The sequence below is a fragment of the Pseudomonas sp. NFX5 genome, assembly GCF_049132125.1.
In the GTDB taxonomy this organism is placed as follows: domain Bacteria; phylum Pseudomonadota; class Gammaproteobacteria; order Pseudomonadales; family Pseudomonadaceae; genus Aquipseudomonas; species Aquipseudomonas marginalis.
Genome location: NZ_JAFMZG010000023.1, coordinates 113533 through 171203, shown reverse-complemented (window position 1 = coordinate 171203; position 57671 = coordinate 113533). Strand labels below are relative to the sequence as shown.

Below are 57671 nucleotides of genomic sequence, written 5' to 3'. Positions count from 1 at the left end.
GTACAGGTAGATCAAATCGTCATAGCGCTGGCGACCGATCTCGGTCAACGGCTGGCCTTGCACTTCGCGCAGGATCTCGCCCGCCTCGCTGTACTTGTTGGCCTTGAGCAGTACGTTGGCGTACAGCAGTTTCTGGTCGACAGTCGGGTTGGGGTTGTTCTCCACCACCTTCTGCATCATGTCCAGGCCGAACTGCGGGGCGCCCACTTCAACATAAGCAGCAGCCAGCACCGCCACGCGCTCAGGTTTTTGCCGGGTCAGCGACTCGGAACGACCAAGCAGCGCCAGGGCTTCCGGACGCTGGCCACGACGCGCCGTTTCGATGGCGATGTCCGTCTGCTGATGCAGGGCGATATCGATCGCCAGCTCGTTCATGTCCGCCGTGCGCTGGGCGGTTGGGATGCGCCCGAGGGTGGCCTCGGCTTGTTTCCACTCGCTCAGTTCAGCCGACAACAGGGTGCTGGTGTACAGCGCATCCGGTTGGTTGGGCTGGGTCTTGAGCAGGCCGTCGATCAGGGCACGCGCATTGCGGATCTGACCGTCGCGCAGGTACATGCGCGCCAGGGCAAAGCGGGTCCAGGGGTTTTCCGGGTCGGCGTCGAGGGCCTGGCGGTAGGCGGCTTGCGCGGCCTTCAGGTCACCGCGCTGCTCGGCCAGTTTGCCGACCTGGGTAGCGCGCAGTGCGTTGATTTTCACGCTCGGCGCAAACTTGGCGCGCTGGGCCGGCGACACCGAGTCGATCAGCTTCAGGGCTTCATCCGGCTGGCCGGATTGGGACAATACGTTGATCAAACCGCTGAGCGCATCCGGGTCGCCAGGGTGACGGGCCAACACCTTGCGGTAGCCGGCTTCGGCAACGTCGAACTGGTTGTCCTGGGCCTGGAAACCGGCCAAGGCGATTGCCGCACCCGGTTGGCCCGGGTTCAAGCGCTCGGCCTGGGCCACCAGGTCGCGGGCCTGGGCACCGCGGCCGGCGCGCTGGGCGTCACGGCTCTGGCTGATCAGGTTCCAGTAACGCACGTCGTTCAGGGCCGACTGCCACGCGGCGCCACCGGGCAAGCGCGTGGCCTGCACCAGGTAGTTTTCCGCATCGCTGAAACGCTCTTGCTGTTGACGCAACACGCCCATGCCACCAAGGGCATCGACGTCATTGGATTTTTGCGCAAGGCGCGCCGTGAGCAGTGGCTCGGCGGTTTTCAAGTCGCCGTCGTCCAGGGCCTTGAACGCCTTGGTCATCTGCGGATCACGCTGCCAGGCACCGCCGCCCCTGCCTTGGGCGATGCCCTTGTCCATGAGCGCGCGGATCTCGGTGTCATCCGGGTGCACGGTGAGAAATTGCTGGAACAGCGACACCTGGTCCGGCTTCGGTGGGCCGAGCCAGACCAGCGCAAAGCGCCAGGTTTCATCGGCGTTGCCGCCCACATCGTTGTTCGAGGCCAGCTTGGCCAACGCACGGATACCGTCCGGCCGGGTTGCCGGGTTGCGTGCCAGGTGCTTGGCCAGGAACAGCGCAACGATCGGATCGTTGGGCCGCTCACGGGTCAGGCGCTGCAGGCCGGCAATGGCCTCATTGGTGCCCTTGGCGGTAAAGCCCAGGGTGTTGTAGTACTCACGGGCGATCAGGCCCTGGGGCTGGCGGCCCTGGAAAATCTGACGGTACAAGGCCACGGCCTTTTCGCGCTCGTCTTCGGGCTCACCCAATTCACGCGCCTGCTCCAGCAGCTTGGCATTTTCCGGCATGTTGACGGTGATGTCCTGCTCCAGCTGCAACGCCTGGCGCGGCACCGGGCTCAGCGCTTGCAGTCGGGCCAGGTACTTTTGCGCCTCGGCCGGGTGGTTCTGCTGCATCTGGATCAGGCCGATGCCATAAAGCGCGTCCGGCTGCTCGGGGCTCAGGTTAAGCAGTTTCTGCCAGGTCTCCAGGGCCCGCTCGGGGTTTTTCTTCGCCTGCCAGTAGTAGCCCTGCTCGATCAGCAGGGACTGCGGGTCGCTGGTTTCAGCGAAGCTGGCGGTCGAGGCCAGGGCGGCGAGAATCGCAATGGCTAGCGTGTGACGGCGCATGCTGCCTCCCAGGAAAGTTTGACCGTACCGTCTTGTTCAAAACGGTACTTCTGATCGGAAAAGCCTTGGCTGAACAGGCTGAGCATGTAGTCGTAGTAGATCGGCTGCGCGCTGTCCGGCGCCGAGGGCGCCAGGGCTTTGTTAAGCGCGTCGTCGACCTTGGCCTTTTGCAGTTGTGCCAGGGCGGTTTCGCCACGGGCCTGGAAGAAGGCAATGGTCGACGCCGAGAAGCCGATCGGCGAATAGCCGTTGTTCTTCTCGACTTCGCCGGTGGTGACGTGGATTTTCTCCGGCGGGAAGCCGGTGGCCGCCGCAGCCGTCGCCCGGGACATGCCCCCCAGGGACTTGAGCATGCCCGCCGCGAGTGGATCGGCCTTGGCGGTCATGCCGGCCCACATGTAGGTGCGGATCGCGTCGTAGCTGCCCAGGTCATCGGAGAACGGGTCGACCACAAACAGCCCGGTGTTGGCACTGGTCGCGCGATAACCGACCCAGTTGGCCGCCAGGCCATGGGGGTTGCTGGCGGTGTCGGCGAGCATCCGCGCGTTGCTTTCGGCCACTTCGTTCCAGCCGGCATTCGGCCGCTCTTTATGAAAGCGACGTAGCTGCGCCAGCACCTGGTAGCTCGGGTTGAACCGCCACAGACCACCGGCATGGGCGTACCCCACCGGCCCCGGCAACAGCATCTTGCCCAGGCCCGGCACACGCACGATCAGGTTGCGTTCCACATTGGCCAGCACCAATTGCGCATCGGCGCGGTATTGCGGTGCATTCCACACGCGGGCCGCTTCAAGCAGGGCGTAGGCCATCCACAAATCCGCGTCGCTGGCAGAGTTGGGGTCGATCACGCCCCAGGTGTTGTCAGGCTTTTTGCCCCACAACCAACCTGGCAGGTTCTGGCCGATATCGGCCCCCGACATGTTGGCCTTGGTCCAGGTCCACAGCTTGTCGAAGCTGCCACGGTCGTTGCCGACCAGGGCGAAGAACATCGCGTAGGACTGCCCTTCCGAGCTGCTCTCGGTAGGTTTCATGGAGGAGTTGAGCACGCGGCCGTCGTCCTGCACGAAGCGCTTGGCATAGTTCTGCCACAACGGCCAGTCGCAGCTCTGTGCCTGCGCCACACCAGCACACATCAGCGAGCCCAGCGCTATCAGGGCCATGCTACGCAGCGGGCTCATGCCAACCGCCGTTTTGCACGGGCACGCAGCGACAGGTAGATCAGCGACGTGACCACCGCCAGGCTGAGGAAGGTGATCAACAGCATCCACCCCAGGTGCTGGGACAGTTGCCACTGCATGAACTTGAAGTAGTTGAGCTTGCCGACGTAGTACTGCTCGTCCGCCACCAGCGAGCTGATCTGCGTGCCTTGCACCACCGCCAGGCTGCCCTGGATCGAATCTTTGTAGTCGTCGCCGCCGATCAGGGCGGAGGTAGCTTCCAGCAGGCCTTGCGGCTGGTTGCTGGCGATCAGTACCACGCTGCGCCCGGACTTGAGCGGCGATTGGAAACCGGCCAGCCAGGTGCTGCTGCTCAAGCTGTTGAAGGTGATCCCGGTATTGGCCTTGTGGATATTGGCCGCCGGATCGGGGCTGACCCAGCTGCGCACATAACGCGGCAGGTCCGACAACAGGAACTGATGCTGCGCGCCATCGCTGGTCGCCGGCAGGTACTGCTGCCACTGCTTGAGCAGCGGTTGGTTGGCGGCGGTGGCGAGCACCAGCAGGTCCTTGTCGGCGACGCTTTGCACATCTTTGGCCTGTACCACTTTCACCGCAGTCGCCGGGTAACCGGTGGCTTCGCCGAAGCGGCCGAGCACGGTCAGGTAAGCGGTGATTTCATCGGTGCCGAAGTTGTCCGGCATGACCACGGCGGATTCCGACAGGTCGGCCAGGCGCGTGAACGGGAAACCGGAGTCGTTGAACACACCCAGGTTAGGCATGGCGATGTAGTGCTGGTAACCGGTGACATCGAGGGTCGAGTCCGGGTCGACGGAACCGCGCATGTTGTCGACGATAATGTCGCGGCATTCGCCTTCCTTGATGTAGTCGTACATAAAGCGCAGCTGCAGCTTGGACTTGGGCGATGCCGAGCTGATCGGCAACAGGGTCGTCACTTCACGGGGCAGGCTTTCGTCTTTCTTCAACTGGTCGAGCAGGGTTTGACCGCCGCCCAGGTTGGTCACCGACGGCAGCGCCACGGACTTCATGAACTGGTCATTCAGACCGATCAGCAGCGCGGAATTGGTCGACACCTGCTGGGGGGTGTAACGGTATTTGAGGTGCAGCGGCACGCCTTCTTCGCGCCAGTTGAACAGGTCAGGCGGCAGGCGCATGTCGACGCTGATGGCGCCGGGATTGTAGCCCGACACACTGAGTTTCTGCTGCTCGACCAACTCACCGAGGCGCACCGGGCGGTTGCTCGGCAGCCAGTTCGGGGCGTCATAGGGACGGCGCGGCGCGAGGGCTTCGAGCTTGGTGATGACCACGCTGTTGCCGGCCAATACCGGGCTACCCAGCACCACGGCGGTGGCGGCGCGCTTGAGCTCTTGCGCGTCACGGCCGGTGACGATCAGCAGCTTGCCATTGGCGTCGGTGGGGTTGGCGATCAGGGTCAACGTCGGGCCGGTCGGCTTGGCGATGGCGACACCGTGCACATCCATGGCTTCGGCGGTTTGCACCAGCACGATGGCATTGCCCTTGGCCGGCAGCTCGCCGAGGGTGGTCGGGAAGGTCGCGCCACGGTAGCTGGCGAGGCCGCCGATCCAAGACGACAACGCACCGGCCGCTTCCAGGGCGGCACTGTCCGGCGCGGTGGCGAACACGAACGGCAGGCTCACCCGGCGCGCGTCACGCTTATCGAAGAATGGCAGCGGCAGCACGGCCAGGTCGTCCTTGAGGACGATCGGCTCGACCTGCACTTTCAGCTCACTGCTGTTGCTGATCTTGGCCCACAGGCTGCTGTGCAACGGGTCTTCGCAGGACATGGTGTAGTGACCGATGAACTGCAGGCTCAAGCGGTTGAATTCGGTGATCAACTTCGGCGGGATCTGCACCAGTTGTTCCTGCTGAGTACCGGCACCCTCTTTGGGCAACGCCAGGCTGGCGGCTACTTCGCCGTTGACCAGCACGTTGATCTGCGACAGGTCCGCCAGCAACGCCGGCGAGTAGCTGTACTTGAGCAACAGTTGCGCGCCCTTGACCACTTCGTCGGCACGAATGTCGAAGTTGACGCTGTCGGAAGACTCCACCCCTTGCAGGTTCATGGTGTCGCGACGCCCCAATTGCTTGAGGGTCAGGCTGTAGCCGTTGTCGGTGCTTTGCACGGGCACGGTGGTCACCGCTTGCTCGGCAGCTTGCGCCAGGGTGTTGAAACCCATCAGCGAGGCGATCATCAGCGCGAGTGCACGGCGCGGATGAGGGCGAGCGAAAATCTTCGAGGTCATGGCTTGTCCATCAGCGTATCAAGCGGTTTTTTGGGGGTGCGGCTCAAGGCCAGACGCAGTTCGTGTAGGGTGGCGCGGCCGAGGGTGAACAGGCCGCCGATGCCGATGGAACTGACTTCGCGCAGGGCCGCCAGCGGCGTATCCGGTTGGCCGGCGCCCCAGCTCGCGGCCCAGGTGTCGGCGCGGGAGAAGGTCAGGCGTACCAATTCGCTTTGCTGGCGCAGGCTGAGGGGTTCGAACTGGGCGCCGATCTGCGCCCCTTTGCTGAACACCACGCGCGCATCGAACAGGCTGTCCTGGCCGTTGCGCGAAAGCACCAGTTGCACGCGCTCGCCCTGGGTGATCGAGTGACCATCGGTGAGCATCAGGCCGAAGCCGTTCTGCGAGAAATCCTGGGTAGTGCCATCCAGCACACGGCCGTCGGCACAGATAATGCTCACCGGTAGCTTGGCGCTGACGCGCGGCTCTGAACGCACCTGGCGCGCCTCCGAGGCCACGGCTACGGCGGCGCTGGTGATGATCAGGTTGTAGAGGGTCCAGGTCAGGTTGATCGCCACCGTCACGGCCGTGGACGCATCGCCCCATATCAACTGATGGATACCAAAGCCCAGGCCGACCAGGTTCACGGCCAACAGCACCAGGTAAGGGCGCGCCAGCTTCCAGTCGAAGAACTGCTTGTCGATGATGCCGCCCTTGTCGGTGACGTTGAAGCCACCGGCCTTGGGGTTGACCAGCGCCACCAGCACCGGCGGCAGGATGTACCAGGCCAGTACGGTCTCGTACACCTCGTTCCAGAACGAGTGCCGGAAACGGCCCTGGATGCGTGAGTTGGTCAGGCTTGAATGCACCAGGTGCGGCAGTACATACGCGACGATCATCAGCGCCGAGGCATGGAAAATCTCCGCGCCAAAGACCAAATAGGCCAGCGGCGCGGTGAGGAATACCAAGCGCGGCAAACCATAAAAGAAGTGCAACATCGCGTTGGCGTAGCAGATGCGCTGGCCCCACTTGAGGCCCTTGCCCAGCAGCGGGTTGTCGGTGCGGAAGATCTGCGCCATGCCCCGCGCCCAGCGAATCCGCTGGTTGATGTGGCGCGACAGGCTTTCCGTGGCCAGGCCCGCGGCTTGCGGGATCGCCAGGTACGCCGTGTTGTAGCCCAGGCGGTTGAGCTTGAGCGCGGTGTGGGCGTCTTCGGTCACGGTCTCGACGGCCACTCCGCCGATTGCCAGCAGCGGCTCACGGCGAATCACCGCACACGAGCCGCAGAAGAAGGTGGCGTTCCACAGGTCGTTGCCGTCCTGCACCAGGCCGTAGAACAACTCGCCCTCGTTGGGCACGGCGCGGAAGGTGTCGAGGTTCTTTTCGAACGGGTCCGGCGAGAAGAAGAAGTGCGGCGTTTGCAGCATCGCCAGCTTCGGATCCTTGAGGAACCAGCCCAGGCTGACTTGCAGGAAGGAGCGCGTCGGCACGTGGTCGGCGTCGAACAGCGCGATGTATTCGCCGTCGGTGACCTTCAACGCTTCGTTGAGATTGCCGGCCTTGGCGTGGAAGTTGTTGTCGCGACGGATGTAGTTGACCCCGACCTTGCGGCAGAACTCGCGAAAGTCATCACGGCGGCCGTCATCGAGCACGTGCACGCGCAGCTTGTCCTTGGGCCAGTCCATCGCCTGGGCGGCGAAGATGGTCAGCTTTACGATGCTCAACGCTTCGTTATAGGTGGGGATGAACACATCCACCGTCGGCCATTCTTCCGGCTCGGTCTTGAGCCACACCGGAGTGCGACGCAGCGGCCAGGCGGTTTGTACGTAGCCGAAGATCAGCACGATCAGGGCGTAGAACTCGGCGGCGACCAGGCCGTAGCCGAAGAACATGTCGAGCCAGGTTTCAAAGCCCAGGGTGGAGGTGAGTCGCCAGAACATGTAGCGCAGCGAGGCCACCAGCGACAACACCACCAGCGCAAGGATTGCCAGGCGCCCCGGGATCCTGCGCAGCACCAGCACCGCCATGAAGCACACAGCGGCAAACAGGCATTGGCTGTAGAGGTCCAGCGGCGCACTGATAACGCCAAAAAACAGCAGGGCACCGAGCACGCAACTGGCAAATACCAGCACCGTACGTAGCGCCGCAGGCCAGCGATTGAAGCGCGCGATGGCGCCATTCAGGCGCTGTTCAGCGCGCCCTTCGACGAAGGGCGTGGAGGACGTATTGTCGGTCATGGAAGGTCCGAGTCGATGCGTTCGAGCAAGGCGCGGCACAGGGCGTGGACGTCCTGGCAGCCGATACTGTTGACGGTAGGGTCGAGGGGATCACGCCCGTAGGCCTGGGCTTCGCTGAACGCCAGGTCGCGGTGTACCGTGCCCAGCAGGGCACTGCCGAGGCGCGTCTTGAACACCTCGGCCATGTCCAGGCTGAAGCGGTGGGCGGCGTCCAACTGGTTGATCACATAAAAGCGTTGTGGCGGTTTTGCGCGTTGCAGGTATGGCGCCAGCACGCTGTCCATCTGCTCCAGGGTGCTGAACGACGCCACATCCGACTGCACCACCACCAGCACCGCGTCGGCGACCGACATGGCTTGACGGAGGTACACGGTGTTGCCGGCCGGTACGTCGATGATGACCGTGTCCTGGCCGTTCAGCTTAAGGCTGGCCAAACGCTTGCCAAGCCACTCCGGATCCTGGCCCAGCCAGCGATTCAAGCTCTGCTGCTGCTCGTGGTCAGTGCCACCGAACGCCACCAGGCGGCAACCGCCAAAGCCGTGCTCAGGCAGGGCTTCCCAGCTTTCGTTAAGCAAGCTGGTGGCGCCGACGCCGGGGAAGTCGAGGCCCAGGCACAAGTGGTGACGCAGGGCGTTTTGCGGGTCCAGGTCGAGGGCAAGCGCCGGGTGCCCCTGGCGCTGCAAGCCACTGGCAATTGCAGCAGACAAGGTGCTACGGCCGACGCCCCCTTTAACCGAAACCACCACCACCACTTTCGGCGTGGACTGCTCCGAATACACCTCGCCTTGCGTGCCCGGTACCACTTCGGACCGTGGCAGGTGGTCGGCGGCGCCATGGTTCAGCTCTTCGAGCAAACGCAACAACGGGGCCGATGGGGCTTCGTCCAAGAGAGCTGCCACTGCAGGCGGGGGAGCAACAACCTCCGGGCTTTCCAGGACCTCTACTTCGTCCTCGATAAACTCATGGATAAAGTCGATTTCGCGGTAGCCATTCGGGTTGGCACCCAGCTTGTTGAATAGTTTTGAAATGTCATCTGCTCGACTCACTCACTGCCCCTCCCCACCTGGTTTGCGCTTTAAAGGCGATAAAAAGGTCAGCGAAGAGCTGACCTTGTATTTTTATAGTTATGTGTTGGCCGAGGCATTCTGTGATATCACATTGATGGTGTCAGTATTTTGATGCTTTTAGCTCGATCTTATCCGACGAACGGCCTGGCGCCATTTTTATGACTATTTCGCCGAAAAAAATGCATTCCTTGTAAGAACATGAACTTGCACTGATTTATCGTGATTTTTGTTGGCCTGCTGGTCAAAAACGGCACAAATCTGACATACCCACAAACAAATAATCCATTGCCTCAAATCTGTCTCGAAAATTTGCCTACACGATTTTGCGATTAAACCTACTATTCATATCGCGCGACAGAATACGCAAACCGCAGCTGGATTCAAGGCAAAACCCACCCGGCGGTCGCCCGCGACGTCTATGCACAACTAAGCAAAACCCACGCTGCTGGACACTTCCTCGACCCTCAATGAACCCACCCATTGAACCAAGAGGATACCCAGCACGAGCGCAAACGCGTTGACCATCGTCAGCCTGCGGGCATTGGCTCAGGCTTATTGATGAACCCGCCTCTCGGTGAATTCATAATCACCCTGGCAATCACTGGTAGGGGCCGCTGCCACGCTCACGTAATGCACGGTGTCCGGATCCACCAGCTTATAGGCGTACACATCCGGCGAACGCACCCCATCGGTGCGCAACTCGTTCTTACCGTCGGCCGCCGACCACGAACCCTGCTCGGTCTGAATCACCTGCGTCTGCTGCGCATCGCGAAAGAAGGTAATGGTGAAACGGCCATCGGCCTTGAGGTGGTTGGTCCACGACAGGAACTGACAGTTGCCGGTTTCCGAACGCAGGCCTTTCCAGGTACCGACCAGCGCGGGGTCGTTGCCGGGCTTGGTAGTGGAGCACGCGCTGAGAGCGGCGGCGAGGAGGATGAGGCACAGGGAGAGAATCCGTTTCACGTGGGGCTTCCTTAGGCAGGGATGAACTCAAGATCGCACCGGCCAGGCCGCCCGGCGACGAGAGAAGAATCCTACCCGTGCTTGCCGGAAAAAGGGGCGTTCGTGAAAAAAGCTCGGGTTCTGCAAAAATAGTCAGAATTCAGGGGTTTACAGAACGTTGCCAATCGCTATAATCGTCGCCCTAACACGCCGGTATAGCTCAGTTGGTAGAGCAACTGACTTGTAATCAGTAGGTCCCGGGTTCGACTCCTGGTGCCGGCACCATATTAGGCTCCATTGCATTCCACTGAATGCTCTGGAAGCCCCGAAAACCCGCCCTTTGGCGGGTTTTTTCGTTCCAGGACCCTCTGTCGGGATCCAACAAAATCCCCCTTCCCCGAGGGTATGTTAGGGGTACTGCGATTTTCCGGTCAGGAGCGCGTACCCCTATGCCACGTCTAGCGATCCCCCTCAGCGACCTGCAATGCCGCACCGCCAAAACCCGCGAACTCGCCTACAAGCTGTTCGACGGCGGAGGCATGTACCTTTTAGTCAAACCCAATGGCGTGAAGACCTGGCGCTTGAAGTACACCAAGCCTAGCGGAAAGGAAGGTACGCTCATCATCGGCAATTACCCCATCGTTACCCTTTCCGTCGCACGACGTAAGCGAGACGAAGCCAAGGCGTTGCTGCTCGACAACCTCGACCCAATGGAAGAAAAAAAGAAGGCTAAGATCGTAGCCCAGCGGGCGGCACTGCTTTTCGAAACCGTCGCCCTGGAGTGGCACGCCGATATGTCCCGCCGCTGGACCGAAGGCCACGCAAAAACCGTAATGAGCCGACTGCGCACCCACGTCTTCCCGCTCATCGGCCAACGACCCATCGCCGAACTCGATACCCACGACCTGCTAGAAATCACCCAGCGCATCAAGGAACGCGGCACCATGGATGTGGCGTTAAGGGTACAGAACTACTTATCCACCATCATGCGCGGGGCCAAAAGGGCTCGGCAGATCACCATGAATCCTGCGCTGGATCTGGCAGGCTCGATTCACGCGCCGCGCACAGTCCATCGCCCGGCCCTATCCCTCAATCGCCTACCCGAACTGCTACACCGTATCGACAACTACAACGGCCGCGAACTGACACGCCTCGCCGTCCTGTTGACGTTGCATGTATTCGTCCGCTCCAGCGAACTGCGCTTCGCTCGATGGAGTGAGTTCGACCTCCAACGCGCCATGTGGGAAATCCCCGATACGCGCGCACCGATTGAAGGGGTACGCAACTCCACACGCGGGACCAAGATGAACGGCGACATTCAAATGGTCCCGCTGTCGCCGCAGGTCATCGAAATACTGGAGCGCCTTCGCAGCCTCAGTCGTTTTTCAGAGTTGGTGCTACCGGGCGACCACAAGTACTGGAAGCCCATGTCCGAGAACACGGTGAACACCATGCTCCGCAACGTCGGCTATGACACCAGCAAGGACGTGTGCGGCCACGGCTTCAGGACTATGGCCTGTAGCGCCCTACTGGAGTCCGGGTTATGGACCGACGCAGCCATCGAAAGACAAATGAGCCATAAGGAACGCAACCGCGTGCGCGCCGCGTATATCCACAAAGCTGAATTTCTGGAACAGCGCCGGCTGATCATGGCGTGGTGGAGCAACTACATCGATGCCAACCGTAGCGGACATGTAACGCCTCACGAATTCGCTCACCCCGTCGGCGACAACATTACCGCCCTACAAAATAGCCGTGGCGCATCCAAACGTGGGTAAGCCAATGAGATCACCGCAGTCCGCCCTTCCACGCGGGTCCATCCAGACAGGGCTGCAAAGCCGCCCTGTCTGGATGGACCTCACTTAAAAAATCTAAAGCCCATGCAACTGTCTGTGGAAAACCACCGATTTCCACCGGTGGATAATTTCATCCACAGCCGCAGAGTTCCCGAAAATTCGAGCCTTGACCCGAATTATCCACAAGCGTAGAAAAGATCGGGCAAAGCGCTGTCGTTGACAGCAACCCAGGTAGCCAGAACCTTTAAGGCTACGCCACACAGTGGTGGTTCTCCCAAAGTGCGATTAGCGTCCGGCGGCTCGCACGGTCACAGCGATGTGATGGATGCCTACTTTTACCAGTATGCCCACTGCGGCAACTCATCCCCTTTCATAGCTGCCCTGCAGCAACCTATCCGCTTGGCCATTTCTTGCGCCAACCTGCGCCCGTCTCTTTCTTCCGGAAAGAGACGGGCGCTCCTACCGCTGCTGCAGCCCAACTCGTAAAAGGCTTTGCGGCATTCCCCCTCGTGACAATCGGCGTGACAAACACCGAAGTCACCAGCAGCAGCGATGCAGATGATGGTGCCGCAGCCTACGGAATGGACTGCACCTGACTGACAGTCAGGTATGCCCCGGTCATCGCATCCCTGCCTTCACCTGCTTCAGGATCTCGCGGCATTGGCCTCGTCAGCCAATGCAGTCTCCACCCGCCCACCGGAATCGGTGTTCAGGAGGCCAGATCATGAGATGCCCAAGCTCCCGGTCGTAAAGAGCCGTCAGTCCCGCGTTAGTGGACAACCCTCACAGGTCGCAGGGGCCTTGATCCCTGATAACACTCAACATTCTTGGCGGGATGACGTGGGGAAAGTTTTAAAAGTTTTGGCTTCGAGAGGAGTTCGATCATGGCACTGGTGGGCAGGCGAGATGGACGCAATTTTGGCTACGGTCGGCAGTTGAGCTATGCCGGGCCACAGGCATTGAAAGATCTGTTTGGCGGTGGGCATTACGGGACCGTCAAAGCACACAGTGATCGCTGGCAGGCGTTTGTGCGCTGGTGTCGCTCGGAGGATGGGCCGGGGTTTAACTATGCCCGGCAAATTGATCGACAGACCCTGCGTGACTATGCCGAATATCTGCGTCACCACGTTGAACAAGGTGAGCTCGCCATCACCACTGCGCAAAATCGATTATCCAGCGTTAACCGGACTATGGCTGCGCTTCGCGGTGATCAGTATGTGAAAGTGCCGAATCCGAGCAAGGCGCTGGGAATGCGGCGCACCAGTGTTCGCTGCTCGGTGCCGCAAGGCCAAGACCCCGAACACGTGAAGCAGATCGTCGACGCGCTCTGCGAACACCAAATGCTGCGCGCGGCGGCCATCGCTCAGTTAGCGAGAGCCACCGGCATGCGCTTACGCGAGGCCATTTTGGCGGACCTACCGCGTTTAAAACGTGAGGCCGAACACTACTGCAAGATCAACATCCAGAATGGCACCAAAGGTGGCCGCGCAGGTGCGTCGGCACCTCGCTGGATCACGGTGAACGATCACATACGCGGTGCACTGGCATTCGCCCATCATGTCTCGCCCGACGGTAGCCACAACCTGCTTGCACCGAACGAAAGCTACCTCGATTTCCAACGGGGAATCGTCCGTCCTGCACGGGACATCCTCCATCAGTACAGTCTCAAAGGTTTCCACGAGTTGCGCGCGGCCTATGCATGCGAACGCTATGAACAAATCACCCATCATCCCGCACCTATCAACGGTGGCCGTTGCTGCCAGCTCGACAAACACCTTGATAAGGAAGCCCGAGTGAAAATCAGTTATGAGCTGGGACACGGCCGTATCGGCGTGGTGTCGGCTTACATTGGTAGTCGAGCATGAGCAAGCCATTCGACATGGAGCTATTCCTAGTAAGCGTCTTAACCGGGTCGTATTCCACGCGCCAACGCCACATTTGTCAGGCGAAGACAATCCAAACAGCAATCGCTGAGCGTTGGAGTCGAGATAATCCATGGACCTGGAGACGCAAACATATTGCTTGGTTTCTAATAAACAAAAGAAATGGCCGAAGCGAAGCCACTTGGTATTACTACAAGCTTACAATTAAATTAATAATTAAGCGCCTTGGAAAACAAGACGCTTTAAAGCATAACCCATGACAGATCAGGTCACCCAGCAGGCTTGGTTTTTACCTTTTTACCAGATTTATAACTAGCTCCAACATTGCGAAAATCAAACATATTCATTTCAAAAGATGATATTGACACTTGGTGGGAGCCATGAACATGAGTTATAAGCTTGTCATGCCGTTCCTTATATGGCGCTTTAGCAACCGAACCGCCAAATTCTCCTGTATTAACCAATGCAACATGCTGATACATGTGATAATACAAAGCATCCACCATTGAATCAAATGTGGTCACATCTTGATTTAATGCAACGACCAAGTATGCATCTGACTTATCTTTCAAGTCGGCACTAATCTTAATATCCGTAGCGTCATAGCATACTGACCCTGAAAGCGTGAATCCTTTATCCTTCGGAAATGCTGGATGCACCAACTCAATTAGCAATTGATAAGGACGCCAAGGTTTCACCTTACCGACCTCGTCCTTCATCATATTAAACTTACCCTGAAGCCGGCTTATGAACTTCTTACCCGCCGAAAGCTTTTGAGGTATAAGCCATTTCGCTACGTTATTGGGCCCCTCCACACCAGGGAGATTTATAAAAGTTAGACCTGTAAAAATTATTGCCCCAGTCTTATTCGCGAGCTGGTGCAAAATATCAACATCTTGCTCACTAACTGATAACTCCGGCCAAATTATAAGATCTATACTGCTATCCTTGTAGTTTAGGTCATCGATACTACGCTGACTATGAGCCTTGTGTAAAATTAACTCAGCAACAGAAGCTATATGCCTACGATGCCTAGACCTATATTTAGGTGTATCCAACATAAGCCCATGCTCTTGAAAGTCTCCCTTCAACGGCAACAAAGATTGGACCATAACAACTTTTAGCGATTTCTTGTCCTTCTGCCAACCAAAGCTAAGCTTTTCGACATATGCAGGAATACCAGTCATTTTACAGAATAGTTCTTTCTGATATTCCAAGCGTTCAATTGTTAATTTCTGAAGGGCTTTAATATCCCATACTTTTGGCCATTCATAATTTCCCTCATGCAAATTGGTTCCTGGCCATTGCAATAAAGCAAACAGAAGACTGGATACCCAGTTAGACATAGGTGCCGTCTCACCATTCAACGCTTCAGGAGAGTGCATCATGCCTAACTGCCGCTTCATAAAACTCGATCTCAAGCCTATATATCGAGCCTGACTTGAGTCAGCCGGAGTCATTGAAGACCAGTCTACATTGCCCATGAGGCAACTACGCAGAAAGATACCTAACCTATATAGAGGCTTGTGATTATCCTCAATCCATTCCGGCAAAGGAAATATCGGATCCTCATCGAAACCAATCACGATACTGAACCGAACATCCAACGATTGAATCTTACCCCAATTTGAACAAGTTATCTTACAATTACCTAGATCAATATTAGCAGGAAGATCCAACGTATTGTCAGTTAAAGAATTCAAATTGCAATCGAAGTCCCCACCACTCATCAATGCTAGCAACAAAGCAAGAGCGGCATTCTCGTGTGCAAACGGATTATCAGGCCTTTTAACAACCCCAAGAAGGGAAATAGGTCTTCCATTAAAACGGTTAAGGTCGCCCGTGATTGCTAACTGGAATAGGCCCGCTTTTTCCATAACCCCCTTACATTCAGATATCCAACCGCAATCATTATTTTTCGCATAATCAGCTAAAGCAAACAAAAACTCTGGCGACTCTACAGCAATCTTTTTGCAAAAACGGAATACATCTGCTCTATATAGGCCGCCGGCAGGCAGAGGAAACACCTTTACAAAAGATTTTTCTAACAAACAACTGACAGCGCGAACAACCAAGCCCTTGTCGCGTGATAACTGATAGGAGAGAAGTGCATTTGCTATAAAATCAACAGCACTCATTTTTGCTGAGATATTACGATAGCCCTTCATCATTTTTGTAATGATATTAAAGTCATCACTATTCGTATCTTGATCTAAAGGTGAGTCATTCCTAACCAAGCAATAGAACATTGCTTGGTCAAGAAGATTTTTATGCGTAGACGGAGAAGAAATCATCTTAACCGCTAGATTTTGTAGGTGCTCAAAAAAGCCACTTACGTCAGCATGTGCTGGAAATGTCCATTTTTCTTTTGTATGTATTAATGTTGCCGCGTGACGAAAAATCTCTCCCAAGCAATATTGAGCAACCTGTTGCTGTTGGAGTTCGGCCTCACGCTTAGCGACTGACGTTAGCTGGCCCAATACAGGCTTCAGGATTCGTTTATCTGGAAAAAGCTCTAAACCTTTTTTCAACAAAAGAGTTAAAGATGGATCTTTACTCCAGCATGAAATAAATTTTCGAGCCATCCGTTCTTGTAAATAATCCCAGGCTCCTGGTTTAGGGTTACCATTTTCGTCTAGTTCCTGCGAAAAGAAACTTCGCTTTTGCTTCAACAAAGCATGAATCTTATTAGCTGAAAATCGTAGCAGCGTGTCATCACGAACGTCATTACTAGGCGCTTCGATAATTGCCAAAGGGTTGGTGTTATCCTGATCCGTTTCGGATGCTCGTAGACTATCCGCCAGACCAATCAATCCCTCCAGATGACCTAGTTGCTCATCCACTTCCGTGGCAGATAGCGGGCCGCTGACCTTGCTTTGAATATCTTTAAGCTTCGTAGAAATCCCAGCACGCTTATATCTAAATTTTTCTATTTTAGTCTTATCATGATTAAATTTCAGGCCAAGCGCTAAAAGATGACAACCTATCTTTTCATCAATTACAGACCTTATTTCTTCCGAACGAATGCCGTCATCTACTAAAATAATCAGTCTCATATCGTCGACATAGCGACAATAATCCACAAGATGAATGTTTTCCGAAAGATCCTGACCAATTAGAGTCTGAGCAATCTCATCGAACTTCAAAAGATAAATATTGGCTAGAAACCCACCCACAACCAAACCCTGTGGGATTCCACTTGGAATACTTTCTTGATCACTTTTGCATACTGCTTCATAAATAGCTGGACTAGTTGCGTCCCACTTCCAATTAACAAAGCTTGCTAACAACTTCTCAACAATCGGATCCAGGTTGTTATCGCACAAGGCTCTAATGCCAGATGCTAACTTGTTACGATCTATATTATCGTAGAATTTAGCTATATCTAAATGAACCTCGAAGACGTGTTGCCCCTTGAGCTTTTGCTGCAGCGCCTCCGCTCCAAAATACAAAGGCCTAGCAAGAAATTTTTGGTAATCCGAAAAGTACTTGCTGTAACTCGTACTGTTACCCCATGCGAATGTCGCATCAGAGTCCTTAAATTGACAATAGAGGCGATTACCATAATTTACTATTCTTTTCTGATGAACCTCATTTAGATGAGTAGCCGTATTTCCTTGACTAGATTCGACCTTATTGACCAAGCACATCATGAGCGCCATCAATAAGCTTTGATCACGAATAGAAACATGAGCTAAAGGTCTAAGTGGCTTCGGAGTTTTTGCCTCAGGACACCATTTATGAGTAGAAACCTCAGATGCGTCAAAACCCCAACCGACCACATCCATATCTAATATATTTAGATTCTGAGCTTTAACAAAAGTCCAACGTTCGGCTTTAGGTGCAGGCACTAGCCGTAAATCGTCGAAAGAAAAGTCTGGACTCTTTAAGTCAGCGAGCCAATGATCGAGACGTTCATCCAGATCAATTGCCGACCTATCGAGTTCAAAGTTATCAGCATACCAATTCGTCGAGCGGATATACTGATGTGCTTTTTTCCAGGCTTGGGCAAGCACAACTTTATCTGTCAGATACTCGAAGGTAGGCTGCAGCGCACGATATTTATTTGCAAGTAATCCCATTTTTTCATAGCTCAGAAATGTACAATCAATCTAGTTTATTTTATTAGTTGCAGACTAATTGAGATCAGCTACGTAACGCACGCATGCCTACCCCGCACAAAACCAGATCAGTCACTGGCTAAAACACGAAATCTAAATGGCTAAATAATATTTGAGCAATAAAAAACTCTAAAAAATATCCCCTCAGCTAACCGTCTGATGGATAAATTACTAATGGATTAAAATAACGACCTCACACAGGTTGCCTTGCATGTTTAGCAGCAACAAGTTCTTTATACTCTATTACTTCGCGCACAACCGAGTGTATATGGTGATTGGTATCAATAGATATCCAATCTGAAGACGTTCCCGAAAACTCACCTTGGCTGCAACGAAGAATCTCATTGTCTCCCCAACTAAACTTTTCTTTAGCCCAGTGCCCTGATGCAATAACTAACCTTGCAAGCTCCTGATGCTGGGCACCTTTGAGGCCCTCTGTCAAAGGGTAACCTCTAGCGATGAATATCTCCTTATCAATTGTATAACGGATCTTTCCGTTCGCATGCGAAGGCCCACCTGTTTCTTTGGAATTAGGCCCGCGGATGCCATAATCACTGAAACCTAGCGACTCTAATCCAGGTTGCACAATAAGAGATCTCCATGCTGACATCTCTTTCCTAAGAACTAAGCCGGTGCTATTTTTGTCTTTAATCGCGGAAGATATAAAAGCAGGAAGTGAACACCCAGCCACCCTAAAATTATTAAATCCAGCTCTTTTTAACAGGGCTATTGCTTTTTCCGACTTAAATATAATGTCAGGTACAGTGTGCTTTTGAGAAGATACGTCTCCAAAATCGATCATAACTATTACAAGAATCGGATCAAGATCCAAAGTATCAGTTATCTCGCTCAGACGCTCTAATACAAATTCTTCCTCAGAGAGTTCCTCCACCGTATCCGAATCCATAACAAGGCGCAGAACAAAATCACACCCAGAGGCTAGCCGAGCCCCACGAAGCGCATTAACGTAAACAGGATCATCCCATCGAACATAATCAACAACTAGATTAGCTGTGACACGAAATGACTCCAACTGATTCCGTAGAAATGGAATCACATGCTCGCCACCCTCTGTTTGAGCACTGGTAGACCACTTCGGCATATCTAAGAAAATTTCACGAGTCTTCCAAACCGTGGAGATCTCCGCAGCAATACCGCTCAGGTAGGATTCAATTGGAGGAAACAGCTGACCGCTAAGCTTTTCAAGCTTATCGTCGTTAACTGGTGAAATATCGAACCAAGGTATAACTTTCTCCGCTGCGAACTTCTTTAGCTCTGCAAGAGCGGTGAGCTCACCGGGTTTTGCTTTCAAAATTGGGACGTAAACAAGTTTCATAACTCACCATTAGAATGATTAGAAAGTAGTTTTCTAACTTCACCACGCCCCAACAAATCAGAAAACAACTGGTAGTTTTCTTTTTCTCGTTGGATTCTCCCTGCGATGATCGCAGGATGTATTTTTAATTCCCTGGATAACTTATCTATATTTTCTCTGCTGGGGTCCAAATAGGCGCCGGAGCGTTTCCAAGTTACCCTAGGGATACAGGCCTCTCTTGCTATCCGATTTGCTTCCGCCTCTCTTCTGTCTTCTGAAGAAGCATCTAAATCATCCAGGAAAGCCTCTTCATTTCCTATATGCTTCCATATATGCGCAACTTCGTGAAGCAACGTGAACCAGAAGTTGTCTAATCGGTCGTACCTAAGTGTCAAGCCTATCACGGGGGTTCCGTCTACATCCTTCAATGCGGCACCATCTAACATAGTACCCTTCAGATGCGGCTCAATTATCACTGCTATACCATGTTTTTTAAGGAACTCGATAGCAAGGAGAGGTCCATTTTCAAACCAACTTAGCTGGGCCAAATCCTTCAAAAATGAACTCGACAGCTTACTTTGGTCAAATGCACCTAAAAGATGGCTACTCTCTCTAGCGCGCTGAATAACTCTAAGAAGCCACACATACAAAGAATATTTGGTAGTCGGTGAGTATGCATCACCTAATGGCGTACGCCTGAATGCGGCCTCCCCAAACTGCCATCCTATAAGTGACACGAATTCCCGAAGCGTCTCTTCAGTAGTTTTGGAGGCTTTACCTATAGCTTTATCAATCCATCCCCTAGCGACCATTTCTTTTACTGGGAATCGAGACCAGTCAACTTCGTCCGTCGATTTTTTTTCTTCTGTATGGGACAATCCAAGTAAGGTCTCTGCCGAAATCCCCAATCCAACTGAAAGAGCTTTTATCATAGGAACAGTCAGCGGGCGTTTGCGACCCAGAACTTCTGACACCCGGCTCCTAGTACCAAAGTAAGGAATTAGATCCGCTTGTTTTAAATTTCTTTCGTGCATCCTAAACAGAATTGCATCGATTGGGTCAGGGGCATCAATCGGATGTTTTTTATTCTCATAATCCTCAATAAGAAGAATCAGGACCTCAAGGCGATTACTTTCCGAAGAACCAGGTTTAGGCATCATTGACATCAGCCTATCCACCTCACTCAGATAAGCTCGGTGCTGTTCTTCTGTTCTTATGACCTTAGTGTCCATCAATTTCTTCTGCACCTAATAGCGCGGTTATGAGCGCGATTTTTTGAGGAAACACAATTTTCACCTCTAACCAGCACTTTGCTAAATTCACTTCAAAAATAAAAACACCGGTCTTCCGCTCTCTTGCCGAGGGAAATTGATCAAAGAGATCAGCTTCCTGCGTCCACACCGCATGGATAATTTCAGCGACCCATGCGCTGACCCACGTGTCGATTTCTGGTCCGCGCCCTCTCAACCTATCGAGTATGTCCTTACCAACCAGATGCATAGTAATGTTCCCAATTTGGGATCAATATAAATCCCTTCCGAACGCGCGTCAACCGCATAAATTCCCAAAACGGGAACACCATGAGTATCCTCATGGTAGCGTTTTATCATCACCCCCAACAAGCTGCTGAATCTGTGGGGGGATATGGAGGTGGATGGTTAGAGAAAGTCGCAGAGGATTCAGAGCATGGGGGATCAACAGACTCAAAATTTTCACGCCGTCATGTCATTACATACGCTTGGAATCAAACGAAAAAATCTATAAAAGTCTGTGTCGTAGGTGGCTATGGACATCTCCTGGAACGCTATAGAAAACATGAGATTTGGTAGACGCCTTTTAAAGACGAGACGTGGATGACGTACCGGCTTCGACTCCAACAAGATCCATAACTAGCTGATTTATTTATAGTTACTGGTCGGGGTACGCCAAATTTTCCACCGACGTCTAAACCCGCAGGAAACCTGGCCTCGCCAAAAGCTACCGTTCGTCTGGTGCCGCACCATACAAAACAAAGCCCTCACAGAAATGTGAGGGCTTTGTTGTTTCTGGGTTAATACAACCCAGTCGCTCGCCTGTAAATCCTTCCCCAAACCGACAAACCGCTATTGGTGGCCGACTACCAGCCGAAGCATAACGTCCGCATACCATGTACACAGCGCATACAGAACACGTGTGGAACAACGTTAATGGCAGCCTCTCCCGTTCTGTCTTTCCGAGTAAAGCCCGAACTTGTCAGCGAGTTGGATCAACTGGCGCGGGCGACCGACCGAGATCGTCAATACCCCCCAGCAGCGGGCTTTGAGCCGCTACGTGACCGCTGAGTGCTGGCATTTAAAGCCGTGCAGGAAGACATTGCAGATACTGATGCCGGCAACGCCACTGATTGGGAATTGGGGGAGGCAGCCGTCTTCCACATTCTCAACAGCCTGGGAATGCTGGAGCGTTCCCTCATGCAGGGAAAGCGTCTCCAGTACTCGATTGCCGGGAGCTGGTTATCACTGCGTATCCGTATCGAGCAACCTCTAGTTTGCAAGGTGACCGCGAAGCGCACCACAGCACCAAGCCCCGTAACTCGGGGCTTGGTGCTATTTGGCGTTTGAATGAATATCGGCAACTGCAAGAAAACAAACCCGGCCAGGGTAATTCAAAGGCCGTCAGGAATATGGACGGAGAATTCCACCCCATCAAACAGGTGTAAACACTGTACAACCATGCGCCCGATCAATACGATGAGAAGCATTATCATTCACGCAGTGCGAGCCTCACATGCAGGATGCCAGCCCAACATCGTCCGTCGAACAGTTGTACGAGAATCATCACGGCTGGCTGCAGGGCTGGCTGAACCGGCGGTTGGGGCACAGTGCCGACGCCGAGGATCTGGCCCACGACACGTTCATCCGTGTGCTGCGCGCCCCCCAGCAGGTGCGCGAGTTGCGCCAGCCCATGGCGTTTCTCGCGGCGATTGCCAATGGACTGCTGGTCAATCGCTGGCGCCGCCAGGAGATCGAGCGGGCTTATCTTGAAGCGTTGGCTGCTCGGCCCGAAGGGGGGGAATCGTCACCCGAGGACCGGTATCTGGTGATCGAAACCTTGTTACAACTCGACTCGCTGCTGATTGGGCTCTCTGAGCGCATACGGCAGATTTTCTTCATGTCCCAGCTCGACGGCCTGACGTACCCGCAGATCGCTGCGCAGTTGGGTTTGACTGTGGCTCAAGTGCAACGGGCCATGGGTAAGGCATTCAGTGTGTGCTATGCGAGCCGTTTCGAATGAGGGCCGAGATTAATCCGCAGGTGCGCGATATCGCCATTGATTGGCTTGTCAGGACGCAGTCCGGGCTTATGAGTGCGCCTGATCTGGAGGCATTGCGGTGTTGGCGCGAGGCGAGCGATGAGCATGAGCAGGCCTGGCAACGTGTCGCCAGCTTGCCGCTGTTGCAGCAGCCCGGAGCGAATCTCTTGCGCGATGCCACCGCGCGCAGGGCACTGGCGTCGGCTGGGCCGGACATGCAGAAACGTCGGCAGTTACTCAAGCGCCTGTTGGTCCTTGGTGCGGTTGGCACCGTTGCCTGGCAAGGCGCGGGGTCCACGCCAGTGCGCGCCGCGCTGGCGAACCACCGCACAGGAACAGGCGAGCGTCACCAGTGGACCCTGGTTGATGGCAGCTCGCTATGGCTGAACACGGCCAGTGCGGTGAACCTGGATTTTAATGACCAGGTGCGGCGCATCCAGATGATAGAGGGCGAGCTGGCCTTGAATGTGCGAGCAGAATCGCGCCCGCTGCAGTTGATCACGCCGGACGCGATCCTGCAGAGCCGCGATGCGCAGTTGCAGGTGCGCCATGACCGGCAGGGCACGCAGGTCACCGTCGTGGGCGGCCAGGTGCAGGTGCACTCACGCGGCCAGCCAACGTCCTCTTCACTTGAGGCCGGATGGCAGGCACGGGTGGACCGCCTGGGTATCGGCGTACCGAGCCGTCCCGACCTGCTGGTCGCCCAGGCCTGGCTGCGCGGGATTCTGCCGGCGGATCGCCTGCGCCTGGATACCTTGGTGGCGGAGCTCTCGCGTTATCGTCCCGGTGTTTTACGTTGTCATGAGCAAGTCTCAGGGTTACGCCTCACAGGCAGTTTTTCGCTGGATGACACCGACGCAGCCTTGACCCTGGTAGCGCGCACGCTGCCGGTGCGTATCGAGCGCATGACGCGGTATTGGGTCTCGATCGTGCCCGCCTGAAATATTTTTTCCGCTGCACGATAGTTTTTTCGTACTCGCTTGGCCTATAGGGATCACCCACCCGCCAGAGGTGGGTCTTGACCCCTTAGGAGCCCCGTATGACTTCACCTTCCCGCGCCCTGCGTGCCCGTACGCTTGGGCTGTTGTTGCTCAGCGTGCAACCGCTTTGCGGCCTTCCAGTCTTTGCCGCGGGTAGTTCGCAGCATTACAGCATCGACGCTGGCCCCCTGGATTCTGCGCTGTCACGTTTCGGCGCACAGGCAGGGATTACCATGGCGGGCAGCTCAACGCTGACGGCCGGCAAGAAAACCCAGGGGCTGCAAGGCGATTTCAGTACTGAGGCCGGCCTGACGCAGCTCTTGCTCGGCTCGGGGCTGACCTATGAGCGCCAGGACGACGGTAGCCTGCTGCTGGTACCGAGCAACGGCGACGTGTTGGAGTTAGCGCCGACTGCGATCAGTGGCACCGCATACGACACCTCGTTGGGCCGCAACGATGGCCTGGTCGCCAGCCGGACCATGAGTGCCAACAAGACCGATACGTCGATCATGGAAACGCCGCAATCGATCAGCGTGGTCACCCGTAAGCAGATCGATGCCCAGCAGCCACAAAGCATCGGGCAGGTGCTGCGCTACACCGCCGGGGTCAATGGTGAAGCCAACGGTGTCGATACCCGGCGCGACACGATTAGTATTCGTGGCTTTGACGCGACGACTGGCGGTGGTATCTATCGCGATGGCCTGCGCCAGTACAGCTTTGCCAACCAGAGCCGTGCCGTGGGCGAAGTCTATGGACTGGAGCGGGTGGAGGTACTGCGCGGGCCATCGTCGGTGCTCTACGGGCAAAGCTCGCCGGGCGGCATGGTCAACGTGATCAGCAAGCGTCCCACCGATGAGCCGCTGCATGAACTGGTGGCGCAGGCAGGCAGTTTTGATCGCAAGCAATTGGCTGCGGACTTCGGCGGGCCGCTTAGCGAGGACGGCGTCTTGACTTATCGCCTCACCGGGCTGTGGCGAGACAGCGGTACGCAAATCGACTACGCCCGTGATGACCGTCAATTCATCGCCCCGGCAATCAGTTGGCGCCCCTCGGACGACACCTCGCTGACGGTGCTGGCGTCCTTTCAAAAAGACCGCAATGTGCTGGGCTACTACGCGTTGCCGCGGATAGGCACCCTCGACAGCTCGCGTTACGGACGGATCGCTACGGATCGTTTTGTCGGCGACCCTGACTTCGACAAGTACGATGTAGAACAGTGGTCACTGGGGTATCAGTTTGAACATCACCTCAATGATATCTGGACATTCCGCCAGAACGCCCGTTACAGCCGCTCCTATCAGGAACAGCGCACGATTTACCAGTACGGCCTGGATGACGACCAGCGCACCGTGGGCCGCTTCGGTTATCTGGGCCACGAAAAGGTGAAGAATGCGCTGCTCGATAACCACTTCCAGGCCCAGTGGAACGCCGGCCGTTTCGAACATACAACGCTGGTCGGTATCGATTTGCAACACGCCAGTACCAACCAGTTGGGGGGTGGCAACGTGGTTGATCCCCTGGATGTGTATGCGCCGGTCTATCACCAGGATTACAGCGACCTGGACGCTTTTTACGACATCAACCAGCGTCGTCAGCTAGACCAGGCGGGTGTGTATCTCTCGGAACAGCTCAAATTTGACGAGCATTGGGTCTTCAACCTGGGCGGTCGCCAAGACTGGGCACGCTCGAAAACGGTCCATTACGCCACCGATACGGCGGCAGACCTCAAGCAGCGCGATCACGCCTTCACGTGGCGGACCGGTGTGATGTACCTGGCAGACAACGGCCTGGCGCCCTACGCGAGCTATTCGGAGTCGTTTTTCCCTAACATCACGGCGGTGGCGCGTGACGGCAGTGCCTTCGAACCCGAAACCGGTCGCCAGTATGAAGTCGGGATCAAATTCCAACCCAAGGGCAGTGACAGCTACGTGACCGTCTCGCTGTTCGACCTGACGCGGCAAAACGTACTGACTGCCGATCCTGCCAACAATCGTTTCTCGGTGGCGACCGGAGAAATCCAGTCGCGCGGTATCGAACTGGAAAGCAAGGCGCAGGTGTCCGATGCGCTGGAGTTGATGGCCAACTACAGCTATTCACACCTTGAAATTACCCGCAGCAATACGGCCGATGAGAAAGGCAATCAACCTGGCAATACCCCTGAACAACTGGCCTCGCTCTGGTCGCAATACACCATTCAGGGCGGCGCGCTATCGGGCTTGGCGATAGGGGGAGGAGTACGCTATGTCGGCAAGAGCTATATCGACTCGCAAAACAGCGAAGGCATTCCCCACTACACGCTGTTTGACGCCAGCCTGAGCTACGACCTGGGCAAGCTGTCTTCATCCTATGCAGGGGCGAAGCTGGCGCTCAATGCGTCCAACCTGACCGACGAAACCTATGTCTCCCAGTGTGGTTACACCGGCGACAGCTGCAAATACGGGTATCGCCGAAATGTGACCGGATCGGTGAGTTACAACTGGTAAGCACCCCCTTGGCGACCGGATCGGCACGTAGCGCAATTGCCAGACAAAACCGCTTTCGTACTCGATATTTCAACAGCGTCGGCCGATAGAGGGCGTTGACAGCGGACTGCTTTCGACAGCCTGCTGCCACGGCAGCTTTTGGCGGATTCCTGCCTATTCTCTACGGAAGGGATGATCGACAACGTTCGAATTCAGGAGGTTTACCATATATTCATCCTCGATCATCCCCTCCACGCCTCACCTCCCCTCCTGTTGAATCACCTCTTTTCGCGCCAAAGCTCCGGATTTCATCCTTTATGCTAAATTATGTATTGGCAATAATTATGGCGTATCCATAAAAAGGGATAATTGCATGAGCAGCATATTTCAGCGCCCTGAACTGGCTGAATCGATGGCAAACCAGCTTCTCAATCCAGGCGTATTAGATGAAGGTCTACGCTCAGGTCTTTTTCTGTCTGGCCTGCGCCGTACAGGTAAAACGACCTTCCTGCGCAACGACCTTATCCCTGCCCTGGAAGCAGCAGGCGCCCTGGTGATTTACGTCGACCTATGGAGCGATACGCTGGCCAACCCGGCAACGCTCGTGCACAACGCCATCCACAAGACCCTGAAAGAACTGCAAACGCCGGGCTCTTCAATCCTGGAAACGCTCAAGCGAGTCAGCAATGTCGATCTGGGCGCAGCAGGATTCAAGTTCGGTTTCAAACTCGACAGCATCGGCAACGCCGACGGCCCCACATTGGCGCAAGCACTCGCAGAGGTCGTCGACCAAGCGAAGACCGATCTCGTGTTGATCATCGACGAGGTGCAACATGCCATTTCCTCCGACGATGGCAACCAACTGCTCCTGGCCCTCAAGGCTGCTCGTGATGCAATCAACCCGCGCCCGAATACGCCGGGCTACTTCCTCTTTATCGGCACAGGCTCCCACAGAGCCCAGGTAAGCGAGCTGACCGCCAAACGCAACCAAGCGTTTTCCGGCGCGACATCGGCCGCGTATCCACTGCTAAAGGGTGACTACGTTGAATTCCTGCTCAACCGACTGGCAATGACGGTGAAGAAGGAAAAGCTCCCCTCACTTGAAGCCGCTGTCGAAGCCTTCAATACCCTGGGCAATCGACCTGAGGAAATGCTCAAGGCATTGCGTCAGCTACTGCAACAGGGCGGTGATCCTGATCTTTTCCTCCCCGTGATTGCCAGCACCTTACGCTCAGCGGCGGCAAGTATTGAGCTTGAAAAAGTCGAACAGCTGGGCAGCCTGGCTCAGGCGATTTTCAACAAGATCGCGGCTACGGAAGGCGATGCTCGGGGGATTTTCTCTACCGATGCAGCTGCGGAATATTCAAAGACGGTAGGTCGCGAAGTGCGGGTTGAAGAGATTCAACCCGTGGTGATTGCGCTGGTGGCGGAGAACATCATCATGCGGCGAGGGCATGGGATTTATGCGATTACGGATCAGTTTGTTCAGGAGATTTGGTTGGAGGAGCGTGCGTTGATTGAGGGGCGGTAGGGACAAGCAATAAATTTTCCACCTTAGTCACATGCTTGGACTTTGTAGGTCCGCTATTGATGATGTGGTGAAGGTGTTGGAGTCGCCTGGGAATACCGGGCTGTAAGTAGGGCTGTGAAGCGGCCCCAAAACCAGGCGCTTAGTAAAATCTCAGTGCCTTTATTGGGGCTGCTGCGCAGCCCGGCGCGGGGCAAGCCCGCTCACCACAGAGTTGTGTGCCCGCATTTGAGGGTGGTGTAGATACCCAGGGGCGTTTTTTTCGGTATAAACCTGAACATCCCTGCGTCGTGAACGGACTCCCATGAACGCCCTCAAACTGATCTGCCTCCTCATCGTTTTCCCGCTGCTGCTGGCCGCCCTCGGTGGCTGGGAGCGTCAGCGTGCTGACGAAACCACCACGGCGCTGGTCGATTACCACGTCACGGTGACTACCGCTAAACAGCAACTCCAAGCGCTGGCGGCGAAGGAGCCGACGGCGATGGTCGCCCTGGTCGATGAAAAAATCAGCGTGCAAACGGCCCTCTCGCGTCTGGAAAAAATCGAAGCCGAGCTGCCCATTGCCCACCGCGTGAACCGTGCGATGCGGGTCCTGGCGCCGTGGGTGATGGGCTTGGGTCTGTCGGCGGCGTTGATTGGTGCGGCTGCATTGGCGGGTACGTACTGGGCCGGGCGGCGGGCACGGCACTCACGGGAGAGGTTATTGCAGGCGTTCTCCCTGGGCAGCCGCCTGTTGCCCTATGTGCTGGTGGGCCATGTGGTGGCGGTGGCGGCGGCCGTCGCGTTGGCGTTGAGTTTCGAAGGCTTGGGGATGTGGCATATCGGCCGGCTGGGCAGTGGCGAAGTCAAGCTGATGGCGGTGCTGGGGGTGATCGCGGCGTTCTGTGTGTATTCGATCTGGCAGTTGCTCAGACAGCTGCGCCCTATGCTGGGGATGTTCAAGCCCGAGCCGCTGGAGATGTTCGGCCAGGTGGTGACGCCCGTGCAGGCTCCAGGGTTGTGGCGCCATGTGGACGAATTGGCGGAGAGGCTCGGCGCGCTGCCACCGGACCACATCGTGGTGAGCCTGGCCCAGGGCTTTTACGTGACCTCCAGCGCGGCCACTGTGCAACCGGCGAATACTTTGCTGCAGGGGCGCACCTTGCATGTGCCGTTGCTGTATCTGGGCCTGCTGAGCCGTGAAGAAATCAGCGCGGTGATCGGCCATGAGCTGGCGCACTTTGTGGGGAAGGACACGGAATACAGCCTGCGCTTTTTACCGATCTACGATGGGGTCAATCGCAGCCTCGAAGCGCTATTGAACACGATGCTGACCAGCGATTTTATCCAGGGACGGCTGATGCGGCCGTCGTTCATGTTCGGTGTGTTTTTCATGCAGCGCTTTGATGACGCGGTGAACCACTGGAGCCGTGAGCGTGAATTGCTGGCGGACGCTGCCGGCGCGCAGTTGGCGGGCCCTGCGGCGGCGGCTTCGGCGTTGTTGCGGGTGTCGGTGGTGCAGCCGCACGTTGAGGATGCCTTGTTGGCGTTGTGTGAAGCAGGCGCGGCTACCGATCTGCCCGACGCCGTATTCGCGAGCTTGCGTGAGTGTGAATTGCAACCATCAGCCGAAGCCCTGGAGATTCATCAACCCCATCCCACCGACTCCCACCCCTCCAATGGCGAACGCCTGCAGGCGCTGCACGTGCCACTGGACGATACCCTGCGCAGCGCCACCCGCGAGGTGGATAGCGACGTAGCGAATGCACAGATGGATGCCTATTTCAGTGCCCCCCAGGCAGTGCGCGAGCAGCTGTCTCGCGACGTGATGGACGTGGCGGTGTCGGAGAACAGCGCGCACACCCAGCTGCTGGAAACCTTGGCCGCTTCGGCCGAGGGTGAGCGCAGCCTGCATGAAGGCGGCCAGTGGCGCGGGGTGCTGATGGCGGTGTCGGGCCTGCCCTTTGTGCTGGCTGCCCTGTTTATCCTGAGTCGAGTCTGGCTCGCCCCGGAGCGTTTGAAAGGCACGCCGCTGTCGGCAGTCGGCGCGGGCGCGTGCCTGGGCCTTATCGGGCTGGGCCTGCTGTGGCTGGGCATCCGTCGATTCAAGCGCGCGCCGCAGACCGCGTTGCGCCTGACACCGGAGCATTTTGTGTTCAATAACCTGGCGCAACCGCTGCCCATCGAACATATCGAGGAGATCACGTTGCAGTTTGTCCAGGGCATCTGGGTAACCGTTCAACTGACGCCCGAGGCGCCGTTACCGGCAATGCGCAAGACCGCGTTCGGTGTACCCGGCGTGCGGGTCAACAAGAAGAAACGCCAGGTGCTGCTGCTGATGGCACAGCTGTGTATCGACAATAAAAAGATCGAACCTTATGAGGGGTTGTCCTTGATGCTCGACTACAAGAATGCGGCGTTGGCGCGCAAGATTTTGCAGAGCCGCGAGGACTGATGCACACCCATAAAAAAACCCCGAACCAGTCGGGGTTTTTTATTGCCTGGAATCAGGCGCGAGGTGCGATCACTTAGAAAACGTTGATCGGGTAGTCGGCGAACAGACGGATTTCGTTACCGCCTACGTTGTACTTGTCGGCATTGCTGGAAACGCGCAACCAGGACGCACGAGCACGCAGGCTCAGGTCTTTGGCCGGGCCACTTTGGACGACGTATTTGAACTGGTTGAAGATCTCGCGCTCGGTGCCATTGCCACGGTTGGAACCGTCGTCAATGTTGGTGCCGCGCACGTAGGCCACGTTGTAGGTCAGGCCAGGCACGCCGAAGGTGCTGAAGTCCAGGCCGTAGCCGGCTTGCCAGGAGCGCTCGTCCTTGCCGTTGAAGTCGGACCAGTAGGAGTTGGCCAGCAGGATGGTGTTGCCGCCGTCGCCGATGCCGCCAGCGTTGCGGTAGCCGCCGTACAGGTAGCCGGTGTCGCCCGTGCTGCGCTGGTGAGCGACGGTGAAGCTGTGCGGGCCGACAGCCCATGTGGCGCCCAGGCTCCAGATCTTGTTGTCGCGAGCGTCTTCGCTGCCTTGGTTTTCCAGGGCGAAGCTCTTGTCCAGCTTGGTCTTGTAGCCATTGAAGTCAAAGGTCAGCGACTGTTTCTCTGGCAGGGCCAGCACGTAGTTGACGTTGACGTATTGCTTCTTCAGCACGTCTTGCATGTCGGAGGCGTACAGCGCGGCCGATAGGTTTTCGGTGAATTTGTAGCTGCCACCGACGTAGTCGATGCTTTTCAGACGGCCGCTGTCGGTACCTTCGGCGCTCTTGCGAGCTTCCTTGGTGAAGTGACCGGCGTCGAGTTGCAGGCCGGCGATCTCTTTGGAGACGATCGACGTACCCGTGAACGTTTCGGACAGCAGACGGGAGTTGTCGTAGGCCAGGACCGGAACGTTAGGGAACTGATCACCGTACTTGAGCACAGTGTTGGAGACGCGGAACTTGACCGCTGCGCCGCCTTTGGCCAGGTCGTGTGGTGCCGAGCCAGGGTTTGCCGAGCCATCTGGGTTGGTGGTGCCATTACCCTGCTTGAAGAAGTCGATCCCCCCCGCGCCGGCGCGACCTTGGCCACCGTCCAGACGGATAGCATATTGGCCAATCACGTCCACACCCACACCGACGGTGCCTTGGGTGAAGCCGGACTCGAACTTGCCGATGAAGCCTTGGCCCCATTCGGCTTTGTCTTGCTTGCCGTTTTTGTAGTCGCGGCTGATGTAGGCGTTACGGGCTGCGATGTTCAGGTGGCTGTCTTCAACGAAACCCTTGGATTGCTCCTGGTCGTTTGCCATTGCTGTCGATGCGCTCAAAATCCCCAGAGCGATCAGACTCATCCGTTGCTTCAACATTTTTTGTATTCCTTATTACGGGTTGAGTACGCGCGATGACACCAGGCTCCATGTCGCTTTTCTGGTGTCGACTTTTCCGAAAAAAGAAGGCCCGCGGACGACTGAACATGCCGCGGGCCTTTTCTTATTGGATGAGTCATGGCTGTTAGCCACAGGCGTTGGGCGCAATCCTAGTCGCGCGTTGAACTATGTGTCAATTTCGTGAATCGTCTGTATTTAGGCGAAATAATTCTAAGCAAAGGCCTACTGCCTTTCTGAAAACGACCAGATTCTGTCTTTAACGACCCACGAAACACATCTCGTAACATATTTCAAAGCCGATACGTTTGGTAATGGATAACGCACGCAAATGCAAAGCATTACCATTAGCGTGCTTTTTCCTGCCAAACCCTTTGGATGCATTCCACCATGCCTGCCCTTCGCCTGACGCCCATGACCCTTGGGCTTTCTGTTCTGCTGTCTGCCGGTTTTGCCTGTGCCGCCACCACCTTGCCCGAAACCTCGATCAGCGCCGAAGCTGACGAAGACGACCCGCGCGTCAAGGAAACCAGCACCGCGACCCGCACCGCCACACCGGTACGGTATGTGCCCCAGGCCATCGACTCGGTGAAGACCGAAAGCCTGCGCGCCTACGGCACCAACGACCTGGGCCAGGCCTTGAGCGGCATCCCCAACGTCAGCAGCGGCGCCGACACGCGCTTCGACAGTCTGCGCATCCGTGGCTTCGACGCGAGCAACGACTTCTACCTCGATGGCATTCGCGACGACAGCCAGTACGTGCGCGACCTGCACAACATCGAGCGCATCGAAGTGCTCAAAGGCCCGGCAGCCGTGCTTTACGGGCGAGGCGGCCAGGGCGGGATCGTCAACCGCGTGAGCAAACTGCCAACGGCCGGGCGCAAGTCGAGCATCGAGGCCCAGGGCGGCAGCAACGATTTGCGCAGTGTGTATGCCGACCTGAGCACCGACCCCACCGACAACATCAGCCTGCGTCTGAACATGGGCAACCAGGACAACAACAGCTTCCGCGACGGCGTCAGCGGCAATCGCCAACTGTTCGCACCGTCCATGAGCTGGCAGCTCACACCGGATCTGAACTGGCTGGTGCAATACGAATACAGCCGCTACAACCGCACGCCGGATCGCGGCATCCCCGGCGTCAACGGCCGCCCCGCCGACGTCAGTCGCAGCACCACCTACGGCGACAGCCGCGATTACATCGACGACAAGACCCAGTCCCTGCGCTCCAAGCTGGCCTACGAACTCAACGACAACTGGCAACTGCGCCAGACCCTCGGCGTGTTCAAGCTCGACAGCGATTTCGACAACACCTACCAGACCGCCTATGTTGCCTCGACCAATCGGGTGACGCGCCAACGCTGGCAGCAAGACCTGACCACCCTCAACGTCTTCAACAACATTGAGCTGGAAGGAGGCTTCAGCACCTTCGGCCTGGAACACCGCCTGCTCACCGGCGTGGAGCTGGGCAGCCAGCGCCGCGATCCAAAGCTGTACACCGCCACTGCTGTGAACCGCGGTGGCCAGGCCGTGCCAGCCCTGGACCTCAACCAGCCCAACCGTCGCCTGAGCCACACCGGGCGCATGAGCGTATCAAGTAACAACCACACCGAAGTCGAAAGCCGCGCCCTGTATGTGCAAGACCAACTGCGTCTGAACGACCAGTGGCAAGTGCTGGCCGGCCTGCGTTACGACCGTTTCGAAGTGGACACCAAAAACAAACTGCTCAATACCCGACAAGACGTCAAAAGCCACAGCACCAGCCCGCGCTTTGGCCTGGTGTGGACGCCCCTGGAACACCACTCGTTCTATGCCTCGTGGAGCAAGACCTTCTCACCGGCCGGTGGCGGCCTGATCGGCATCACCCCGAACGCCGCCGGCAGCGTCAACGACCTGAGCCCCGAGCTGACCAAGCAAAAAGAGATCGGCGTAAAAAGCGACTGGCTCGACGATCGCCTGAGCACCACCCTGGCGGTGTACGAACTGGAACTCTACAACCGCCGCACCAGCGACCCGCTGGACCGCACCATTACCCTGCTCAGCGGCCTGCAGCGCTCGCGCGGCGTGGAGCTGACAGCCACCGGCAAGATCATCGGCAACTGGTCTGTACGCGGTGGTGTCGGCCTGCAGGATGCCAAGGTCGAGAAGGACAACAACGGCTTTGAAGGCAAGCGCGTCAGCGACGTGGCCAAGCGCAATGCAAGCCTGTTCATCACCTGGAAACCGGAGATGGGCTGGTACGCGGAAACCGGTTTGACCCTGGTCGGCGACCGTTATGCCGACAGCCTCAACACCGTGGTGCTGCCGGGTTATGGCAGTTGGGACGCGTTGGTCGGGTTCCGGCAGAAAGAATGGGATGTGCGCGCGGCGCTGAACAATATCGCCGACAAGACCTACTACGAATCGGCGACCAGTGTGGCGCAGATTCAGCCGGGCGAACCGCGTAACCTGGTGGTGACGGGCACTTATAGCTTCTAAACGTAAACCCCCTTCTTATCGCAGCTGCCGAGCGCAAGCGAGGCAGCTGCGATGAAGCCAAGGCTATTTCGTTAGTTACTCATCAACTCGCACAACGCGTGCATTTCAGCCTCGCTGAACAACCCCACCGGGTAGCGTTCACTCATCACACTGCGCAAATCCGGCTGCTGCCTGGCTTGTCGCGAGCCGTTTTCCTTCAACCAGAGCCCCAGCGCATGGATCGCGTCACCGTCAACCCGCGAAGGGTGGAAGGTGCGCGTGTACATCGGGTTGATATTGGCATTCATTTCGGCGCTCTCTCCTGCTGCGTGAGCGGCTAACTTACTTAAGGTTTATGACAGAACTGTGCGGTCATCACCCTGGGACACTGGGGCAACACCGATACAAGAGCTATGCCAATGTCGCGTGTTTATAGGTGGGCGGACACAAAAAAGCCCACGACCGTGCTGGGCCGTGGGCTTGCTGTAGAGACCGAAACCGAGGGACGCCCGGTTGCCGGAAAGGCGTTGTTACAACTGCACTCAGTTTTTATGCGGGGCCGGCTGTTGTTGGGTCAGGCAATGGATATTACCGCCACCCAGTAACAGTTCACGGCCCGGCACCATCACCACTTCGTGCTGCGGGAACAGGTCCTGCAGGATAGCCTTGGCTTCAGCGTCCAACGGGTCGTCGAAACTTGGCGCGATGATGCCGCCGTTGACGATCAGGAAGTTGACGTAGGAACCCGCCAACCGCACGGTCGGATTGCGTTCCTGTGTGCCGTCCACCGGGTCGACCCCTGCGCACTCTTCCTCAGTGGCATACAACGGCCCCGGGATCGGCATTTTATGCACTGTGAACGAGCGCCCCTGGGCGTCGGTGCTGCTTTGCAGGACAGCCATGGCGGCGTGGCAACGTGTGTAGTTCGGGTCTTGCGGGTCGTCGGTCCAGGCCAGCAATACTTCACCTGGGCGCACGTAGCAGCAGAAGTTATCCACATGACCGTCGGTTTCGTCGTTGAACAGGCCGTCCGGCAGCCAGATGATCTTATCCACAGCCAGGTTGGCGCTGAGCACCGCTTCGATTTCGGCACGGTCGAGGTGCGGATTACGGTTGCGATTGAGCAGGCATTCCTCGGTGGTAATCAGGGTGCCTTCGCCGTCGACGTGGATCGAACCGCCTTCCAGCACGAAGCCCTCTGTGCGGTAACGCGGCGCGCGCTCGATTTCGAGGATCTTGCCGCCCACCTGCGAGTCGCGGTTCCACGGCGAGTACAGGCCACCGTCAAAACCGCCCCAGGCGTTGAAATCCCAGTTCACGCCGCGCACTTCGCCACGGTCGTTGATCACGAACGTCGGGCCGGTATCGCGCACCCAGGCGTCATCGCTGGACATTTCCACCACACGGATATTCGGCAGGTCCAGGCGGGCGCGGGCGTTTTCGTACTGGCCGGCGGAAACCGCCACGGTCACCGGCTCAAACCGTGCGATGGCCTTGGCCACGGCCACGTGAGCCGCCTGTGCGGGCTTGCCGCCCAGGCGCCAGTTGTCCGGGCGCTCGGGCCACACCATCCAGGTTTGGGTCTGTGGCGCCCATTCGGCGGGCATGTGGAAGCCATCGGCGCGGGGGGTGCTATGCAGGGTGGTCATGGCGATCAGGACTCCGAATGGGGTAGAGGCCGACTTTATAACGGATAAAAATCGGCTTTAGAAGGGAATAAACAGCATGAATGAAAAATATGACAGCCAATCACCGATAACAATCGATTATCTACAGTTGCTCATCCAGCACCTTCGACAGCATGTCGACAAAGAAGTCCACGCTCCGTTTGGAGGTCACCATCGGCGGCTTGATCTTGAGGATGTTCAAATAATCGCCAGTCGGCTGCATGAAGATCCCCAGCTCCCGCAAGCGATCACACAACAGGGTGGTCTCTTCGGTGGCGGGCTCCAGGGTTTGCCGGTCACGCACCAACTCCAGGCCCAGATAGAAACCGGAACCGTGAACCGCGCCCACCAGGGGATGACGGTCGATCAGTGCTTCCAGCCGCGCCTTGAAATGCCCGCCGACCACCTGGGCGTTTTCCCACAGTTTTTCTTCTTCCATCACATCCAGCACCGCCATGCCGATCCGGCAACTTACCGGGCTGCCCCCCGACGATGAGAAGAAATACCCCTCGGCCTCCAATGCCTCGGCGATCTCGCGACGGGTGATCACCGCGCCAAGTGGCTGACCATTGCCCATGCCCTTGGCCATGGTGATGATGTCGGGCACCACGCCCTGCTCTTCGAAGCCCCAGAAAAAGTGCCCCATGCGGCCGTAGCCGACCTGCACTTCATCGGCGATGCACACGCCGCCTTGGGCACGCACCAACCCGTACACCTGCTGCAAGTAACCCGGCGGCAGGGAGATGCCGCCGGCGTTGCCGTACACCGGTTCACAGATAAACCCGGCCAGTTGGCGCTTGCTCGCAGCGATTTTCGCCAGGTTATGTTCCACGCTTCGTACGTAGTCCGGCGCACTGTCCTGCCCGCGGAATTCACCGCGATAGGTGTTCGGCGCGGTAACCGGGTGGACCCACTCCGGGCGGCTGCTCAGGGCCTGGGGATTGTCCGCAATCGAGGTGGACACCGCATCCGCCGCCACCGACCAGCCATGATAGGCCTCCAGCACACTGAGCATGTCGCGCCCACCGCTGTAGGCCCAGGCCAGGCGGATGGCCAGGTCGTTGGCCTCGGTGCCGCTGTTGACCAGGAACACCCGATCCATGCCCGCCGGCGCCAGCGCCAGCAAGCGCTCGGAAAACTCGGCAATGGCGGCATAGTGAAACCGCGAGTTGGTATTGAGCAGCGACCATTGCCGCGCCGCCACCGCCGCCATGCGCGGGTGGCCGTGACCCAGTACGGCGACGTTATTGAGCATGTCCAGGTAGGAACGGCCCTGCATATCGATCAGGTGGTTGCGCCAGCCGCGCTCGATGCGTGGCGGGTCGACGTAATAGTGCTTCTGCGAGCGGGCGAAACTGGCGTCACGCCGGGCCAGCAGGGCGTGGGGGTCGAGTTCCGGTTCGGCATCACAGGCCAGTCCCAGTAACCCCGCAGGCGAGGGGCACAAGGCTTGCCAGGCCAAGGCCCGGGACGGTGTACAAAACAGCGGCGGTTCGAGGTCGGCACGGCACAGTTGCACGGTCAGCGGCCCATGGACCTCACCGAGAACCTGCCCCTCCACCAGCAATGAACCGTGCTTCAACCGGGTGTCCACGCCCCACAACCGCACGCTCAGCTCCACCCCTTGCACGCTCACAAGGCCATCGGCGTCCTGATGCAGCGTTCCGGCAAAAGGCGCCTCCAACACCGTGCCATGGGGCAGATGCAGCTCTACGTGGAGGGGGAAAGTCTGCGGTTCGGTGGCACTGTCCGGGCAGGTACGCGACAGCCGATATTGGCCATAACGACTTGCCGCCAGCCCATGCACCGCCGCCGCCTGATCCAGCAGTTGCCGATCAATGCCGGGCAGTTCCCAGTTGCCGGCTTCGAAATGCGGGCTGAGCACACCCAGGTCGATCAGCGCGAACTCACGCCCCACCAGGCCCGGTAGCAACGGCGCGAAGTCCTGGCTGGCAATCGACGGCAGCGTCTCACCGACACTGCCGAGAATCGCAGCCTCCATCAGTTCAAACGGCACCGACGTCGCCACATGGAAAATTTCCCACTCGTGTTCGGCGTTTTTCAACAGGTAAGTGTTGTCCGGATCCAGGCGTTGCTGCTGTTCGCTGCTTAATACCAACACTGCCGCACGGGCGACGATCAGCGGCCACAACGCCTGCAATTCCTCGCGTTGCAACGGGGTCACGGCATGGCAGGCCCGGACCGCCGGCAGGATGGCAAACGGGTCGCCCTCGGCATGGTGCAACAGGGCCGCACAGGTCACCGACAGGTCGGCAACCCGCCAGGTGTGCACCAGGTCGCCGAAATCGATGACGCCTTGCAGTTGCCAGTGCCGTTGCGCATCGCGCTGCCAGACCACGTTGTCATCGGTGATGTCCATGTGCACCGCTTGCCAGGGCAGGCGGTCGGCCAGGGGACGAATGCGCTGTTCAACCTGCTCGGCCACCTGTTCCAGCGCGGCGCGGTGGGGCAGGTTTTCCAGGGTGGCCAACAGATGAGTGATCAGTTCCCGGGCATGGCGTGGGTCCCATTGCAGGGTACGGTCCAATCCAGGGTGGGAGAAATCCGCCAGCGCGCGGCTCATGCGCCCGCACAGGTCGCCGAAGCCGGCGATCACGTCGCGCCCCAAATGCGGCAGATGGGTCAACGGCTGGCCGTCGATATAGTCCAGCAGCCGCAGGTGCAGGGGCTGGCCATCGACCGTCACGCTCAACAGCTCTTCACCGTCCAGGGCCTTGATGACCTTGGGCACCCGCACGGCCTGCAGGGTGTCGAGGGCCGCGTGCTGGGCCTGCAGCTCAATCGCCGCATAGTCGCCCCGGCAGATTTTCAGAACAAACCGACCGCGGGCACTGTCGATTTTGTAATTGAGGTCTTGCTGGCTGCCCAGTGATTGCAGGGTGCCCGTGAGGCCGTAGTGCTGCTCGAGCAATTGCGCTGCCTGGTCGGGGCCTACTTGCGGGCAGGGTAGATTGGCGCGATGGATCAACGTAGCAAGCAGCATGGGCGTGGCCTCGTTTTTTTCAGGGGTGTATATCGCCATTGTTCAGGTGAGTTAGGCAACCCCCCTACGCATACCGCGCTTGCGCCTATCTTCCGCACAACTCAAGCTATGCTTCATTCGCTTAATGTCCGTCTAAGGAAAAGGCCCTCCGACATGCGCATTCTCATCACCGGCGGCGCTGGATTTATCGGCTCCGCCCTGATCCGCCATCTGATTCAAAACACCGAACACGAAGTGCTCAATCTGGACAAACTTACGTATGCAGGCAATCTGGAATCACTGACCAGCATTGCGTCTAACAGCCGCTATGAGTTCGTACAGGCCGATATCATTGACCAGGCCAGCATCAGCGCCGTGCTGACGCGCTTCGAGCCACAGGCAATCATGCACTTGGCCGCAGAATCCCATGTCGATCGTTCGATTGACGGGCCGTCGGATTTTATCCAGACCAATATCGTCGGCACCTACAGCCTGCTGGAGGCCACCCGCGCGTACTGGCACACGCTGGCGGAGCCCTCCAAGAGCGCTTTCCGTTTCCATCACATCTCCACCGATGAGGTGTACGGCGACCTGCACGGCGTTGACGATCTTTTCACCGAAACCACGCCTTACGCGCCCAGTTCACCTTACTCCGCGAGCAAGGCGGCGTCCGACCACCTGGTGCGTGCCTGGCAACGCACCTACGGCCTGCCGGTATTGCTGACCAATTGTTCGAACAACTACGGCCCTTTCCACTTCCCCGAGAAGTTGATCCCGCTGGTCATCCTCAACGCGCTCGCGGGCAAGCCATTACCGGTCTATGGTAATGGTTTGCAGGTGCGCGACTGGCTGTTCGTCGAGGACCATGCCCGCGCACTTCTGAAAGTGGTAACTGAAGGTGTGGTCGGCGAGACCTACAATATCGGCGGCCACAATGAGCAAAAAAACATCGACGTGGTACGAGGCATCTGCGGCCTGCTGGAAGAATTGGCACCGCAACGTCCGGCCGGTTTGGAAAAATTTACCGACCTGATCACGTTCGTCAAAGATCGACCAGGCCACGATCAGCGCTATGCAATCGACGCCAGCAAGATCGAACGCGAACTGGGCTGGGTCCCGGAAGAAACGTTCGAGACCGGCCTGCGCAAGACCGTACAGTGGTACCTCGACAACCTGGAATGGTGCCGCAGGGTACAGGACGGCAGTTATCAGGGTGAACGATTGGGCAACACCGACATGAAGGATCTGATTGCATGATGAAGGGAATCGTATTGGCAGGAGGCTCAGGCACTCGCTTGCACCCCATTACCCTGGGCGTGTCCAAGCAGCTGCTGCCAGTGTATGACAAGCCGATGATCTATTACCCGATCTCGGTGCTGATGCTGGCAGGAATCAAAGACATCCTCGTGATTTCCACGCCAGTGGACTTGCCGCAGTATCGTAACTTGCTGGGCGATGGCAGCCAGTTCGGCGTGCGCTTCACCTATGCCGAGCAGCCGTCGCCGGATGGCTTGGCCCAGGCATTTATCATTGGCGAAGAATTTATCGGTAATGACCCGGTATGCCTGATCCTGGGTGACAACATTTTCCACGGCCAATATTTCGGCGAACAGTTGCGGACTGCAGCCAGGCGTCCTTCCGGCGCGACGGTATTTGGTTATTGGGTAAAAGACCCAGAACGATTTGGCGTGATCGACTTCGACAAGGACGGTCGCGCCCTGTCGATTGAAGAGAAACCACTGAAGCCAAAGTCCCCCTATGCCGTAACCGGCCTTTATTTCTACGACAACGACGTGATCGAGATCGCCAAAGCCGTGAAACCTTCACATCGTGGCGAGCTTGAGATTACCGACGTCAACAACGCCTATCTCAAGCGCGGCGACCTGCATGTGGAACGTTTCGGGCGCGGATTCGCTTGGCTCGATACAGGCACCCACGACAGCCTGTTGGAAGCTTCGCTCTACGTGCAGACCATCGAGCATCGCCAGGGCCTGAAAGTAGCTTGCCTGGAAGAAATTGCTTACCAGAACCGCTGGATTGACCGTGAATACTTGCTGGAGCGGGCCAAATATTTTGGCAAGACCGGCTACGGTCAATACTTGTTCACCCTCGCAGGGGATAATCCATATGAATGTATCCGCCACTGAGTTGCCCGGGGTATTGATCATCGAGCCGAAGGTTTTTGGCGATGAACGCGGTTTTTTCTATGAGAGTTTCAATGCCCGGGACTTTGCGCAAGCAACCGGGCTGCAGCAAGAGTTTGTTCAGGACAACCACTCGCGCTCACAAAGAGGCGTGTTGCGCGGCCTGCATTACCAAGTGGAACACGCTCAGGGCAAATTGGTGCGAGTGACTGCCGGTGAGGTGTTAGACGTCGCAGTGGATATACGTCAGAGCTCACCTGCATTTGGCAAATGGGCCAGCGTTCGGCTATCGACCGACAACAGTCGCCAACTGTGGATTCCTCCGGGGTTCGCCCATGGTTTTGTGGTGCTCAGCGACTACGCCGAATTCCTCTACAAGACGACTGATTACTACACACCCTCTGCAGAGCGCTGCATCCGCTGGGACGATCCGGACCTCAATATCGACTGGCAATTGACGGGGCCTCCAACCTTGTCTTCCAAGGACCAGAGCGGCAAAAGTCTGAAAGACGCCGATCTGTTCCCATGAAAATCCTGATCACCGGCCAACATGGCCAAGTCTCCCAGGCACTGCAACAGCAGCTCCAGGGCCTGGGCGAACTGATTGTCCTCGGCCGCGAGCACCTCGATCTGGCCGACGCCAAGCACATCCGCCAGCAGGTGCGCGCCCATCGCCCCGACCTGATCATCAACGCCGCCGCCCACACGGCTGTGGATCAGGCCGAAAGCGAACCGGACCTCGCCTTCGCCATCAACGCCACCGCCCCCGGAATTCTCGCCGAGGAAGCCAAGGCCCTGGGCAGCCCGTTGATCCACTACTCCACCGACTACGTGTTCGACGGCAGCAAGCCTGGGCCCTACACCGAAGCAGACACGCCCAACCCCTTGGGCGTCTACGGCCAGAGCAAACTGGCGGGTGAACAGGCGATTGCCGCAGTGGGAGGCCAGTACCTGATCCTGCGCACCAGCTGGGTCTACTCCAACCATGGCAAGAACTTCCTGCTGACCATGCAGCGCCTGCTGCAAGAAAAACCCCACCTGCGCATCGTCGCCGACCAGATCGGCGCGCCGACGTGGGCCGTGACCATTGCCGCCAGTACGCGCGCCCTGATCGAACGCTGGCAGGCGGGCAAGGCCGGGGAATGGGGCATCTACCACCTGACCGCCGAGGGTGAAACCTCGTGGTTCGGCTTTGCCCAGGCGATCGGCGAGCACCTGCGCGCCAGTGGCCGCGCGTGTGCCGAACTGGAGGCGATCCCGTCCAGCGCCTACCCGACGCCCGCCCGGCGCCCGCTGAACTCACGCCTCGATTGCAGCCACCTGCGCCTGCAATGGCGCGTCAGTCAGCCCTTGTGGCAAGACGCATTGCGCGAGTGTCTTGCCGGGCAGCACTAGGCATAATGCGCCTGTACCCACAGGCGCACGACTCCCATGACTCCACCCCTTCCGCGAAGACCCCGCTGGCGCAGCCTCGCCCTATTGGCCCTGTGCCTGGCACCGTTGCTGTGGCCGCTGGAGCACTTGGCCGAGCGTTACTATCGCAGCGAACTGGCCGGGCAAAACCGCCAGACCCTCGATCTGTACGTCGCCAACCTGCTGGGCACCCTGCATCGCTATGAAGTGCTGCCGCAGATCCTCGGCGACTTGCCGGCCTTGCGCACGGCGCTGGCCGCGCCGCAGGTCAGTACCAACCTGGTCAACGCCAACATGCTGCTCAAGGACGTCGCCGCCCAGGCCGGGGTGGAAGTGATGTATCTGATGGACACCACCGGCAAGACCCTCGCCGCGTCCAATTGGGACAAGCAGGACAGTTTCGTCGGGCGCAACTTCTCGTTCCGGCCCTATTTCAGCGAAGCCATGGCCGGGCGCCTGGGACGGTTTTTCGGGCTGGGCACCACCTCGGCCAAGCGCGGCTATTTCTTCGCCGCCGCGGTGCGCGATGGCGACACGATCATCGGCGTACTGGTGGTCAAGGTCGACCTGGACCACACCGAAAGCCTGTGGGGCAATACCCCGGAACAACTGCTGGTCACCGACCACAACGGCGTGGTGATCCTCACGTCGCGCCCGCAATGGCGCTTCCGTGCCACCCGGCCGCTGACCGCCGAAGAACGCCAGGCCATCATCGCCATCCAGCCCTACCCCACGCGCGACCCGCAACCCTTGAGCCTGAGCAGCAGCGCATGGCTGCGCCAATCCACCGCCATTGCCGAGACCGGCTGGAATGTGGAAATCCTGGCACCGCAATCCTTGATCAGCCGCCCGGTGCGCACGGTGGTCGCCGTGGGCGGCGCCACGTTGCTGGTGTTGATGCTGCTGCTGGGCCTGTTGATGCAGCGCCGTCGCCACTACCTGGAACGCATCGCCTTCGAAGCCAAGGCCCGCCGCGAGCTGGAGATGCGCGTGGTCGAACGTACCAGCGATCTGGAAGGCCTCAACCGGCGCCTCAAACAGGAAGTGCTGGAGCGCGAACACGCCCAGCAGGAACTGGTGCGCGCCCAGGATGACCTGGTGCAGGCGGGCAAGCTGTCAGCGCTGGGCACCATGTCGGCGAGTATCAGCCACGAACTCAACCAACCCCTGGCGGCGATCCGCAGCTATGCGGAAAACGCCGAGATCCTGCTCGACCACGAGCGCACCAGCGATGCCCGGGGCAATCTCAAGCTGATCAGCGAACTGACCGGGCGCATGGCCTCGATCATCGCCCACCTGCGCGCCTTCGCCCGGCGCGACCGGCACGCGCCGGAGAGCGTGGCCCTGCAACCCGCCCTCGACGATGCCCTGGCGCTCCTGGCCAAGCGGCGGCGCTCGATGGAAGTGGAACTGATCCGCGATTTGCCGGAAGCGACCCTATGGGTGCAGGCCGGCGAAACCCGCCTGCGCCAGGTGCTGGGAAACCTGCTGGCCAACGCCCTCGACGCCCTTACCGAAAAAGGCCCGCCGCGCAAACTGTGGCTGAGTGCCGAAACCACCGCCCAGGGCGTCAACCTGTACATTCGCGACAACGGCCCGGGCTTTTGCATGGAAGCCCTGGGCCGCGCCAGCGAACCGTTCTACACCACCAAGACCCGCACCCAGGGCTTGGGCCTGGGCCTGGCGATCTGTGACACCCTGATGCGTGCCTTTGGCGGCGAACTGCTGTTTGCCAACCACAAGGAAGGTGGCGCGCTGTTAACCCTGAAATTGCGTGCCGGCTCGCCGGGCGTCAGTCTGCAACCGTCCGAGGACCGCAGTGTATGAGTATCGATAACCAGATTCAGGTGGTGTTGATCGACGATGATCCGCACTTGCGTCAGGCCCTGTGCCAGACCCTGGACCTGGCCGGGCTGAACGTCCTGCCCCTGGGCGAAGCCACCGGCCTCACCGCGCGCCTGTCGCGGGATTGGCCGGGCGTGGTGGTCAGCGACATCCGCATGCCCGGCATGGACGGCCTGGAGCTGCTGGCCGAGCTGCACGGCCAGGATCCGGACCTGCCGGTGCTGCTGATCACCGGCCACGGCGACGTGCCGCTGGCGGTGCAGGCCATGCGCGCGGGAGCCTATGACTTCCTCGAGAAACCCTTCGCCAGCGACGCCCTGCTCGACAGCGTGCGCCGCGCCCTGGCCCTGCGCCGGCTGGTGCTCGACAACCGCAGCCTGCGCCTGGCCCTGAGCGACCGCCAACAACTGAGCACCCGCCTGGTGGGGCACTCGCCACAGATGCTGCGCCTGCGCGAGCAGATCGGCGCCCTGGCCGCAACCCGCGCAGATGTGCTGATCCTCGGCGAAACCGGCGCCGGCAAGGAAGTGGTGGCCCGCGCGCTGCACGACCTGTCGAGCCGGCGCAGCGGGCCGTTTGTGGCGATCAACGCCGGGGCGTTGGCCGAGTCGGTGGTGGAGAGCGAACTGTTCGGCCATGAGCCCGGCGCCTTTACCGGCGCGCAGAAGCGGCGCATCGGCAAATTCGAATTCGCCAACGGCGGCACCTTGTTCCTCGATGAAATCGAAAGCATGAGCCTGGACGTGCAGGTCAAGCTGCTGCGTCTGTTACAGGAGCGTGTGGTGGAGCGCCTCGGCGGCAATCAGCTGATCCCGCTGGATATCCGCATCATCGCCGCCACCAAGGAAGACCTGCGCCTGGCCGCCGACCAGGGCCGCTTCCGCGCCGACTTGTACTATCGCCTCAACGTCGCGCCGTTGCGTATTCCGCCACTGCGCGAGCGCGGTGAAGATGCGTTGATGCTGTTCCAGCACTTCGCCGACGAAGCCAGCAGCCGCCATGGCCTGCCGTTGCATGAGCTGCAACCGGGCCAGCGTGCCCTGCTGTTGCGTCATAGCTGGCCGGGCAATGTGCGCGAATTGCAGAACGCCGCCGAGCGCTTCGCCTTGGGCCTGGAGTTGGCGCTGGACAGCACCCCGGACAACCCCGCCAGCAGCGTGCTGACTTCCACGCCGGGCGGCTTGAGCGAACAGGTCGAGCAGTTCGAAAAAAGCCTGATCGCCGCCGAACTGACCCGCCCCCACAGCTCCATGCGCAGCCTCGCAGAAGCCCTCGGCGTACCGCGCAAGACCCTGCACGACAAACTGCGCAAGCACGGCCTGAACTTCGCCAACCCAAGCACTGACGACGAATGACCCTGCCCACCCACCAAGAGGCCGCCATGAGCCGCGACAGCCGTTACCTGGAATCCATCCTCCACCACGACATCCCCCTGACCCGCGAAATGGGCCTCAAGGTACTCGACTGGCAAGACGGGCAACTGCGACTGCATCTGCCCCTGCACGCCAATATCAACCACAAGAGCACCATGTTCGGCGGCAGCCTCTACTGCGGCGCGGTGCTGGCGGGTTGGGGCTGGATGCACCTGCAACTGCGCGAGGAAGGGATTGAAGACGGGCATATCGTGATTCAGGAAGGGCAGATCAGTTATCCGCTGCCGGTGACGCACGACGCGACCGCCATTTGCGCGGCACCGGAGGAGAAGGTGTGGAAGCGTTTTTTGGCGACCTACAGGCGCTATGGCCGGGCGCGGCTGGCGTTGGACACCTGGATCGTGAATGAGGGCAGTGAAGAGCGGGCCGTTACGTTTACCGGCCAATACGTCTTGCACCGCTAGAAGCCAATACACAAAAAAAATGTGGGAGGGGGCTTGCTCCCTCCCACATTCAGATCGGCTGAGGTATTAAGAGCGGGCCAAGGTCAGCAACCGCTCACGCCACGCCGCCTTCGCCGGCAACGCCAGGAAAAACGGATTCAGCAACGACGCCCGCGCCGGATAGCTGAACGGCTCGCCACTCAACTCCAGCACCTCGCCGCCCGCCCCTTCCAATACACCCTGGGCCGCCGCCGTATCCCACTGCGAAGTCGGCGCCAGCCGCGGGTAGCAATCGGCACTGCCCTCGGCCAACAGGCAGAATTTCAACGAGCTGCCGATATTCGCCAGCTTCAACTCCCCCAACCCTTCGCTCAAACCGTCCAGCAGGCGCTCTTGCTCGGGGCTGGTATGCCGGCGGCTGGCGACCACGGTGAACGCCTCACCCACTGCCGGGGCCTCGCGCACCTGGATCTGCCTGGGCGCTTCGTTCACGTCGGAACGCCACGCCCCCAGGCCGGCACCACCGAAGTAGCAACGGCCACTGGTGGGCATGGACACCACGCCGAACACCACGCGCCCCTGTTCGACCAGGGCAATATTGACGGTGAATTCTTCGCTGCCGGCGATAAATTCCTTGGTGCCATCCAGCGGGTCCACCAGCCACCAGCGCTGCCAGCCGGCACGTACGCTCTGGTCGATGTCAGCGTCTTCTTCGGACAGCACCGGGATGCTCGGGTCCAATGCGGTAAGGCCCGCAAGAATCAGATGGTGGGCGGCCAGGTCGGCCGCCGTCACCGGCGAATCATCGGCCTTGGAGGTCACCGCCACATCGGCGCGCCAGTACGGCAGGATCACTTCACCCGCCTGGCGGGCCAGTTCGATCACAGGGGCGATAAACGGGTGGCCTAAAAACAGTTCGCTCATGGGGTAAACGCTCCACGCTGAATCAACAAATCTCGTACCAGGTACAACGCCGCCAGGGCGCGGCCTTCGCTGAATTGCTCGTTTTGCGCAAGCTGCGACAGCTCGCGCAGGTTGACCCTGTCCACACGCATCGGCTCGGGCTCATCGCCTTCCAGGCGTTCTTCATAGAGTTGGGTGGCGAGCACCACCTGGATTTTCTGGCTCATGTAGCCAGGGGACAACGACAGCTCGGTAATGTGTTCCAACTGCCGTGCGCCGTAGCCGGCTTCTTCCTTGAGTTCCCGGTCTGCCGCCGCCAGCACGTCTTCGCCGGGTTCGATCAGGCCCTTGGGCAAGGACAGCTCATACTCATCGGTACCGCCGCAGTACTCTTCAACCAGCAACGCATGATCTTCGTCGATCATCGCCACGATCATCACTGCGCCGTAGCCGGCACCGCGGCCCACCAGGCGCTCGTAGGTCCGTTCAACGCCATTGGAAAAGCGCAATTGCACTTCCTCCACGCGGAACAAACGGCTACTGGCGACTATTTCGCGGGCGAGGACGGTGGGTTTCTGGCGCATAAGCGGCTCCTTGGCGTGATCGGGTTACTATACCGTGGCTTTTCCGATTGTCTGTGTCGGATATCTTTACTTACATGAGACCGCACCATGCCCTCTTTGCCCTGGCACGCCATCGACACCGTCCTGCTGGACATGGACGGCACCCTGCTCGACCTGCATTACGACAACCATTTCTGGATGGAACACCTGCCCCAGCGTTACGCCGAACTGCACGGGGTGAGCCGGGCCATGGCCGAGATGGAGTTGCAGCCTCTGTTCGAGCGTAACGCCGGACAGTTGCAATGGTATTGCCTGGATTTCTGGAGTGCGGAACTGAACATCCCGGTGCGCGAGCTCAAGCTGGAAACCGCCCACCTGATCGCCCTGCGCGCGGATGCCGACATCTTCCTGGCGGCGATCAAACAGGCCGGCAAGCGCGTGATCCTGATCACCAACGCCCATCGTGATTCGCTGTCGTTGAAATTGGAGCGCATTGAACTGGCGCCGTATTTCGAGCGACTGATCAGCTCCCACGACTACGGCTTCGCCAAGGAAAACCCGCAGTTCTGGGATGCCTTGCAGGCTGACATCCAGTTCGATCCGGCTCGCAGCCTGTTTATCGATGACACCCTGCCGATCCTGCGCAGTGCCCAGGCGTTTGGCGTGGGGCATTTGCTGGCGGTGAAAGAGCCGGACAGCAAAAAGGGGCCAAAGGACACGGCTGAATTTGCAGCAGTCGGTGACTACCGCGATCTCATTGTCGGGCTCTGAACCCTGTGGGAGGGAGCAAGCCCCCTCCCACCTTTTCGCCCGTGTATTACTCAGGAATACGCAGCGTCTGCCCTGGGTAAATCTTGTCTGGATGGGACAACAGCGGCTTGTTGGCCTCGAAGATCTTGTTATATAGGTTGGCGTTGCCGTACACCGTCAGGGAAATCGCGCTGAGGGTGTCGCCCTTTTTCACCACGACGAAACGGGCGGCGGCAACTGCCGGGCCGGTTACGGTGATCTGGTCATCCACACTGGCCACGCCTTGAATGTTACCCAGCGCCAGCAGAATCTTCTCTTTCTCTTCCTGGGTGGCGACTTCACCGGTCACGGTCACTTTGTCGCCATCCACCGTGGTCTGCACATTCGGATTCCCCAGCCCCACCTTCGCTACGTGTTCCTTCAACTGCTCACTCGCGTTGGCATTACCCGGCGTCAACAGGTCGACAATCTTTTCGCCGGCTTCTTTGATAAAGCTGAAAATGCTCATAGTGCGCTCTCCTTGGTAGTTGATTTCCAGATGCCCAAGACTAGACCAGTCCGGCAGACTTGGGTTCCAGCCCGACCAAAGACGCAAACGCGCTAGAATCCCCCCGCCATTGGAATAAGCCCTGGAGCGAAGATGGACATCAAGCAGCTGAAATTCCTCATCGCCCTCGACGAGACCCGTCACTTCGGCCAGGCCGCGGCGCGTTGCCACATCACCCAGCCAACCCTTTCGATGCGCCTGCGCAACCTTGAAGAAGAGCTGGACTTGCCGCTGGTCAATCGCGGCCAGCGCTTCGAAGGGTTCACCGCCCCCGGCGAGCGCGTGCTGGCCTGGGCACGCACGGTGCTGGCGGCCTATGACGGTTTGCAGGCCGAAGCCGCCGCCTGCCGTGGCAACCTGGTGGGTACGTTGCGCCTGGGTGTGGTGCCGTTGTCGAGCTTTGATCCGCTGGCGTTGATGCAACAACTGCACAAGGAGCATCCGAGCCTGCGCTTTGAGCTGTCGGCCCTCAGCTCCGAGCAGATCCTCGAACAGTTGGCGAGCAATCGCCTGGACCTGGGCGTGTCCTACCTCGACCGCCTGGACAACGAGCGCTTCGACTCCCTGGCCCTCGGCGAAACCCGCATGGGCCTGCTCTACGACCAGCGCTATTTCAGTTTTGGCGACAAGCCGCTGAGCTGGGAGGCCTTGATCGAACTGCCCCTGGGCATGCTCACCAGTGGCATGCACTTCCGTCAGTCCATCGACCACAACTTCCACAGCCGGGGCCTGCACCCGCAGCCGCTGTTACAAACCGACGCCGTCCATCAGTTGCTACAAGCGGTGCATGGCGGACTGTGCTGCGCCGTCATGCCGTTGGACGGCGGCCTGGACGCCCTCACCGAACATTTGCGCCTGCAACCCATCGAAGACGCCCACACCCTGGCGCGCCTGGGCCTGATCATGCGGCGCAGCGCACCGCGTTCGGCATTGGCAGAGGCGTGTTTCGCGCTGTTTCAGAAATCGCAAACAGAGTCTTGATCGACGTCATCTATCGGTAGATCAGTACTGGCAATTAGACGCGACGCTTTGTCGCGCCTAGTCTAAACACTGATCAATCCGCCGGTGGTACTGCCCCATGAACGCCAAGCGCCCAGTCTGCGCGGCGCCTGCTCCGGAAACGTCCGCGCCCGTCGCCAGCCAGAGCTACCAGTTTTGCAACCTCGAGCACACTGAAGTCGCCAGCACCGCCTTGGCGGAAGAAGTGGCGTTGGCGATTGCCTATAACGACATCAGCCAGGCCGTCATGCTGGTCACGCCCACGGACCTGGAAGACTTTATTGTCGGGTTCAGCATCGGCAGCGGCATTATCGCCGACGTCAGCGATATTTATGATCTGAAACTTAGCGGTTCGGGTTCGGCCCAATACGCTCAGGTGCAGATCTCCAGCCGTGCGTTCTGGAACCTCAAGCAGCAGCGCCGCCAGCTGGCAGGCACCAGCGGCTGCGGCCTGTGCGGAGTGGAAGCGGTGGAACAGGCCCTGCCGGACCTTCAAGTGCTGCCCGGCGCGCCCTTGCCGCCTGCCGAATGGCTCGACGGCCTGCGCCAGCGCATCAGTGCGTTCCAGCCTTTGGGCCAGTACAGCGGCGCTGTGCATGCGGCCGTGTTCATGGATAACCAGGGCGAATTGCTGATGGGCCGTGAAGACATCGGCCGGCACAACGCCCTCGACAAGTTGATCGGTGCGCTGATCCGCCAACGGGTCCCCACCGACGGAGGGCTGGCGATTGTCACCAGCCGTTGCAGCCTCGAATTGATCCAGAAAGTCCTGCGCGCGGGCATCCAGACCCTGGTCAGCCTGTCGTCGCCCACCGGCCTGGCCCTGCAATGGGCCCGCCGGCATCACCTCAATCTCATCCACCTGCCGCAGAAAAGTGCGCCGCGGGTCTACAGCCCTGCGATGGAGAACCAGCCGTGAGCAATCATCATCAAGCCGACCAAACCCCAACCCCGCGCTACAAGCCTTACAAGGGCCCGGCTGGCGGCTGGGGCGCGCTGATCAGCGTGGCACAGGCGTGGCTGACCAGCGACAACGCGCTGAAAAACCTGCGCATGATGCTCAAGACCAACCAGAACGGCGGCTTCGACTGCCCGGGCTGCGCCTGGGGCGACTCGCCGGAAAGCGGCATGGTCAAGTTCTGCGAGAACGGCGCCAAGGCGGTCAACTGGGAAGCCACCAAGCGCCGCGTTGACGCAGCGTTTTTCGCCAAGCACAGCGTCACCGCGCTGCTGGAGCAAAGCGACTATTGGCTCGAGTACCAGGGCCGCCTGACCGAGCCGATGCGCTACGACGCCGAAACCGACCGCTACACCCCCATCAGTTGGGAAGCGGCCTTCGACCTGGTCGGCAAGCACCTCAACGCCCTGCCCAGCCCGGACATGGCCGAGTTCTACACCTCGGGCCGTGCCAGTAACGAAGCGGCGTACCTGTACCAGCTGTTTGTGCGCGCCTACGGCACCAACAACTTCCCGGATTGCTCGAACATGTGCCACGAGGCCAGCGGCGTGGCCCTGGCCCAGAGCGTGGGGGTCGGCAAAGGCACCGTGACTTTTGATGACTTCGAACATGCCGATGCGATATTCGTCTGGGGCCAGAACCCCGGCACCAACCACCCGCGCATGCTCGAACCGCTGCGTGAAGCGGTCAAACGCGGTGCCCAGGTGGTGTGCATCAACCCCCTCAAGGAGCGCGGCCTGGAGCGCTTCCAGCATCCGCAGCATCCGCTGGAAATGCTCACCAACGGCGACAAGCCGACCAACACCGCGTACTTCCGCCCGGCCCTGGGTGGCGACATGGCCATCCTGCGCGGCATGGCCAAGTTCCTGCTGCTGTGGGAGCGCCAGGCTCAGGCCGAAGGCAAGGAAGCCGTGTTCGATCACGACTTTCTCAATGAACACACGGCCAACGTGCTGGATTACCTGGGCCAGATCGACGACACCTCCTGGGATGAAATCGTCGAACAGTCCGGCCTGACCCTGGTCGAGATCGAGCAAGCGGCGCGCATGTACGCCAAGGGCAAGAACGTGATCATGTGCTGGGCGATGGGTATCACCCAGCACCGCCACTCGGTGCCGACCATCCAGGAAATCGCCAACCTGATGCTGCTGCGCGGCAACATCGGCCGCCCCGGCGCCGGCCTGTGCCCGGTGCGTGGCCACAGCAACGTGCAGGGCGACCGCACCATGGGCATCAACGAACGCCCACCGGTGGCGTTCCTCGACGCCCTGGAGCGGCGCTTCCAGTTCCAGGTGCCGCGCACCAACGGGCACAACGTGGTGGAAGCAATCCACGCCATGCTTGAAGGTCGCTCCAAGGTGTTTATCGGCCTGGGGGGCAACTTCGCCCAAGCCACCCCGGACAGCCCGCGCACCTTCGAAGCACTGCGCAATTGCGACCTGACCGTGCAGATCAGCACCAAGCTCAACCGCAGCCACCTGATGCACGGCAAAGACGCGCTGATCCTGCCGTGCCTGGGCCGCACCGACATCGACATCCAGGCCGAAGGTCCGCAAGCGGTGACGGTGGAAGACTCGTTCAGCATGGTCCATGACTCCAACGGCCAACTGCAGCCGCTGTCGAAGTTGATGAAATCAGAACCGGCCATCCTCGCCGGCATCGCCGCCGCAACCCTGGGCAGCAAACCGGTGGACTGGAACTGGTTGGTGGCCGACTACAGCCGCATCCGCGACCTGATCGCCGATACCATCCCAGGCTTCAAGGACTTCAACGAACGCCTGAAACACCCCGGTGGTTTCTACCTGGGCAACTCCGCAGGTGCCCGGCGCTGGAACACGCCTTCGGGCCGTGCCAACTTCCGCCCGAACATCCTGCCCAAGGACCTGATCCACGAGCGCACCCACGCCACGGGCCACGTGCCGGACCTGATCATGCAATCGATGCGCTCCCACGATCAGTACAACACCACCATTTATGGCCTGGACGACCGCTATCGCGGGGTCAAAGGCCAGCGTGACGTGCTGTTCGTCAACGAAGCCGACATCATCCGCCTGGGCTTCAAGCCGGGGCAGAAGGCCGACATCGTGTCGTTGTGGGAAGACGGCCGCGAGCGTCGGGTGAAGGGCTTCACCTTGCTGGCGTTTGATATTCCGGCGGGGCAGGCTGCGGCTTACTACCCGGAAGTGAACCCGTTGGTGCCGCTGGAAAGCACCGGGGATGGCAGCCATACACCGACGTCGAAGTTCGTGGCGATACGTTTGGAAGCTGCCAGTGACAATGGGCTGATCATGGCGCGTTCGGCCTGACTGATCATTTCGGGCAAAAAAAAGGCCGCTTTTACATAAAAGCGGCCGTTCCGAAGTAGCTAAAGACTCGCAAAAACTACTTAAGTTCCCGAGTTAAAACAGTAACTTAGAGAATTGTGTACAACTCGTGTTACTGGTCGGATTTCTATTGTAACCATGTCAATACAGCCTCAGGATCGCGCCGTCATCCTCTTGAGGTCTCTCTATGAAGTTCTCCTCGATTCTCTTGTTGTCCCTTGGCCTGGTCAGTGGCGCAGCCATGGCCGGTGGCACCACCGAAGCCGGTGTGGGCGGCGCATTGGGCGGGGTTCTAGGCTCGGTTGTCGGCCAGCAGTTGGGCGGCAACACCGGTTCGACCATCGGCGCGGCCCTGGGCGGCGCAGGCGGTAGTGCGGTCGGCGCCGACAAGCGCAGCCGCGGCGAAGCAGCCATTGGCGGCGCACTGGGCGCAGCCGGCGGCAACGTGGTGGGCCGCAGTGTCGGCGGCAGCACCGGGGCACTGATCGGTTCAGCGGCCGGCGGTGGCGCGGGCGGTGCGCTGGGCAACTACATGGGCAACAAGAGCGATGACGATGATCGTCGTAGTCGTGATAGCCGCCGTTATGACCGCGACGACCATCGCGGCCGCGGCCATGCCTACGGGCATCGCAAGAACAAGCATCACTACCGTCACCGCTAAGCGCTAAAGAACACTGCAAAATCAATGTGGGAGGGGGCTTGCCCCTCCCACATTGGGTTCCGTGGTGCCTGCAACGCCGAAGTCAGACAACCAACCGCTGCAACGCCTCGCGCAACATCCCCGGAATCGTCACCGGCTGGTTCGTCCCCCGATCCACGAACACATGCACAAAGCGCCCCGCCGCACAGGCCTCCTCTTCGCCTGCCTTGAATACCGCCAACTCGTACTGCACGGAGCTGTTGCCCAGCTTGCCCACCCGCAGGCCGATGTCCAGGCGGTCGGGAAAGGCAATCGACGCGAAGTAATCGCACGCCGAACTCACCACAAACCCCACCACCTCACCGTCATGAATATCCAACCCACCCTGTTCGATCAGGTAGGTATTCACCGCCGTGTCGAAGAAGCTGTAGTAGGTGACATTGTTCACATGGCCGTACACATCGTTGTCGTGCCAACGCGTGATGATCGGCTGGAAGTGACGGTAATCGGCGCGTTGCGGCATCGAGTCAGGCATGGGCAGGTCTCATGAAAGTAGGGTTACAGGTCACTCAAGTGGGCCTGGGCCCACTCACGCACGTCGGCGTAGGGGTAGTCTTCCAGCGCTGCGAAACCGGGAATGCCCCGCGCCTTCAACTTGGTAAACAACGGCACGCTGATACCCCCCAGGAACCGTGTCAGCCGCTCAGCGCCCGGCAACTGTCCGGTGTGCTCATGATGCCTGTGGATAAAATCACCGCACAGCCCCATGAAGTTTTTATCCACAAGTGGCGGCAGGCTCGGCGGCGCCGGCAAATGCGCGACGTGACCGTGGCACACGGAGCAGTGCCCGCAGCGCTGCGGTGCATTTTCATCACCAAAGTAACGCGCCAGGCGCTGCCCCAGGCAATGTTCGGTGGCGAACAGATCGAGCATGGCGTGAATCCGCGCCACTTCCGTCACCTCGTGCTGCTTGAAGCCTGTGTATAACTCGGCGCTCAACACCTGTGGATCAAACTCGGTATCCAGCAGGCTGTAGACCTCCGTCATCTGCTTGCTTTCCAACTCGATCAGGCCTTGTTCCTGGAAGTAATCCAGGGCCTTCACCACCCGACTGCGTTCGGCATTGTGTTGCTGGTAAAGCGCATCGAAATCCACGGTCGCCCAGGTTTTCGCACGCTTGCACACCTGGATGATCGCCGCGACAAACTGCTGGCGCTCGCCGGAAAAACGCGTCAGCAGAGCCTCGGGCTCGACCAGGTACTTGAAGCGGTATTCGGCATAAAACGCGTAGCGCGGCGCGATCACGCCCTTGAGCTCCAATTGCACCAACAGTGTCTTCAGTGGCAGTTCGCGGATGTTGCTGTGGTCCGACAGCGACCTCAGCAGGAACTCCCACTGCCCTTCACTGCGCGCGGCCTGCAACTCTTCCAGCACCCGCCGAATACCGTCCTGCTCCGGCGTATCGCCATACACGAAGTTTTCCAGCACATTGAGGCTGTCGCGGTTGGCCAGCACCAGGCAGTCCGAGGGCTGCCCATCACGCCCCGCACGGCCGATTTCCTGGCTGTAGTTCTCGATGGATTTGGGCAGGTCAAAATGCACCACATTGCGGATATCGCTCTTGTCGATGCCCATGCCAAACGCGATGGTAGCGACGATGCAATTGGAGCGCCCGCCCATGAAGCGCTGCTGGATGCCTTCACGCCTGTCGTGGGGCAAGCCGGCGTGATACGCCTCGGCCTGGATACCGTTGCGGTTCAGGTGCTCGGCAATCTGCTCGGCGGTTTTCTGCAAGGTGACGTAGACGATGCTGGGCTGGTTGGCCCGCGCGCTCATCCACTGCACCAGGCGACGACGCTTGTCCGCACCAGCGACCGGCTCCACCAACAGGTTGAGGTTGGGCCGGTAGAAGCCCGTGGTGACCACGTCGTCCGGCGCAATGGCGAACTTGGCCTGCATGTCGGCAATCACCTTGGGCGTGGCCGTAGCCGTCAGCAGCAGCGCTTGCGGGATCTTGAACTGGCGCTGGTAGTCCGGCAGCTTCAAATAATCCGGGCGGAAGTTGTGGCCCCACTCGGAAATACAGTGCGCCTCATCCACCACCAGCAGCGAGATCTGCACACTTTGCAGGAAGTGGCGAAAACGCTCGTTCTTCAAGCGCTCCACGGAAATCATCAGGATTTTCAGCTCGCCCGACCGCGCGCGTGCCATCACGTCATTGGCGTCCTCGCGGCTTTGCGCCGAATCGATACTGCCCGCCGAAATACCGTGGCGTTGCAGGAAGCCCAACTGGTCCTGCATCAACGCCAACAACGGCGACACCACCAGCGTCAGGTGTGGCAGCAACACCGCCGACAGTTGGTAACACAGGGACTTGCCCGATCCCGTAGGAAAAATGGCCGCAGCCGAACGACCTGCCAGTACGGCGCTGACCGTTTCTTCCTGGCCCGGACGAAACTGTGGATAACCAAAGACCTGCTGGAGGGTGTCGTGCATAGGCTGTCACTCCATTGACCGCTGAAGGTGGCTTAAAAACGTAGCCCAGCACGTTCAGCGAATCGAGAAAGGTCGCATGGAAAAAAGAGACAGGATGATACACAGGGTGGGGACGGCCTAGGGCCGAATCGGGAATAAACTGAGGAGGTTGCAGGAAAGACACAGATCCAAATGTGGGAGGGGGCTTGCCCCCGATGGCAATGGATCAGTTACCAATAACTGACTGACCCACTGCTATCGGGAGCAAACCCCCTCCCACATTTTCAGACCTGCGCTACAGCTGAATCAGCGGTTCTGCACCCGCTCAATCGCCGTGTCATACACCGGGTTGGCCTTCTGCTCCTTGGCCAACTGGTAGTGACGCAATGCATCCGGGAACTGCCCCGCCGCTTCGTAGATCCGCGCAATGTTGTAATAGGCACCTGCACGCACGGTGGCAGCATTGGCACCAGTGGCGAGGGCAATAGCCTTGCGATTGGCCCAGATCGACTCGGCAGTGTTGCCGGCTTTCTGATACGCCAGGCCGAGGTTGCCGTAGGCTTTGCCGAAGCCATTGTCCAGCTCGATAGCCTGGCGGAACAGGTCGATGGCCTGGTCCAGCTTGCCGGCCTGGTAGGCCGCTTCACCCTGCAGGTTCAGACGCTTCGCATCTGTTTGTACGGAAGAACTGACGGTGACGGCGGTGACCGCCACGCTGTCATCCAGCAGCGGTTTGACTTCGTTCAGCACATTCGCCGCATTCACGGTCACGCCACTGAAAGTGTTGATGTCCTGGAAGTCGCCGCTGCCGGTCATGCGGAACACCGTCCACAGGTTGCCGCTGCGGTTCTTGGGCACGTAGTAGGTACGCACCAGCGATTGGCCCATGTACACGAACACCTTGGCTTCGCTGTCGGATAACTGGCGCGAGCCTGGGTTGCCGCCATTGCTGTAGTCATGCACGGCATAAACGTAGCTTTCGCCGTAGTGTTTTTTCTGCAGGGTGATGGTTTCCGGGCCGTAGCTGTCGGTGTCATCCACATCCAACTCGGCATCGGTACCCTTCTGGTTCTCGAAGTAGATGTTATTGCCGGGGAAAATCATGTGGGAGTCGAGGTCACTCGGCGTCTTGCCCCACGTCAGCACCACACGCAGGCCATCGAGGTTTTCCATCACCGGGCTGATGGCGTAGGTCATGCCCGCGCAGGGGCACTTCACCACCAGGTTGGAGTAGCCAGGCTTCTTGATGATCAGCAGGTTGCTCCCATCATCGGCGGCCTCACTGGTCAGCGTCACTTGGCCCTGGGCGTTGGTGCGGCCCACCACGTTCTGTGCGCCGTTACGTTGCAGCAGCACTTCGGCATCGGCGATTTTCTGGTCCTTGACCACCGCACTGAGCACTTCGATCGGCAACTGCCCGGCCTGGACCGAAAAAGCCACCGCACACAATGACATCGCCGAAGCAACACGAAGCAAACCCATGCCTAACTCCCTTTAAGTCGCGGGCGGAAATCGCCCTGCAAGATTTTGCGGTGAAACATACGCTGAATTCCGGGTGTCGGCGGACTTTTTATACAAAATGTGACGTGGTTTTTATCCCGCCTGCCCATTGAAGCATTGCGCTACAATCAAACCTTGCTACCCAGGAGTACGCTGCGATGAGCGAACTGACGTTTGAGCAAAAACAGGATCATTACCACAAGATCCGCCGTTCCAATTACCTGGCCAGCCTGCGCCTGGAAGGGTTCGACACCCAGCCGGCCGACGTCGACAAACCCCTGCCGACCCGCGAAGCCGTCCTTGCCAAGTACCGCAACACCCCACGCTGATGCTCGACAAATACGGGGTGGGCCAGGATCCGTACTGCTATCCCGGTAGCAGCGTCCTGCGCAACCGCCTCGATTTGCTCGACGAAGCCCGCCTGCACCAGGCCGAGCGGGAATTATCCGAAATCGCCGTAGGCAACCTCCCTCTCTTCCCCCCGCCCTACGACCTCGACCGTCTGCAACACATCCACCGCACGCTGTTCGGTGACATCTACGACTGGGCCGGTGAGTTGCGCAGCGTGAACATCCAGAAAGGCGACACCCTGTTCTGCACCCCGGAGCGCATCCCCCCGGAAGCCGCGAAGATCATCCGGCAGATGGAAGAAGCAAACTGGTTTGTCGGTGCCAGCCAAACCGAGTTGATAAGCAGGATTGCCGAAGCCTATGGCGACCTCAACGTCATCCACCCCTTCCG

The 57671-nt window shown here is 58.6% G+C and carries 43 protein-coding genes, 1 tRNA gene and 1 pseudogene (2 of these 45 only partly in view); 25 read left to right on the top strand and 20 right to left on the bottom strand.

The window, feature by feature from the left end; translation table 11 throughout:
- The 6 genes from J1N02_RS15090 to J1N02_RS15065 form a co-directional block, all read right to left on the bottom strand.
- Nucleotides 1–2061 carry the 5' portion of a cellulose biosynthesis protein BcsC gene (locus tag J1N02_RS15090; protein WP_092358701.1) on the bottom strand. The gene continues 1779 nt to the left of window position 1, outside the view, so only the first 2061 of its 3840 coding nucleotides appear in the window; its start codon is at nt 2059–2061; the stop codon falls past the left edge of the window.
- Entirely contained in the window at nt 2043–3239 is a 1197-nt protein-coding gene (gene bcsZ / locus J1N02_RS15085) for a cellulose synthase complex periplasmic endoglucanase BcsZ (protein ID WP_027605101.1), read from the bottom strand. The genes J1N02_RS15090 and bcsZ overlap by 19 nt, the downstream gene beginning before the upstream one ends.
- Entirely contained in the window at nt 3236–5503 is a 2268-nt protein-coding gene (gene bcsB / locus J1N02_RS15080; RefSeq protein WP_027605102.1) for a cellulose biosynthesis cyclic di-GMP-binding regulatory protein BcsB, read from the bottom strand. Before bcsB ends, bcsZ begins: the two co-directional genes overlap by 4 nt.
- Nucleotides 5500–7719: a UDP-forming cellulose synthase catalytic subunit gene (gene bcsA, locus J1N02_RS15075; RefSeq protein WP_027605103.1), complete on the bottom strand. Its 2220-nt coding sequence runs from the start codon at nt 7717–7719 to the stop codon at nt 5500–5502. Before bcsA ends, bcsB begins: the two co-directional genes overlap by 4 nt.
- Nucleotides 7716–8765: a cellulose biosynthesis protein BcsQ gene (bcsQ, locus tag J1N02_RS15070; RefSeq protein WP_027605104.1), complete on the bottom strand. Its 1050-nt coding sequence runs from the start codon at nt 8763–8765 to the stop codon at nt 7716–7718. Before bcsQ ends, bcsA begins: the two co-directional genes overlap by 4 nt.
- A gap of 573 nt (nt 8766–9338) precedes the next feature.
- A complete protein-coding gene (locus tag J1N02_RS15065; protein ID WP_027605105.1) occupies nt 9339–9749 on the bottom strand; it encodes a hypothetical protein in 411 nt (136 codons plus the stop codon).
- A 188-nt stretch (nt 9750–9937) separates the two neighbouring features.
- Here J1N02_RS15065 and J1N02_RS15060 point away from each other — a divergent pair.
- The 4 genes from J1N02_RS15060 to J1N02_RS15045 all read left to right on the top strand — a co-directional run bounded on the left by J1N02_RS15060 (nt 9938) and on the right by J1N02_RS15045 (nt 13667).
- Nucleotides 9938–10013 (top strand) — tRNA-Thr (locus J1N02_RS15060).
- A 164-nt stretch (nt 10014–10177) separates the two neighbouring features.
- Nucleotides 10178–11506, top strand: coding sequence for a tyrosine-type recombinase/integrase (locus tag J1N02_RS15055; RefSeq protein ID WP_421147459.1), 1329 nt, complete (start codon nt 10178–10180; stop codon nt 11504–11506).
- A 902-nt stretch (nt 11507–12408) separates the two neighbouring features.
- Complete coding sequence (locus J1N02_RS15050) at nt 12409–13389, top strand: integrase domain-containing protein (RefSeq protein WP_421147458.1); 981 nt, start codon at nt 12409–12411, stop codon at nt 13387–13389.
- Nucleotides 13386–13667 (top strand): hypothetical protein, encoded by a 282-nt coding sequence (locus J1N02_RS15045; RefSeq protein WP_421147457.1) that lies wholly within the window; start codon nt 13386–13388, stop codon nt 13665–13667. Before J1N02_RS15050 ends, J1N02_RS15045 begins: the two co-directional genes overlap by 4 nt.
- A gap of 9 nt (nt 13668–13676) precedes the next feature.
- On the opposite strand, the gene J1N02_RS15040 is transcribed toward J1N02_RS15045, so the two are convergent.
- The 4 genes from J1N02_RS15040 to J1N02_RS15025 form a co-directional block, all read right to left on the bottom strand.
- On the bottom strand, nt 13677–17489 hold the full coding sequence (locus J1N02_RS15040) for an RNA-directed DNA polymerase (protein WP_421147456.1): 3813 nt from the start codon (nt 17487–17489) through the stop codon (nt 13677–13679).
- A 232-nt stretch (nt 17490–17721) separates the two neighbouring features.
- Nucleotides 17722–18864 (bottom strand): beta family protein, encoded by a 1143-nt coding sequence (locus J1N02_RS15035; protein WP_421147455.1) that lies wholly within the window; start codon nt 18862–18864, stop codon nt 17722–17724.
- The gene (locus tag J1N02_RS15030) at nt 18861–20075 is read right to left on the bottom strand and encodes an ImmA/IrrE family metallo-endopeptidase (protein ID WP_421147454.1); all 1215 of its coding nucleotides are present in this window, start codon (nt 20073–20075) and stop codon (nt 18861–18863) included. Before J1N02_RS15030 ends, J1N02_RS15035 begins: the two co-directional genes overlap by 4 nt.
- Nucleotides 20065–20343, bottom strand: coding sequence for a hypothetical protein (locus J1N02_RS15025; RefSeq protein WP_421147453.1), 279 nt, complete (start codon nt 20341–20343; stop codon nt 20065–20067). The genes J1N02_RS15030 and J1N02_RS15025 overlap by 11 nt, the downstream gene beginning before the upstream one ends.
- 686 nt (nt 20344–21029) lie before the next feature.
- Here J1N02_RS15025 and J1N02_RS15020 point away from each other — a divergent pair.
- The 6 genes and pseudogenes from J1N02_RS15020 to J1N02_RS14995 all read left to right on the top strand — a co-directional run.
- Nucleotides 21030–21245 (top strand): annotated as a pseudogene (locus J1N02_RS15020) (CopG family ribbon-helix-helix protein); the annotation flags it as partial.
- 364 nt (nt 21246–21609) lie between these two features.
- Nucleotides 21610–22116, top strand: a complete 507-nt coding sequence (locus J1N02_RS15015) for a sigma-70 family RNA polymerase sigma factor (RefSeq protein WP_065941133.1) — start codon at nt 21610–21612, stop codon at nt 22114–22116.
- The gene (locus J1N02_RS15010) at nt 22113–23075 is read left to right on the top strand and encodes a FecR domain-containing protein (protein ID WP_414887321.1); all 963 of its coding nucleotides are present in this window, start codon (nt 22113–22115) and stop codon (nt 23073–23075) included. Before J1N02_RS15015 ends, J1N02_RS15010 begins: the two co-directional genes overlap by 4 nt.
- Before the next feature lie 98 nt (nt 23076–23173).
- The gene (locus tag J1N02_RS15005) at nt 23174–25597 is read left to right on the top strand and encodes a TonB-dependent siderophore receptor (protein WP_421147452.1); all 2424 of its coding nucleotides are present in this window, start codon (nt 23174–23176) and stop codon (nt 25595–25597) included.
- Between the two features lie 352 nt (nt 25598–25949).
- Nucleotides 25950–27107 (top strand): AAA family ATPase, encoded by a 1158-nt coding sequence (locus tag J1N02_RS15000; protein WP_092489264.1) that lies wholly within the window; start codon nt 25950–25952, stop codon nt 27105–27107.
- A gap of 301 nt (nt 27108–27408) precedes the next feature.
- Nucleotides 27409–29538: a M48 family metallopeptidase gene (locus J1N02_RS14995; protein WP_414887323.1), complete on the top strand. Its 2130-nt coding sequence runs from the start codon at nt 27409–27411 to the stop codon at nt 29536–29538.
- A 73-nt stretch (nt 29539–29611) separates the two neighbouring features.
- On the opposite strand, the gene J1N02_RS14990 is transcribed toward J1N02_RS14995, so the two are convergent.
- Nucleotides 29612–30928 (bottom strand): OprD family porin, encoded by a 1317-nt coding sequence (locus J1N02_RS14990; protein ID WP_027605121.1) that lies wholly within the window; start codon nt 30926–30928, stop codon nt 29612–29614.
- A gap of 408 nt (nt 30929–31336) precedes the next feature.
- On the opposite strand from J1N02_RS14990, the gene J1N02_RS14985 reads away from it, so the two are divergent.
- Nucleotides 31337–33424, top strand: coding sequence for a TonB-dependent receptor (locus J1N02_RS14985; RefSeq protein WP_414887324.1), 2088 nt, complete (start codon nt 31337–31339; stop codon nt 33422–33424).
- A gap of 71 nt (nt 33425–33495) precedes the next feature.
- Here the strand turns inward: J1N02_RS14985 and J1N02_RS14980 are convergent, their stop codons facing one another.
- The 3 genes from J1N02_RS14980 to J1N02_RS14970 form a co-directional block, all read right to left on the bottom strand.
- Entirely contained in the window at nt 33496–33711 is a 216-nt protein-coding gene (locus tag J1N02_RS14980) for a hypothetical protein (RefSeq protein ID WP_027605123.1), read from the bottom strand.
- Between the two features lie 234 nt (nt 33712–33945).
- Nucleotides 33946–35052 carry an agmatine deiminase gene (gene aguA, locus J1N02_RS14975; RefSeq protein WP_414887325.1) on the bottom strand — a complete coding sequence of 369 codons (1107 nt, stop codon included), beginning with the start codon at nt 35050–35052 and terminating at the stop codon, nt 33946–33948.
- Between the two features lie 121 nt (nt 35053–35173).
- Nucleotides 35174–38074: an aminotransferase gene (locus J1N02_RS14970; RefSeq protein ID WP_421147451.1), complete on the bottom strand. Its 2901-nt coding sequence runs from the start codon at nt 38072–38074 to the stop codon at nt 35174–35176.
- A gap of 153 nt (nt 38075–38227) precedes the next feature.
- Here J1N02_RS14970 and rfbB point away from each other — a divergent pair, with 153 nt between their 5' ends.
- Genes rfbB through J1N02_RS14935 form a run of 7 tightly spaced genes read left to right on the top strand, consistent with a single transcriptional unit; the run spans nt 38228 to nt 45292 of the window.
- On the top strand, nt 38228–39310 hold the full coding sequence (gene rfbB, locus J1N02_RS14965; protein WP_414887327.1) for a dTDP-glucose 4,6-dehydratase: 1083 nt from the start codon (nt 38228–38230) through the stop codon (nt 39308–39310).
- Nucleotides 39307–40200, top strand: coding sequence for a glucose-1-phosphate thymidylyltransferase RfbA (gene rfbA, locus J1N02_RS14960; RefSeq protein WP_065925793.1), 894 nt, complete (start codon nt 39307–39309; stop codon nt 40198–40200). The genes rfbB and rfbA overlap by 4 nt, the downstream gene beginning before the upstream one ends.
- Nucleotides 40181–40726 carry a dTDP-4-dehydrorhamnose 3,5-epimerase gene (gene rfbC / locus J1N02_RS14955; RefSeq protein ID WP_098480596.1) on the top strand — a complete coding sequence of 182 codons (546 nt, stop codon included), beginning with the start codon at nt 40181–40183 and terminating at the stop codon, nt 40724–40726. Before rfbA ends, rfbC begins: the two co-directional genes overlap by 20 nt.
- Complete coding sequence (gene rfbD / locus J1N02_RS14950; protein ID WP_108573691.1) at nt 40723–41592, top strand: dTDP-4-dehydrorhamnose reductase; 870 nt, start codon at nt 40723–40725, stop codon at nt 41590–41592. The genes rfbC and rfbD overlap by 4 nt, the downstream gene beginning before the upstream one ends.
- A gap of 36 nt (nt 41593–41628) precedes the next feature.
- Nucleotides 41629–43437, top strand: a complete 1809-nt coding sequence (locus J1N02_RS14945; RefSeq protein WP_108573692.1) for a sensor histidine kinase — start codon at nt 41629–41631, stop codon at nt 43435–43437.
- Nucleotides 43434–44810 carry a sigma-54-dependent transcriptional regulator gene (locus J1N02_RS14940; protein ID WP_027605131.1) on the top strand — a complete coding sequence of 459 codons (1377 nt, stop codon included), beginning with the start codon at nt 43434–43436 and terminating at the stop codon, nt 44808–44810. The genes J1N02_RS14945 and J1N02_RS14940 overlap by 4 nt, the downstream gene beginning before the upstream one ends.
- Before the next feature lie 26 nt (nt 44811–44836).
- Complete coding sequence (locus J1N02_RS14935; protein WP_027605132.1) at nt 44837–45292, top strand: YiiD C-terminal domain-containing protein; 456 nt, start codon at nt 44837–44839, stop codon at nt 45290–45292.
- A gap of 66 nt (nt 45293–45358) precedes the next feature.
- Here the strand turns inward: J1N02_RS14935 and cysQ are convergent, their stop codons facing one another.
- Both cysQ and nudE read right to left on the bottom strand, forming a co-directional pair.
- Complete coding sequence (gene cysQ / locus J1N02_RS14930; protein ID WP_027605133.1) at nt 45359–46195, bottom strand: 3'(2'),5'-bisphosphate nucleotidase CysQ; 837 nt, start codon at nt 46193–46195, stop codon at nt 45359–45361.
- The gene (nudE, locus tag J1N02_RS14925; RefSeq protein ID WP_065941117.1) at nt 46192–46758 is read right to left on the bottom strand and encodes an ADP compounds hydrolase NudE; all 567 of its coding nucleotides are present in this window, start codon (nt 46756–46758) and stop codon (nt 46192–46194) included. The genes cysQ and nudE overlap by 4 nt, the downstream gene beginning before the upstream one ends.
- Nucleotides 46759–46845: 87 nt before the next feature.
- Here nudE and yrfG point away from each other — a divergent pair, with 87 nt between their 5' ends.
- Nucleotides 46846–47508 carry a GMP/IMP nucleotidase gene (gene yrfG, locus J1N02_RS14920; protein WP_169899711.1) on the top strand — a complete coding sequence of 221 codons (663 nt, stop codon included), beginning with the start codon at nt 46846–46848 and terminating at the stop codon, nt 47506–47508.
- A 46-nt stretch (nt 47509–47554) separates the two neighbouring features.
- Here yrfG and lysM read toward each other — a convergent pair whose 3' ends face one another.
- Complete coding sequence (lysM, locus tag J1N02_RS14915; protein WP_027605136.1) at nt 47555–47995, bottom strand: peptidoglycan-binding protein LysM; 441 nt, start codon at nt 47993–47995, stop codon at nt 47555–47557.
- Between the two features lie 132 nt (nt 47996–48127).
- Between lysM and J1N02_RS14910 the strand changes: the two genes are divergently transcribed.
- The 4 genes from J1N02_RS14910 (at nt 48128) to J1N02_RS14895 (ending at nt 52976) form a co-directional block, all read left to right on the top strand.
- Nucleotides 48128–49015, top strand: coding sequence for a LysR family transcriptional regulator (locus J1N02_RS14910; protein ID WP_027605137.1), 888 nt, complete (start codon nt 48128–48130; stop codon nt 49013–49015).
- 97 nt (nt 49016–49112) lie between these two features.
- Nucleotides 49113–49952, top strand: coding sequence for a formate dehydrogenase accessory sulfurtransferase FdhD (gene fdhD / locus J1N02_RS14905; protein ID WP_108573696.1), 840 nt, complete (start codon nt 49113–49115; stop codon nt 49950–49952).
- Nucleotides 49949–52297 (top strand): FdhF/YdeP family oxidoreductase, encoded by a 2349-nt coding sequence (locus J1N02_RS14900; RefSeq protein WP_027605139.1) that lies wholly within the window; start codon nt 49949–49951, stop codon nt 52295–52297. Before fdhD ends, J1N02_RS14900 begins: the two co-directional genes overlap by 4 nt.
- 205 nt (nt 52298–52502) lie before the next feature.
- Nucleotides 52503–52976 carry a glycine zipper domain-containing protein gene (locus J1N02_RS14895; RefSeq protein WP_027605140.1) on the top strand — a complete coding sequence of 158 codons (474 nt, stop codon included), beginning with the start codon at nt 52503–52505 and terminating at the stop codon, nt 52974–52976.
- Between the two features lie 82 nt (nt 52977–53058).
- Here J1N02_RS14895 and J1N02_RS14890 read toward each other — a convergent pair whose 3' ends face one another.
- The 3 genes from J1N02_RS14890 to J1N02_RS14880 form a co-directional block, all read right to left on the bottom strand.
- The gene (locus J1N02_RS14890) at nt 53059–53490 is read right to left on the bottom strand and encodes an acyl-CoA thioesterase (RefSeq protein WP_065925806.1); all 432 of its coding nucleotides are present in this window, start codon (nt 53488–53490) and stop codon (nt 53059–53061) included.
- A gap of 23 nt (nt 53491–53513) precedes the next feature.
- Entirely contained in the window at nt 53514–55451 is a 1938-nt protein-coding gene (locus tag J1N02_RS14885) for a RecQ family ATP-dependent DNA helicase (protein WP_169899708.1), read from the bottom strand.
- Between the two features lie 285 nt (nt 55452–55736).
- Nucleotides 55737–56912, bottom strand: coding sequence for a tetratricopeptide repeat protein (locus J1N02_RS14880; protein WP_027605143.1), 1176 nt, complete (start codon nt 56910–56912; stop codon nt 55737–55739).
- Nucleotides 56913–57088: 176 nt separating this feature from the next.
- On the opposite strand from J1N02_RS14880, the gene J1N02_RS14875 reads away from it, so the two are divergent.
- Together J1N02_RS14875 and J1N02_RS14870 are read left to right on the top strand one after the other, a co-directional pair.
- Nucleotides 57089–57259, top strand: coding sequence for a YhfG family protein (locus J1N02_RS14875; RefSeq protein WP_003236014.1), 171 nt, complete (start codon nt 57089–57091; stop codon nt 57257–57259).
- Nucleotides 57259–57671, top strand: partial view of a putative adenosine monophosphate-protein transferase Fic gene (locus J1N02_RS14870; protein WP_027605144.1) — the 5' portion only. 187 nt of this gene lie beyond the right edge of the window; the window shows 413 of its 600 coding nt (coding positions 1–413); its start codon is at nt 57259–57261; the stop codon falls past the right edge of the window. The genes J1N02_RS14875 and J1N02_RS14870 overlap by 1 nt, the downstream gene beginning before the upstream one ends.

What these genes read in the sequence shown, in the direction of transcription:
- J1N02_RS14940 (WP_027605131.1), top strand. Translation starts at nt 43,434, where the DNA reads ATGAGTATCGATAACCAGATTCAGGTGGTGTTGATCGACGATGATCCG.
- J1N02_RS14945 (WP_108573692.1), top strand. Translation starts at nt 41,629, where the DNA reads ATGACTCCACCCCTTCCGCGAAGACCCCGCTGGCGCAGCCTCGCCCTA.
- J1N02_RS14935 (WP_027605132.1), top strand. Translation starts at nt 44,837, where the DNA reads ATGAGCCGCGACAGCCGTTACCTGGAATCCATCCTCCACCACGACATC.
- cysQ (WP_027605133.1), bottom strand. Translation starts at nt 46,195, where the DNA reads ATGAGCGAACTGTTTTTAGGCCACCCGTTTATCGCCCCTGTGATCGAA.
- J1N02_RS14895 (WP_027605140.1), top strand. Translation starts at nt 52,503, where the DNA reads ATGAAGTTCTCCTCGATTCTCTTGTTGTCCCTTGGCCTGGTCAGTGGC.
- aguA (WP_414887325.1), bottom strand. Translation starts at nt 35,052, where the DNA reads ATGACCACCCTGCATAGCACCCCCCGCGCCGATGGCTTCCACATGCCC.
- bcsA (WP_027605103.1), bottom strand. Translation starts at nt 7,719, where the DNA reads ATGACCGACAATACGTCCTCCACGCCCTTCGTCGAAGGGCGCGCTGAA.
- bcsB (WP_027605102.1), bottom strand. Translation starts at nt 5,503, where the DNA reads ATGACCTCGAAGATTTTCGCTCGCCCTCATCCGCGCCGTGCACTCGCG.
- J1N02_RS15005 (WP_421147452.1), top strand. Translation starts at nt 23,174, where the DNA reads ATGACTTCACCTTCCCGCGCCCTGCGTGCCCGTACGCTTGGGCTGTTG.
- J1N02_RS14885 (WP_169899708.1), bottom strand. Translation starts at nt 55,451, where the DNA reads ATGCACGACACCCTCCAGCAGGTCTTTGGTTATCCACAGTTTCGTCCG.
- rfbB (WP_414887327.1), top strand. Translation starts at nt 38,228, where the DNA reads ATGCGCATTCTCATCACCGGCGGCGCTGGATTTATCGGCTCCGCCCTG.
- J1N02_RS14890 (WP_065925806.1), bottom strand. Translation starts at nt 53,490, where the DNA reads ATGCCTGACTCGATGCCGCAACGCGCCGATTACCGTCACTTCCAGCCG.
- J1N02_RS14995 (WP_414887323.1), top strand. Translation starts at nt 27,409, where the DNA reads ATGAACGCCCTCAAACTGATCTGCCTCCTCATCGTTTTCCCGCTGCTG.
- J1N02_RS14980 (WP_027605123.1), bottom strand. Translation starts at nt 33,711, where the DNA reads ATGAATGCCAATATCAACCCGATGTACACGCGCACCTTCCACCCTTCG.
- fdhD (WP_108573696.1), top strand. Translation starts at nt 49,113, where the DNA reads ATGAACGCCAAGCGCCCAGTCTGCGCGGCGCCTGCTCCGGAAACGTCC.
- J1N02_RS15025 (WP_421147453.1), bottom strand. Translation starts at nt 20,343, where the DNA reads ATGCATCTGGTTGGTAAGGACATACTCGATAGGTTGAGAGGGCGCGGA.
- J1N02_RS14990 (WP_027605121.1), bottom strand. Translation starts at nt 30,928, where the DNA reads ATGTTGAAGCAACGGATGAGTCTGATCGCTCTGGGGATTTTGAGCGCA.
- rfbC (WP_098480596.1), top strand. Translation starts at nt 40,181, where the DNA reads ATGAATGTATCCGCCACTGAGTTGCCCGGGGTATTGATCATCGAGCCG.
- lysM (WP_027605136.1), bottom strand. Translation starts at nt 47,995, where the DNA reads ATGAGCATTTTCAGCTTTATCAAAGAAGCCGGCGAAAAGATTGTCGAC.
- J1N02_RS15050 (WP_421147458.1), top strand. Translation starts at nt 12,409, where the DNA reads ATGGCACTGGTGGGCAGGCGAGATGGACGCAATTTTGGCTACGGTCGG.
- nudE (WP_065941117.1), bottom strand. Translation starts at nt 46,758, where the DNA reads ATGCGCCAGAAACCCACCGTCCTCGCCCGCGAAATAGTCGCCAGTAGC.
- J1N02_RS15015 (WP_065941133.1), top strand. Translation starts at nt 21,610, where the DNA reads ATGCAGGATGCCAGCCCAACATCGTCCGTCGAACAGTTGTACGAGAAT.
- J1N02_RS15010 (WP_414887321.1), top strand. Translation starts at nt 22,113, where the DNA reads ATGAGGGCCGAGATTAATCCGCAGGTGCGCGATATCGCCATTGATTGG.
- J1N02_RS14910 (WP_027605137.1), top strand. Translation starts at nt 48,128, where the DNA reads ATGGACATCAAGCAGCTGAAATTCCTCATCGCCCTCGACGAGACCCGT.
- J1N02_RS15040 (WP_421147456.1), bottom strand. Translation starts at nt 17,489, where the DNA reads ATGGGATTACTTGCAAATAAATATCGTGCGCTGCAGCCTACCTTCGAG.
- J1N02_RS14985 (WP_414887324.1), top strand. Translation starts at nt 31,337, where the DNA reads ATGCCTGCCCTTCGCCTGACGCCCATGACCCTTGGGCTTTCTGTTCTG.
- J1N02_RS14970 (WP_421147451.1), bottom strand. Translation starts at nt 38,074, where the DNA reads ATGCTGCTTGCTACGTTGATCCATCGCGCCAATCTACCCTGCCCGCAA.
- rfbA (WP_065925793.1), top strand. Translation starts at nt 39,307, where the DNA reads ATGATGAAGGGAATCGTATTGGCAGGAGGCTCAGGCACTCGCTTGCAC.
- rfbD (WP_108573691.1), top strand. Translation starts at nt 40,723, where the DNA reads ATGAAAATCCTGATCACCGGCCAACATGGCCAAGTCTCCCAGGCACTG.
- J1N02_RS15035 (WP_421147455.1), bottom strand. Translation starts at nt 18,864, where the DNA reads ATGAAACTTGTTTACGTCCCAATTTTGAAAGCAAAACCCGGTGAGCTC.
- J1N02_RS15045 (WP_421147457.1), top strand. Translation starts at nt 13,386, where the DNA reads ATGAGCAAGCCATTCGACATGGAGCTATTCCTAGTAAGCGTCTTAACC.
- J1N02_RS15000 (WP_092489264.1), top strand. Translation starts at nt 25,950, where the DNA reads ATGAGCAGCATATTTCAGCGCCCTGAACTGGCTGAATCGATGGCAAAC.
- yrfG (WP_169899711.1), top strand. Translation starts at nt 46,846, where the DNA reads ATGCCCTCTTTGCCCTGGCACGCCATCGACACCGTCCTGCTGGACATG.
- J1N02_RS15030 (WP_421147454.1), bottom strand. Translation starts at nt 20,075, where the DNA reads ATGGACACTAAGGTCATAAGAACAGAAGAACAGCACCGAGCTTATCTG.
- J1N02_RS15055 (WP_421147459.1), top strand. Translation starts at nt 10,178, where the DNA reads ATGCCACGTCTAGCGATCCCCCTCAGCGACCTGCAATGCCGCACCGCC.
- J1N02_RS14875 (WP_003236014.1), top strand. Translation starts at nt 57,089, where the DNA reads ATGAGCGAACTGACGTTTGAGCAAAAACAGGATCATTACCACAAGATC.
- bcsZ (WP_027605101.1), bottom strand. Translation starts at nt 3,239, where the DNA reads ATGAGCCCGCTGCGTAGCATGGCCCTGATAGCGCTGGGCTCGCTGATG.
- J1N02_RS14880 (WP_027605143.1), bottom strand. Translation starts at nt 56,912, where the DNA reads ATGGGTTTGCTTCGTGTTGCTTCGGCGATGTCATTGTGTGCGGTGGCT.